This window comes from Winogradskyella sp., assembly GCF_025210595.1.
In the GTDB taxonomy this organism is placed as follows: domain Bacteria; phylum Bacteroidota; class Bacteroidia; order Flavobacteriales; family Flavobacteriaceae; genus Winogradskyella.
In genome coordinates this window covers 1-42,590 of sequence record NZ_JAOARH010000051.1, presented here as the reverse complement: position 1 = coordinate 42,590, position 42,590 = coordinate 1, and the positions used below count along the sequence as shown (strand labels likewise).

42 protein-coding genes are annotated in these 42,590 nt (G+C 31.6%); 20 read left to right on the top strand and 22 right to left on the bottom strand.

Annotated features, from left to right (window positions below):
- From N4A42_RS06065 to N4A42_RS06055, 3 genes are all read right to left on the bottom strand, one after another.
- Window positions 1–269: LemA family protein (locus tag N4A42_RS06065; protein WP_294071383.1), on the bottom strand; the 269-nt coding region annotated here is incomplete at its 3' end.
- A 13-nt stretch (window positions 270–282) separates the two neighbouring features.
- The gene (locus N4A42_RS06060) at window positions 283–612 is read right to left on the bottom strand and encodes a MerR family transcriptional regulator (RefSeq protein ID WP_294071380.1); all 330 of its coding nucleotides are present in this window, start codon (window positions 610–612) and stop codon (window positions 283–285) included.
- 1 nt (window position 613) lies between these two features.
- The gene (locus N4A42_RS06055) at window positions 614–1,585 is read right to left on the bottom strand and encodes a M23 family metallopeptidase (protein WP_294071378.1); all 972 of its coding nucleotides are present in this window, start codon (window positions 1,583–1,585) and stop codon (window positions 614–616) included.
- Between the two features lie 129 nt (window positions 1,586–1,714).
- Between N4A42_RS06055 and alaS the strand changes: the two genes are divergently transcribed.
- From alaS to N4A42_RS06025, 6 genes are all read left to right on the top strand, one after another.
- Entirely contained in the window at window positions 1,715–4,327 is a 2,613-nt protein-coding gene (gene alaS / locus N4A42_RS06050) for an alanine--tRNA ligase (RefSeq protein WP_294071375.1), read from the top strand.
- A gap of 36 nt (window positions 4,328–4,363) precedes the next feature.
- On the top strand, window positions 4,364–5,314 hold the full coding sequence (locus N4A42_RS06045; RefSeq protein ID WP_294071372.1) for a GSCFA domain-containing protein: 951 nt from the start codon (window positions 4,364–4,366) through the stop codon (window positions 5,312–5,314).
- A 114-nt stretch (window positions 5,315–5,428) separates the two neighbouring features.
- A complete protein-coding gene (locus N4A42_RS06040; RefSeq protein WP_294071369.1) occupies window positions 5,429–5,962 on the top strand; it encodes a DUF6252 family protein in 534 nt (177 codons plus the stop codon).
- Window positions 5,963–6,319: 357 nt separating this feature from the next.
- Entirely contained in the window at window positions 6,320–7,342 is a 1,023-nt protein-coding gene (locus tag N4A42_RS06035; protein WP_294071366.1) for an ATP-binding protein, read from the top strand.
- 44 nt (window positions 7,343–7,386) lie between these two features.
- Window positions 7,387–9,201: a tetratricopeptide repeat-containing sensor histidine kinase gene (locus N4A42_RS06030; RefSeq protein WP_294071363.1), complete on the top strand. Its 1,815-nt coding sequence runs from the start codon at window positions 7,387–7,389 to the stop codon at window positions 9,199–9,201.
- Window positions 9,202–9,269: 68 nt separating this feature from the next.
- Window positions 9,270–9,917 carry a response regulator transcription factor gene (locus N4A42_RS06025; RefSeq protein ID WP_294071361.1) on the top strand — a complete coding sequence of 216 codons (648 nt, stop codon included), beginning with the start codon at window positions 9,270–9,272 and terminating at the stop codon, window positions 9,915–9,917.
- Window positions 9,918–10,007: 90 nt separating this feature from the next.
- Here the strand turns inward: N4A42_RS06025 and coaD are convergent, their stop codons facing one another.
- Window positions 10,008–10,469 (bottom strand): pantetheine-phosphate adenylyltransferase, encoded by a 462-nt coding sequence (gene coaD / locus N4A42_RS06020; protein ID WP_294071358.1) that lies wholly within the window; start codon window positions 10,467–10,469, stop codon window positions 10,008–10,010.
- 103 nt (window positions 10,470–10,572) lie between these two features.
- On the bottom strand, window positions 10,573–11,550 hold the full coding sequence (locus N4A42_RS06015) for a D-alanine--D-alanine ligase (protein ID WP_294071355.1): 978 nt from the start codon (window positions 11,548–11,550) through the stop codon (window positions 10,573–10,575).
- A 175-nt stretch (window positions 11,551–11,725) separates the two neighbouring features.
- Between N4A42_RS06015 and N4A42_RS06010 the strand changes: the two genes are divergently transcribed.
- The 4 genes from N4A42_RS06010 (at window position 11,726) to N4A42_RS05995 (ending at window position 15,065) form a co-directional block, all read left to right on the top strand.
- Window positions 11,726–12,277, top strand: coding sequence for a PASTA domain-containing protein (locus N4A42_RS06010; protein ID WP_294071352.1), 552 nt, complete (start codon window positions 11,726–11,728; stop codon window positions 12,275–12,277).
- Between the two features lie 6 nt (window positions 12,278–12,283).
- The gene (locus tag N4A42_RS06005) at window positions 12,284–13,315 is read left to right on the top strand and encodes an RluA family pseudouridine synthase (protein ID WP_294071349.1); all 1,032 of its coding nucleotides are present in this window, start codon (window positions 12,284–12,286) and stop codon (window positions 13,313–13,315) included.
- A 290-nt stretch (window positions 13,316–13,605) separates the two neighbouring features.
- Window positions 13,606–14,364 carry a peroxide stress protein YaaA gene (gene yaaA, locus N4A42_RS06000; RefSeq protein ID WP_294071346.1) on the top strand — a complete coding sequence of 253 codons (759 nt, stop codon included), beginning with the start codon at window positions 13,606–13,608 and terminating at the stop codon, window positions 14,362–14,364.
- Window positions 14,364–15,065, top strand: a complete 702-nt coding sequence (locus N4A42_RS05995; RefSeq protein ID WP_294071343.1) for a uracil-DNA glycosylase family protein — start codon at window positions 14,364–14,366, stop codon at window positions 15,063–15,065. The genes yaaA and N4A42_RS05995 overlap by 1 nt, the downstream gene beginning before the upstream one ends.
- 48 nt (window positions 15,066–15,113) lie before the next feature.
- On the opposite strand, the gene N4A42_RS05990 is transcribed toward N4A42_RS05995, so the two are convergent.
- The 15 genes from N4A42_RS05990 to N4A42_RS05920 form a co-directional block, all read right to left on the bottom strand.
- Entirely contained in the window at window positions 15,114–15,533 is a 420-nt protein-coding gene (locus N4A42_RS05990) for an EF-hand domain-containing protein (RefSeq protein WP_294071340.1), read from the bottom strand.
- Window positions 15,534–15,618: 85 nt separating this feature from the next.
- Window positions 15,619–16,071 (bottom strand): tRNA (cytidine(34)-2'-O)-methyltransferase, encoded by a 453-nt coding sequence (locus N4A42_RS05985; protein ID WP_294071337.1) that lies wholly within the window; start codon window positions 16,069–16,071, stop codon window positions 15,619–15,621.
- A gap of 1 nt (window position 16,072) precedes the next feature.
- A complete protein-coding gene (locus N4A42_RS05980; protein ID WP_294071334.1) occupies window positions 16,073–16,927 on the bottom strand; it encodes a hypothetical protein in 855 nt (284 codons plus the stop codon).
- Window positions 16,928–16,992: 65 nt separating this feature from the next.
- Window positions 16,993–17,205: a hypothetical protein gene (locus N4A42_RS05975; RefSeq protein WP_294071331.1), complete on the bottom strand. Its 213-nt coding sequence runs from the start codon at window positions 17,203–17,205 to the stop codon at window positions 16,993–16,995.
- A gap of 2 nt (window positions 17,206–17,207) precedes the next feature.
- The gene (locus N4A42_RS05970) at window positions 17,208–17,828 is read right to left on the bottom strand and encodes a class I SAM-dependent methyltransferase (protein ID WP_294071328.1); all 621 of its coding nucleotides are present in this window, start codon (window positions 17,826–17,828) and stop codon (window positions 17,208–17,210) included.
- Window positions 17,828–18,592: a tryptophan synthase subunit alpha gene (gene trpA, locus N4A42_RS05965; RefSeq protein ID WP_294071325.1), complete on the bottom strand. Its 765-nt coding sequence runs from the start codon at window positions 18,590–18,592 to the stop codon at window positions 17,828–17,830. Before trpA ends, N4A42_RS05970 begins: the two co-directional genes overlap by 1 nt.
- A gap of 75 nt (window positions 18,593–18,667) precedes the next feature.
- A complete protein-coding gene (locus N4A42_RS05960) occupies window positions 18,668–18,949 on the bottom strand; it encodes a GIY-YIG nuclease family protein (protein WP_294071322.1) in 282 nt (93 codons plus the stop codon).
- A gap of 35 nt (window positions 18,950–18,984) precedes the next feature.
- Window positions 18,985–20,166: a tryptophan synthase subunit beta gene (trpB, locus tag N4A42_RS05955; RefSeq protein ID WP_294071320.1), complete on the bottom strand. Its 1,182-nt coding sequence runs from the start codon at window positions 20,164–20,166 to the stop codon at window positions 18,985–18,987.
- Window positions 20,167–20,262: 96 nt separating this feature from the next.
- A complete protein-coding gene (locus N4A42_RS05950) occupies window positions 20,263–20,886 on the bottom strand; it encodes a phosphoribosylanthranilate isomerase (RefSeq protein ID WP_294071317.1) in 624 nt (207 codons plus the stop codon).
- Window positions 20,883–21,668, bottom strand: a complete 786-nt coding sequence (gene trpC / locus N4A42_RS05945) for an indole-3-glycerol phosphate synthase TrpC (protein WP_294071314.1) — start codon at window positions 21,666–21,668, stop codon at window positions 20,883–20,885. Before trpC ends, N4A42_RS05950 begins: the two co-directional genes overlap by 4 nt.
- Before the next feature lie 70 nt (window positions 21,669–21,738).
- Complete coding sequence (gene trpD, locus N4A42_RS05940; protein WP_294071311.1) at window positions 21,739–22,734, bottom strand: anthranilate phosphoribosyltransferase; 996 nt, start codon at window positions 22,732–22,734, stop codon at window positions 21,739–21,741.
- 79 nt (window positions 22,735–22,813) lie between these two features.
- On the bottom strand, window positions 22,814–23,380 hold the full coding sequence (locus tag N4A42_RS05935) for an aminodeoxychorismate/anthranilate synthase component II (protein WP_294071308.1): 567 nt from the start codon (window positions 23,378–23,380) through the stop codon (window positions 22,814–22,816).
- A gap of 47 nt (window positions 23,381–23,427) precedes the next feature.
- Window positions 23,428–24,828 (bottom strand): anthranilate synthase component I family protein, encoded by a 1,401-nt coding sequence (locus tag N4A42_RS05930; protein ID WP_294071305.1) that lies wholly within the window; start codon window positions 24,826–24,828, stop codon window positions 23,428–23,430.
- Window positions 24,829–25,166: 338 nt separating this feature from the next.
- Window positions 25,167–25,739 carry a YceI family protein gene (locus N4A42_RS05925; RefSeq protein ID WP_294071302.1) on the bottom strand — a complete coding sequence of 191 codons (573 nt, stop codon included), beginning with the start codon at window positions 25,737–25,739 and terminating at the stop codon, window positions 25,167–25,169.
- A 23-nt stretch (window positions 25,740–25,762) separates the two neighbouring features.
- The gene (locus tag N4A42_RS05920) at window positions 25,763–26,215 is read right to left on the bottom strand and encodes a MarR family transcriptional regulator (protein WP_294071299.1); all 453 of its coding nucleotides are present in this window, start codon (window positions 26,213–26,215) and stop codon (window positions 25,763–25,765) included.
- Window positions 26,216–26,335: 120 nt separating this feature from the next.
- Here N4A42_RS05920 and N4A42_RS05915 point away from each other — a divergent pair, with 120 nt between their 5' ends.
- From N4A42_RS05915 to N4A42_RS05895, 5 genes are all read left to right on the top strand, one after another.
- On the top strand, window positions 26,336–26,869 hold the full coding sequence (locus N4A42_RS05915; RefSeq protein ID WP_294071296.1) for a TlpA disulfide reductase family protein: 534 nt from the start codon (window positions 26,336–26,338) through the stop codon (window positions 26,867–26,869).
- A gap of 67 nt (window positions 26,870–26,936) precedes the next feature.
- The gene (locus N4A42_RS05910) at window positions 26,937–27,548 is read left to right on the top strand and encodes a thioredoxin family protein (protein ID WP_294071293.1); all 612 of its coding nucleotides are present in this window, start codon (window positions 26,937–26,939) and stop codon (window positions 27,546–27,548) included.
- Window positions 27,549–27,671: 123 nt separating this feature from the next.
- Complete coding sequence (locus N4A42_RS05905; RefSeq protein WP_294071290.1) at window positions 27,672–27,986, top strand: rhodanese-like domain-containing protein; 315 nt, start codon at window positions 27,672–27,674, stop codon at window positions 27,984–27,986.
- 41 nt (window positions 27,987–28,027) lie between these two features.
- A complete protein-coding gene (locus N4A42_RS05900; RefSeq protein ID WP_294071287.1) occupies window positions 28,028–28,438 on the top strand; it encodes a rhodanese-like domain-containing protein in 411 nt (136 codons plus the stop codon).
- Between the two features lie 247 nt (window positions 28,439–28,685).
- Window positions 28,686–31,073, top strand: a complete 2,388-nt coding sequence (locus N4A42_RS05895; RefSeq protein ID WP_294071284.1) for a thioredoxin family protein — start codon at window positions 28,686–28,688, stop codon at window positions 31,071–31,073.
- Window positions 31,074–31,332: 259 nt separating this feature from the next.
- Here N4A42_RS05895 and N4A42_RS05890 read toward each other — a convergent pair whose 3' ends face one another.
- Window positions 31,333–32,676: a HAMP domain-containing sensor histidine kinase gene (locus tag N4A42_RS05890; protein ID WP_294071281.1), complete on the bottom strand. Its 1,344-nt coding sequence runs from the start codon at window positions 32,674–32,676 to the stop codon at window positions 31,333–31,335.
- Window positions 32,666–34,018, bottom strand: a complete 1,353-nt coding sequence (locus N4A42_RS05885; RefSeq protein WP_294071278.1) for a sigma-54 dependent transcriptional regulator — start codon at window positions 34,016–34,018, stop codon at window positions 32,666–32,668. Before N4A42_RS05885 ends, N4A42_RS05890 begins: the two co-directional genes overlap by 11 nt.
- 196 nt (window positions 34,019–34,214) lie before the next feature.
- Here N4A42_RS05885 and N4A42_RS05880 point away from each other — a divergent pair, with 196 nt between their 5' ends.
- The 5 genes from N4A42_RS05880 to N4A42_RS05860 all read left to right on the top strand — a co-directional run.
- On the top strand, window positions 34,215–35,465 hold the full coding sequence (locus N4A42_RS05880) for an efflux RND transporter periplasmic adaptor subunit (RefSeq protein WP_294071275.1): 1,251 nt from the start codon (window positions 34,215–34,217) through the stop codon (window positions 35,463–35,465).
- Window positions 35,466–35,494: 29 nt separating this feature from the next.
- Complete coding sequence (locus N4A42_RS05875; RefSeq protein WP_294071386.1) at window positions 35,495–36,172, top strand: ABC transporter ATP-binding protein; 678 nt, start codon at window positions 35,495–35,497, stop codon at window positions 36,170–36,172.
- Between the two features lie 160 nt (window positions 36,173–36,332).
- On the top strand, window positions 36,333–38,732 hold the full coding sequence (locus N4A42_RS05870) for an ABC transporter permease (protein WP_294071272.1): 2,400 nt from the start codon (window positions 36,333–36,335) through the stop codon (window positions 38,730–38,732).
- Window positions 38,733–38,793: 61 nt separating this feature from the next.
- Window positions 38,794–41,220, top strand: a complete 2,427-nt coding sequence (locus N4A42_RS05865; protein ID WP_294071269.1) for an ABC transporter permease — start codon at window positions 38,794–38,796, stop codon at window positions 41,218–41,220.
- A 62-nt stretch (window positions 41,221–41,282) separates the two neighbouring features.
- The coding region (locus N4A42_RS05860) for an ABC transporter permease (RefSeq protein WP_294071266.1) at window positions 41,283–42,590 on the top strand (1,308 nt) is incomplete at its 3' end.

Below are 42,590 nucleotides of genomic sequence, written 5' to 3'. Positions count from 1 at the left end.
CTAACATCAACATTAATTGAAGTTGCTTTAGAACGTGCTTCTATAACTTCATTTAATGTTTTTCTTTCAAAATCTGCAGCACCTTGTACTGTTTTAATTACTGTACTATATAAATCGCTACGTCTTTGATAAGTGCTTTCTACGTTAGACCATGCTGTTTTTGCATTTGCTTCTAGCTCAACAGATGTGTTGTTTATGCCAACAGCCCATTGGTAAATACCAAACCCTATTATGGCAATAACAATAACAGGAACTAACCATCTTTTCATAATTGATATGTTTTTAAAGTTGTGTTTTTATTTTAATAAGTTGTGCTTTTATGCTTTCAAGTTTTTCTATGATTTCAAACTTTTCTAAAGATTGTTTCTTTTCTTCTTTTAGGTGAGTTTTTGCTCCTTCTAATGTAAACCCTCTTTCTTTTACGAGATGATAAATAAACTTTAGGTTTTTGATATCCTCTGGAGTAAATTTTCTGTTGCCCTTAGCATTTTTCTTAGGTTTAATAATGTCAAATTCCTTTTCCCAAAAACGAATTAAAGATGCATTTACCTTAAAGGCTTTGGCAACTTCACCAATGCCATAGTAACGTTTTTCTGGTAAATCTATATACATATTAATCTAGGGATTGGTTTTCTAATGAGGCTTTTCTCAGTAGTTCATTAAACTCTGATGCAGATAAGTTACCATAATAGAAATTTATAGGATTGATGCGTTCACCATCTTTAAAAACTTCGTAATGTAAATGTGGAGCTTCAGATCGTCCTGTACTACCAACATAGCCAATGAGGTCGCCTCGTTTTACACGCTGATTAACTCGTACATTATATTTATATAAATGCGCATACAAGGAAACATAACCATAACCATGGTCTAGGCGTATGTGTTTACCATATCCTGAAGCTCTATTGTCTGCACGTTTTATAATACCATCTCCAGTAGCATAGATTGGTGTGCCACGTGGTGCAGTAAAATCCATGCCAAAGTGAAATTTTCTTGCCTTTGTAAAAGGATCTGTTCTATAACCATAACCAGATGCCATACGAGTTAAATTTTCATTTCTTACAGGTTGAATAGCTGGTATGGCTTCTAAAAACTTTTCTTTGTCTTCTGCTAACTTGGCAATTTCATCAAGCGATTTAGACTGAACGACTATTGCTTTTTCTAAAATATCTAGACGTTTATTGCTTTCTGAAATTAATTGTGAATTGTCAAAACCTTCAAACTTTTTGTAGCGATTAATACCTCCAAATCCAGCGCGTCTTTGTTCTTCTGGTATAGGATTGGCTTCAAAATATAATCTGTAAATGGCATTATCGCGTTCTTCTACATTTTCTAAAGCAGTGATAGCATCATCCATACGTTTGTTTAAGAGCTCATATTGCAATTGCATATTTTGCAATTCTCTTGCTAACTGACGTTCTTTAGGAGAGTGTATGTAATTACTAACGATAGCAAAAGATAAAAAACCAAACAAAGCAGCAGCCAAGAGAAAAACGGTTGCGTATTTTAACGTTGTTACTTTTTTACGCTTTATTTTACGGTAAGAAAGCGTCTCTGCATCATAATAATATTTTACCTTAGCCATGTTCTAATTTATACTATTTTTGCAGCAATCATACACTTTACGTGTTCTGCCAAAATTGCTGAACTTTCAAATATAAAGATTGTTTTGCAAATGTGGTAATATTAACGAAACAAGCTATAATTTCAGTATATGACATCTCAAGATATTCGTACTAAGTTTTTAAATTTTTTTGAAAGCAAAAAGCACCTTATTGTACCTTCAGCACCAATGGTGACCAAAAATGATCCTACTTTAATGTTTGTTAATTCAGGTATGGCACCTTTTAAAGAATATTTTTTAGGTAACAGTGATCCGAAAAATAATAGGATTGCAGACTCGCAAAAGTGTTTAAGAGTTTCTGGTAAGCATAATGATTTAGAAGAAGTAGGTTATGATACCTATCATCATACTTTATTTGAAATGCTAGGTAACTGGAGCTTTGGTGATTATTTTAAGAAAGAAGCTATAGCTTGGGCTTGGGAATTATTGACTGAAGTTTACGGCATAGATAAGGACATTTTATATGTTACGGTTTTTGAAGGAAGTGATGATGATGATAATTTAAAAATGGATCAAGAAGCATACGATTTATGGAAAGCATTTATTCCAGAAGATCGTATTCTTATGGGAAATAAAAAGGACAATTTTTGGGAAATGGGAGACCAAGGGCCTTGTGGACCTTGTAGCGAAATACATGTCGATATTCGTTCTGCTGAAGAAAAAGCCAAAGTAGATGGTAAATCTTTAGTAAATATGGATCACCCTCAGGTTGTAGAAATCTGGAATTTAGTTTTTATGCAATACAACCGTAAAGCAAATGGCACTTTAGAGGCGCTTCCGAATAAACATATCGATACAGGAATGGGCTTTGAACGTTTGTGTATGGTATTACAAGGTGTACAATCTAACTACGATACAGATGTGTTTACGCCAATTATTCGCGAGATTGAAACCATTACCAACAAGGATTATGGTAAAGACGAAAAAACAGATATAGCTATCAGAGTTATATCAGACCATGTAAGAGCTGTTGCATTTTCTATTGCAGATGGTCAGTTGCCTAGTAATACTGGAGCAGGTTATGTAATTAGAAGAATATTACGTCGTGCTGTGCGTTATGGCTTTACGTTTTTAGACAAAAAAGAGCCATTTATATATCGATTAGTTGATATTTTGAGTAAAAAAATGGGAAAAGCGTTTCCTGAAATTAAAGCTCAAAAACAACTCATTGAAAATGTTATTAAAGAAGAAGAATCTTCCTTTTTAAGGACTTTAGAACAGGGTTTAATTTTATTGAATCGTATTGTAGAAGAAACAAAAGGCGATACCGTTTCTGGTGAAAAAGCTTTTGAATTATATGATACTTACGGATTTCCAATAGATTTGACAGCTTTAATTCTTTCTGAAAAGAATTTAAAACTCGATGAAAAAGGATTTGAAGAGCAGCTTCAAATTCAGAAAAATCGTTCTCGTAAAGCTAGTGAAACTTCAACGGATGATTGGACATTGTTAGTAGAAGATAGCGAGCAAGAATTTATTGGTTACGATGCACTTGAGGCTAATGTGAAAATTACACGTTACAGAAAAGTTACCTCTAAGAAAGATGGTGACATGTATCAGTTGGTTTTTAATCTAACTCCGTTTTATGCAGAAGGTGGAGGACAAGTAGGTGACAAAGGATATTTGCAAGATAATCATGGTGATGTAGTTTATATTTTAGATACTAAAAAGGAGAATAATGTTATTATTCATTTTGTAAAAAACCTACCTAAGCATCTTAACGAAACTTTTAAAGCTGTAGTAGATGAAAAGCAACGTTTTAGAACAGAATGTAATCATACTGCAACACATTTATTGCATCAAGCATTACGCGAAGTTTTAGGTACACATGTAGAACAAAAAGGATCTGCAGTACATTCTAAACATCTGCGTTTCGATTTTTCTCATTTTTCTAAATTAACAGTTGAAGAGCTAAGAGATGTAGAAAATTTTGTAAATGCACGTATTGATGGAAAATTAGCTCTAGAAGAAAATAGAAATGTACCAATGGATAAAGCTATGGCAGATGGTGCTATGGCTTTGTTTGGCGAAAAATATGGTGATACAGTAAGAACTATCCGTTTTGGACAATCTATTGAGTTATGTGGTGGTACGCATGTTAAAAACACATCAGATATTTGGCATTTTAAAATTGTTTCTGAAGGAGCAGTAGCAGCAGGAATACGACGAATAGAAGCCATTACCTATGATGCGGTTAAGGACTTTTATTTTGAAAATAACAGAGCTTATTTTGAAATGAGAGACCTACTTAATAATGCTAAAGAACCTGTAAAAGCATTACAAAATTTACAAACTGAAAATACTAATCTAAAGAAACAAATAGAGCAATTACTTAAAGATAAAGCCAAGAATGTAAAAGGTGAACTTAAAAGCCAAATTACCGAAGTTAATGGTATAAACTTTATCGCTAAAAAAGTAGATTTAGATGCCTCAGGAATTAAAGATTTATGTTTTGAATTAGGTGGCGAAGTAGATAATCTTTTTGCTTTATTTGGTGCTGACACTAATGGAAAAGCAATTTTATCTTGTTATGTGTCTAAGAACTTGGTTGCGGAAAAAGATCTTAATGCTGGGCAGATTGTAAGAGAACTTGGTAAGTATATCCAAGGAGGTGGAGGAGGACAACCATTCTTTGCAACTGCTGGTGGTAAAAACCCTAGTGGTATTGATGAGGCTTTGAATGCTGCGAAAAATTATTTTTAATGTTATTCTGAACTTGTTTCAGAATCTCTTTAAAACATGAAACTTAAAACCAACATACCATTACAATCACAACAACATAATCAAATAGATTACAATTCTAAGATTATGTTGTTGGGTTCATGTTTTTCTGAAAATATTGGAAGTAAGTTTAAGTATTATAAGTTTCAGAATACAGTTAATCCATTTGGGATATTGTTTCACCCATTGGCTATTGAGAATCTTATTGCAAGAGCAATTAATAAAGATTTTTATTCTGAAGGTGAACTTATACAACATAATGAAGTTTGGAGTTGTTTTGATACGCATTCTAGATTGGATACTATTTCGAAAGGCGATTTGTTAAAAAGTTTGAACGACCAAATCGAATTAACGCATCAGCATCTCAATGCATCATCTCATATCATTATTACTTTAGGAACAGCTTGGGTTTACAGGCATATTGCTACAGATAAACTTGTAGCAAATTGCCACAAAGTGCCTCAAAAACAGTTTTTAAAAGAGTTACTTTCTGTTGAGCAAATTGCTGAGTCATTAGAAGCCATTGTTAGTTTGGTTAAGAGTATAAACCCTAAAGTTAATTTTATATTCACGGTTTCTCCAGTTCGTCATTTAAAAGATGGCTTTGTAGAAAATAATAGAAGCAAAGCACATTTGTTATCTGCAATACACCATATTGTAGAACCTAGAAAGCAGTTGTATTATTTTCCATCTTACGAAATTGTAATGGATGAACTAAGAGATTATCGTTTTTACAGTACAGATATGATTCATCCAAACGATTTGGCAATAGACTACATCTGGGAAAAATTTAATACAGTTTGGTTAACTGAAGAAGCAATAAAGGTTTCAGAAAAAGTAGGTAGTATTCAAGCTAAAAAAGCACATCGACCTTTTAATCCTAATTCTGAAGCACATCAAAAATTTCTTGCCAAACTAGAATTAGAGATTGAAGATTTACAAGCAAAATTTCCTGACATCTTATTTTAGTTTAATTATTTAAAAATCAATATGTTATAAAAATATACGCAATTCGTCGTATGTTTTATCATCATCTTATTGTTGAGATTTACCTCAATTATTAACCAATAAATTATTTCAACAATGAGAACTTTAAAAAATTTTATGTTATTATTAATGACAATGTCATTGGTAACATTTACATCATGTAAAAGTGATGATGACGGAGGTGATGGAGGAGATGCACCTTCAGGTACATTAATAGCACGTATAGATGGAGCAAATTTTCAGTCTTTAGATATTTCATCTTCTGCAACAGTTGCAAACAACGGAAACAATTTAATTATTATTGCTTCTAATAGCGATGGGAATGCTTTTTCTATAACCATAGTCGGTTATTCTGGACCAGGAACCTATCCTTTAGGTGGTGGAGCAAACATTTTTAATTCTGCCTCTTATACAGAAACAGATGTTGACATTAGCAACCCTCAAAACTCTACCACAGAAATATGGCAAGCACCTTATGATGATACACAAGTTGGAGAAGTTAATATTTCAGAAGAAACAGAAAATAAAATTATGGGAACTTTCAATTTTAATGGTAAAAATGTGAATGGAGACCAGTCATTGAAGGATATTACTAATGGATCTTTCAACTTAGATAAGCAAACTATATAGTTCTGTAATTAGAAAATGCTCATTTCGAAGTTTGGGTTTTCCTTCTAATGCTTACTAATAAAATAAATAAATTTTTAACAGATGAAACTGCTATTGACTCAAGTATAAACAATAATAATGCTAGTGCTTTGGGTAAGTATTACATCATTAATTGTGGAAGAGACACCATAATTCTGTAGCTCTTTTAATTATAAACCAAATGATGAAATGATTTATGTCTATAACCCTAACAAATAAATCTTGTTGTTGAGGTTTATTAGGATTAAGCGTAATTCCTACATAATTGCGCTTAATCTTTTTTTAACACCTCTTAATCGAATAAAAAGAGATTTAAGGACAATTAATTATATATTGTATATGCTATTAATCAATTTTTTTAAGAAAACATCAGTTATTGTTTCTGCCTTAAAAGGCCGAATGTATCTGATGTTTTTTTTATTGTTAATAGTTGCTAATAGTCAAAATGATAAGAGCAGAAGTGTAGATAGCTCCATTGATTTATCCAATAAGCAAACAAATAATGTATTAGTCTTATTTAAAGAATACCATTCGGTTGAAAAACAAAAGCAAATTTTAATTCAGCGCGCAAAATCAGCAGAGCAAAGTTTAGTGATACAAAAGCGCAATTATCAAATTTTTAGCTTTACCACAATTGTTATAGTATTAAGTTTAATAAGTTTTCTGTTTTATAACCAAAAAAGGTTTAGAACCCAGCAATCACGCAAAGAAAGCGAATTAAAAAATGCTTTAATTAGAATTGAAACTCAAAACAAGTTACAAGAACAACGTTTAAGAATAAGTAGAGATTTGCACAATACTATATGTGCTCAACTTACATTCATAATTTCTTCCATAGATAATTTAAAATATGGCTTTGAGATTAAGAACGAAAAGTTAATAAGAAAGCTAGAAACAATAAGTAGTTTCACTTCTGGTGCTATATATGAGTTAAGAGATAGTATTTGGGCAATGAATAAAAGTGAAATCACTTTTGAAGATTTACAAACTAGAATTTCTAATTACATTGATAAGGCGCATTTATACGATACTAAAGTTCAGTTTGTTTTTAATGTAGAAGACAGTGTAGATATCTCTAAAAAATTTACTTCCGTAGAGGGGATGAATATTCATCGTGTAACTCAAGAAGCTATTCAAAATAGTTTAAAATATGCTAGAGCTTCTAAAATTAAAGTGAATGTTTCAAAAAATATATTAAACTATGTCTTTAAAATTTCAGATAACGGAATTGGTTTTGATATAGCTTCTGTAAAAAGCGGAAATGGTTTTAATACTATGAGACAAAGAATTTCTAGTATTGGAGGTGAGTTAAAGATAAATTCAAAAGAAAATCAAGGCACTGAGATTATAGTTACTGTATGAGTTTTTTTAAAATTAGTATCTTGTTATTGCTATTAATTAAACCTATGATAAGAAAATTAGTTCTCTCAATTTTACTACTGTATTCTTTTCAGGCATTTTCTCAAAAAGGCTCTTATTTAGATTCGCTGTCGCAAGAAATATCTAAACTTTCAAAAAAAGAGCAAGTAGAGCAAATTGTTAGCATACCTTACGATAAAGTGGTAAGTAATATTAGGTTTTTAGATAGTTTAACCGAAAAAGCTATCGCATATTCTAAAGAGATTAAGGACACGTTGTTGTTGGCAAAATCTTTAGAAAAGAAGCGTTTGGTGCTTCATTTTACATCTCGAACGGAAGAAACAATAGCCTTGTCTTTAGAGATAATTAAGCTTTATGAAACCTTAAATCTTCCGGTTAAAGTTGGTGATAGTTATGCCAACTTAGCGTGGAAAATTAAGTATCTAGATTTAGATAAATCTATGAGGTATATGACAAAAGCTATTGCTTTATTAGAGTCAAATTTTGATGCACAGATTATTAATCCGGTTTATGATAATTATGGAGTGTTGCATGCTTTAAAACATCAATTAGATAGTGCACTTTATTACCATAACAAATCGCTAAAACTAAAAAAAACACTCAACGATAGTGTAGGTATACCGTTTGGGTATTGTCATTTGGCTGAGATATATGCCAAGCAGTCCGAGTACAATAAGGCAGAAGCTTATTTAGATAGTGCAATGGTAATTAGGGAAAAGCGAAAGGATATTTACGGCATTTCTGATACACATTTATATATTGGTGATCTTTATTTTAAAAAGAAAGATTACAATAAAGCCGTAAATAGTTATGAAAAAGGGTTTAATCTCTCTAAGGGTAATAGCTATTATCCTTTAAAAAAATATGCTTCGGAATATCTTTATAAAAGCTATGAGGCTAAGAACGATTATAAGAATGCTTTGCATTATCATTTAGTTTATACAAAACTCAAGGACAGTGTTCTTAATACAGAAACAAATAATCGCATACACGAGCTAGAGATTCGTTTTCAAACCGAAAAAAAAGAAAAAGAAATACTATCGCAGCGTGCAGACCTTGCCGAAAAAGAGTTAGATCTTAGTAAAAAGAATACATATATACTTGGTTTAGGAGCCCTTGCTGTGGTTTTAGGTCTTTTAGGATATTTATTTTACAATCAGCAAAGGCTAAAGAATAGACAACTTCAAAAAGAAAATGAATTAAAAGATGCTTTAATTAAAATTGAAACTCAGAATAAGTTGCAAGAGCAGCGCCTGAGAATTAGTAGAGATTTGCACGATAATATAGGTGCTCAACTTACATTCATTATCTCATCAATAGATAATCTTAAATACGGATTTAAAATTCCATATAAACTAGGTGATAAGCTTAAAAGTATAAGTGAGTTTACCACTACAACAATTCATGAGCTAAGAGATACAATTTGGGCAATGAATAAAGATGAAATTACCTTTGAAGACCTAGAGATTAGAATTTCAAATTTTATTGATAAAGCCAATCTTGCAGCACAAAATATTAAATTCAATTTTAAAGTAGAAAATAAAGTAGATAAACAAATTACCTTTTCTTCTATTAAAGGAATAAATATTTATAGAATCATTCAAGAGGCTATAAATAATAGTTTAAAATATGCCAATGCTTCAGTTATAGAGGTTTTAATAACTGAAGCAAAAGAACAAATGAAAATTAGCATTTCTGATGATGGAAACGGTTTTAATGAAGCTGATGTCGATTTAGGAAACGGTTTAAATAATATGAAGAAACGAGCCGAAGAAATTCATGGAGAGCTAACAATTAATTCTAATACAACCGATGGTACAATCATAATTTTAGAATTTTGAAATACGATGAATTACGTATAGGTATTCTATATTTAAAGAGTGATATTTATAATATAAAAGCAAAATAAATGGTCATAAGAATAGCCATAGTAGATGATAACACTTTTTTAATAAAAGCAGTAAAAGAAAAATTGTCTTTTTTTGATGATTTGCAGGTGAGATTTATTGCCATGAATGGTAAGGATGTTATAGAAAAGCTCAAAGAAAACCATAATATTGATTTAATCTTAATGGATATTGAAATGCCTGAAATGAATGGTATTGAAGCTACAGAACAAGTAAAGCAAAAGTATCCACATATAAAGATTATAATGCTTACTGTTTTTGATAATGACGAAAATATATTTAATGCTATAAAAGCTGGTGCTGATGGTTATTTACTAAAAGAAATTAATGCGGAAGATTTACATTCTGGTATTTTAGAAACCTTAAATGGAGGTGCTGCAATGAATCCTTCAATTGCCTTAAAGACCTTAAAATTGCTTCGTAATCCGTTTGTGGAAGACAAGCAAGACAAGGAAGAAATTAAACTTACCAGTAGAGAAGTAGATGTTTTAGAACAGCTTAGTAAAGGCTTAAGTTATAATGCTGTAGCAGAAAACCTTATTTTATCTACAGGTACTATTAGGAAGCATATAGAGCATATTTATCGAAAATTACAAGTTCACAATAAGTTAGAAGCCGTTGCAAAAGCGAGACGAAATAATATTATTTGACAACAATTTTTTATTGTTTCTACCTTGAACTGTCACGTTGAGCTTGTCGAAGTGTAGTTTCAAGATCTTATAAAAAATAAGCTTCAAATTTTAAGGATTTGTTACCCTCACACTATCTGGAACCAGAATGGTATAATCTCCATTATTTCTAATAACATCGCGCACAATAGAAGATGAGATGTACGATGTTTTAGCAGCAGTTAATAAGAATACAGTTTCAATCTTAGAAAGCTTACGATTGGTATGTGCAATAGCCTTTTCAAATTCAAAATCGGCAGGATTACGCAAACCTCGTAATATATATTTGGCGTTAATTTCTTTACAGTAGTCTACGGTTAAACCTTGGTAAGTAGTAACTTTAACTTTAGGTTGGTGTGCAAATGCTTTTTCAATAAAAGCCTTACGTTCTTCTAGCGAGAACATATACTTTTTATCAGCATTAATGCCTATAGCAACAACAACTTCATCAAAAAGTTTTACACCACGTTTTATAATATCGTAGTGTCCGTTTGTAATCGGATCAAAGGATCCTGGGAAAAGTGCGCGTCTCATGTTAACTTCCTGCGAAGGCAGGAATCTTATTAATTATAACTATTAGCAAATATAAGAATTAAGAAATTGAGTAACTGATTCAGAATTCATAAATCTTAAATCGTCAATTATTTAAAGCTTCCTCAATAGCATTAGTAAACAATTCTTGTAAATTAATACCCGCTTCAGCAGCTTGTTGAGGCAAAATACTTTCTTTGGTTAAACCAGGTACAGTATTCATTTCTAAAAGGTGAGGTTCATCGTTTTTAAAAATAAACTCGCTTCTAGAGAAGCCTTTCATACCAAGAATTTTATAAACCTTTTTGGCTTCTATTCTTACTTTATTGGCATAGTCATCAGAGATTCTGGCTGGAGTAATTTCTTGTGATTTTCCTTCGTATTTAGCTGCATAATCAAAAAAGTCGTTTTCAGATACAATTTCAGTAATAGGTAAAACAATAATTTTACCTTTATAAGAAATGACACCAACAGATACTTCTACTCCATCTAAAAATTGCTCAATAATAATTTCGTCATCTTCTTTAAAAGAGCTTTTAATAGCAGCTTTTAAGTCTTCTTTTTTGTAAACTTTATAAATGCCAAAACTACTACCAGCTTTATTGGCCTTGACAAAACAAGGTAAACCTACTTTATCTACAATGGCATCTTCATTTATAGCATCTCCAAGATTAAGATAATAACTGTCAGCAGTTTTTATACCAAAAGGTTTTAATGTGGCTAATAAATCACGTTTGTTAAAAGTTAAAGCAGCTTGGTACATACCACAACTGGTTTGAGGTAATCCTAATAATTCAAAATAAGCTTGCATGTAGCCATCTTCGCCTGGTGCTCCGTGTATAGCATTAAAAACACAGTCGAATACAATTTTATTATCATTTATAGTAATAGAAAAATCGTTTTTGTCAATAGGAAATTCTTCATTAGAATCATTGACGTAAACCCATTTGTCTTTAAAAATATGAATACGGTAGGCATTATATTTTTCTTTGTTTAAGGTATTGTATACAACGTTACCACTCTTAAGCGAAATTTTGTATTCGCTAGAATAGCCTCCCATAATTATGGCAATGTTTTTTTTCATCTCTATTGCCCACGCAAGTGGGTAGCTTTAATTAAAAATCTTCTTACGTAAAAGTATCATTTATTTTCAGAAGTTTTTCAATTCTGGTAGTAACAATCTAAATCTATTCTAGTAAACGTATATTAATTTTATTGCATAAGATTATTTATTAGATTTGTCAACAAGTAAACAGCCTATGAGTTTAGTTAAGTTTTTAACCAGTAAAGTATTTTTTAAACAATTAGCACTAGCAGTAGTTGCCATTGTAGTATTAACTTTTATTATGCTTAAATGGTTGAATATTACCACAAATCATGGTGAATTTGTTGTTGTGCCAGATTTAAAAGGAAAGTCAGTTGAAACCGTTAAGATAGAATTAGACGATAATGACTTAGTTATGGAAATACAAGATTCAGCAAATTTTAATCCTAAATATCCTAAATATTCAGTTATAGAACAAAACCCAATAGCTGGCGCACAAGTCAAAGAAAATAGAAAGATTTACTTAATTCTAAATCCATCTGGTTACCGTAAAGTTGAGGTGCCTAATATTCTTAAACGTACTTTTAGACAAGCCAAGCCACAACTACAAGCTTTAGAATTTAAAATAGGTGAAATTACCTATATAGATAACATTGGTAAAGATGTAGTTTTAGGAATGAAGCACAAAGGCAAAACCTTAGCGCCTGGAGCTATGTTGCCTTTAACATCTACAATTGATTTGATTTTGGGTAATGGTAAACGCTAAACTGTAATGAGTATTATTGTTGATGATTCAAATCACGAAGACGAACTATATGAGCATTATGCTTTTAAAGTAGAAAAAGGTCAGCAACCACTTCGTATAGATAAATATTTAATGAATTTTGTTGAGAATGCTACACGAAACAAAATTCAACAAGCTGCAAAAGACGGTTTTATTTTTGTAAATGGAAATGCAGTAAAATCTAATTACAAAGTAAAACCAAACGATCAAATAATTGTAAAATTTGAGCATCCACCACACGAAAACCTATTAGTAGCAGAAGATATTCCTATAGATATTATTTACGAGGATGAAGATGTATTAGTGGTTAATAAACCAGCAGGTATGGTAGTGCATCCTGGTCATGGTAATTACTCAGGTACTTTAATTAATGGCCTTATTTATCATTTTGAAAACTTACCTAATAATTCTAGCGATAGACCTGGTTTAGTGCATCGTATAGATAAAGATACTAGTGGTTTGTTAGTTGTGGCTAAGACAGAAAAAGCTATGGCACATTTATCTAATCAATTTGCAGAAAAAACTAGTGAAAGAGAATATGTGGCTTTAGTTTGGGGAAATATTAAAGAAGACGAAGGTACTGTTGAGGGTAATATTGGTCGCCATCCCAAAAACAGATTGCAAAATACGGTTTATGAAGGTGAAGAAGCCTATAAGGGAAAGCCAGCAGTAACACATTATAAAGTTTTAGAACGTTTAGGTTATGTTACTTTAGTAAGTTGTAAGCTCGAAACTGGTCGTACACATCAAATACGTGTACACATGAAACACATAGGTCACACGCTTTTTAATGACGAACGTTATGGAGGCGAAAAGATCTTAAAAGGAACAACATTTACAAAGTATAAGCAATTTGTAGAAAATTGTTTTAAAGTACTCCCAAGGCAAGCACTACATGCAAAAACACTAGGTTTTGAACACCCAACAACTGGCAAATGGTTGAGCTTTTCAACAGATATTCCAGAAGATATACAATTATGTATAGAGAAGTGGAGGATTTATGCTAAGCATCAGTATTAAATTCCAGCGAAAGCAGGAATCCCATATAGAAAGTAAAGCAAATTAATTAGAATAATTAATAACATTTTTTTGTCATTTGAACTTGTTTCAGAATCTACTTCTAAAATTTTAGATGCTGAAATAAATTCAGCATGACAGACTAATAATACTTTTTTAGATATAAATAATCCTTATACAACTATCTAGATTAGTTGTTAGCGATACTTGAAACTATTCTAATTACATCGTATTTTTACATAAAAAATATTGTTTAACTTAAATAAGATACCTGTTTTTGCAGGTAGTAGCCTATGAAACTCGTATTGTCACCAGCAAAATCTTTAAATTTTGAAAGCCAAATTCCAACAACCAAAACATCTGAAGGTTGTTTTTTAGCTGAAGCTGAACGTTTAAATAAGCTACTCAAAAAGAAATCTGCTAAGAGCTTGTCTAAGCTTATGAAAATATCAGATAATCTCGGTCAGCTCAATTACGAGCGCAACCAAGAGTGGCAATTACCGTTTACAAAAGATAATGCAAGACAAGCTTTGTATGCTTTTAGTGGTGATGTGTATAGAGGCATAGATGCTTACACTATTGATACAAATAGGCTCGATAAAGTACAAGACACTGTAAGAATCATTTCAGGATTATATGGTATTTTAAAACCATTAGATTTAATTCAGCCATACCGATTAGAAATGGGTACTAAAATGACAGTTGGTAGAAATAAAAACCTTTATGAGTTCTGGAAAAAGAAAGTGACCCAAGCTCTAAATGATGAGTTAGAAGATGATGAAGTGTTTTTAAACTTAGCAAGTAATGAGTATTTTAAAGTCATAGATACAAAAGCATTAAAAGCACCTGTAATTACTGCAAATTTTAAGGATTTAAAAAATGGTGAATATAAAACCATAATGACCTTTGCAAAACTAGCACGTGGTTATATGACGCGCTATATTATAGATACAGATGCTAAAACTATAGATGATGTAAAAGGGTTTAATTACGAAGGTTATGGTTTTAGTGAAAGTTTATCTTCTGAGAATGAGTTGGTTTTTATAAGATAATGTTTTTTCATAAGCATCCTTACAAGCCTTTTATACAAAAAGATACCAAAAAGTTAATTGTTGGTACGTTGCCACCACCAAGATTTTCAACAGGTGAGTTATTAGAAAAAGACGTTGATTTTTGTTATGGCAGTTACTATAATTCTTTATGGTTATTTATAGACAAAATTCATAACCTCAATTTAAGATACGATAATTCCCAACAAGCTATTGAAGAGCGCAAGCAGTTTTTAATTAATCATAAAATAGGTGTTTGCGACATCGTAGAAAGTGCAGAACGTGAAAAAATAGATGCTTCTGATTTGGGTATGCAAAACATTAAGTTGAGAAATATTATTGGTTATCTTAAAGTCTATCCAAGTATAGAAACTATTTTGTTTACAGGAGGAAACAGTAAAAACGGACCAGAATATTTCTTTAGAAGACATATAAGGGATTATGGATTAAAGTTGGAGTTGGTGAATAACGAAGTGCCGAGAATTCATCAGTTTACACTTTGCGAATCTGAACTTGTTTCAGAATCTGAAAAAGCTAAGATTGATGAACCAAAAAGAATCATAAAAACAGTGTCTCTAACCTCAGGTTCAGGTGCAGCCAATATTTCTATAAGTAGATTACCACTTTACAAGCAATTAAAAGCTAAAAATCCAAATTTTAATACATTCGATTTTAGAGTGATGCAATATTCTGAATATTTTTAAACAAACAAACCTCTGAAATTTCCAGAGATTTGTTGTTTAGTGTTTCGTTTAGTGTCTACGACGCTTATGCTTTGGTCTTTGCGCTTGTTTTTCTTCAACAAAAGCTTTGTATTCTTCTTTATTTATAGTTCCATTGCCATCTGCATCCATCTCAGCAAATCGTTTTTCTATGCGTTCTTCTTTAGATAGTTTTTTCCTAGTAGTAAACTCTTCTAAGGATAAAGATCCGTTTGTGTCTGTGTCTAATTCTTTAAAACGATCCTCAATAATTTCGGCTTTTATTTCTTTTCTCTGACGTTGATCTTTAAATTCTTCTAGGGTTAAAGCGCCATCTTCATTAGTGTCTAATTTTTGAAATATTTTTTCAGGATCATGCTTTTTTCTACCCTTTTTTTCTTGTGCGTTTACAAATGAAATAGAACATAACGTAACTACTAATAGACTAACTTTTGCTGTTTTTAAAATCATAATATTTTGTGTTTTAATTAATGAACACTACTATGACTGAGATATTCTAAAAGGGTTTAATAGTAAGTTTTCTTTTATGAAATATTTAACGTAGTTGCCTTAGACCTTCATAAATAATAATACTTACGGCATTAGCAAGATTAAGGCTTCTAATATGCTCACTGTACATAGGTATTTTAAAAAGTTGATCTTTGTGTTTTTCGATTAAAGGCTTGGGTAAGCCCACAGATTCTTTACCAAAAACAACAAACATATCGTCTGAAAAATTTATATCCCAATGTGATTGTTTACCATGGCTGGATAGGAATACCATTTTGGCTTCAGAATTTTTTACAAAAAAGTCATTTATAGAATCGTAGTAAATGACTTCTAGATGTTGCCAATAGTCTAAGCCAGCACGTTTTAAACGTTTATTGTCAATTTCAAATCCAAAGGGTTTTACTAAATGCAATTTTGAACCTGTTGCTAAAGCTAATCTGCCAATATTTCCAGTATTATTGGGTATTTCAGGCTCTATGAGTACAATGTTTAGAGGCATTTTATTTAATATTAAAATAGTTTACTATTCTTTTATTTCGTTGTTTTAATAAGTCCTCTTTTAGCCTTCTGTTTAATATGGTTCTTCTTATATTTCTAATGTCAGCCAGTGCCTGATGTTTTACTTCATCACTGTTTTTAACGGTAATAGTAGTATAACCTATCAATTCTTTAGAGTTAAGATCATACACATTAGCAGTAGACATTAAAACTCCTCCAATAAATTTATCTCTCATAACCAAACTAGGTTTCTTGGCATAAATATCATTAATGAAAACAATATATTGAATTTGCTTAAGCTTTAATAGTCTAGACTGACGGTCTAATTTTAAACGATTTTTTTTCTTGAGGTTGATAGAATCTTTGTATCTATCAAAAAAGTTGGGATTGTTGTAATAATGAAAGTAATCTGGAACAAGATCTGATACATGTAAAGGGCTATTTTCATAGGTTCCATCAGAAAAATTTGTTAATACGTATTTGGTCTTTAGTTTGCTAATAACTTCATCGTTTATACCGTAAAGCGAAAGCCAATTAGCGGAATTGTTTACAACTACAGTATTTGATAGCGTTAAATTTAGGTTAGTTTTTATAAAGGGTTTGATTTTAAGTAATGCTCTTCTTTTGGTAACTAATTCTTCGGTATTTGTGGAGTCTATCAATTCGAATTTTGAGGCTAATAAATCTTCTAGATTCAAAGAGTTAACGTTATTAAGAAGTTGTTCAATTTGAGGTGAATGACTAGCATAAATACTATCTAAAACTTTTGATTCTTTATCTACATAACTCGATTTGTTATCCTCACTGCACGAAAAAAGTGATGTGATGATTACTATTAATAGAATTTTATATTTCATTAGTTGTTTAGTGTTTTCAAGAGTAATGTTTAGTGCCGCAATTATTATTAACTAATTTTAGACTCTCACTTTTTTAATTTTAAAATAATTAGCCTAATTAATAATATAAACGGGAACCCATGGAGTAAAACATCAAAATAATCTGCAGCTGTCATTCCAACGGCTCCTCCAGTAAGCCACCTTACTTTACCTATAATATGTGGTTCAGGAAAAAAAGGGGCTAACCCTAAGGTTAAGCATAATAAAATTACGATACGCCAATTATTGATTGTCTTCATAATTAAGCTTTTTTAAACTTGCAAAAAGTAAAGCTTTGTGTGGTGCTAAACGGCGTTTGATGCTCTATGGTTTTGCAATCAATCTTACTAAATGTGTCTTTAAAAATATGATTTAAGGAGTCTTCAGAATATTGTTTAATGTCTATGCCACTACATTTTTTAGGGCCTTCTGTAGAAAAGGTTCCAATAATTAAGCTTCCAGAAGGTTTAATGCCTCTTTGAGCTGCTTTTAGATAATTTTCAATATCTTTATCATCGGTTAGAAAATGAAATGCAGCTCTATCATGCCAAAGATCATAGCTTGCTTTTGGGTTAAAGTTAGAAGCATCAGCCTCAATCCATTTTACATTTTCGCTTTGTTTTCCTAAACGCTTTTTTGCTCTTTCAATTGCCTTTATTGAGATGTCTAAAACAGTTATGTTTTCGTATCCTAATTTCAATAAATTATCTACTAAAAAGCTATCACCTCCTCCAATATCTATAATACTAGCAGTTTTAGGAATATTTAATTCTTCTATAAGGTTAAGTGATGTTGTGGGTGTTGGTTGATACCAACTGACTTCATTTAATTGTTTGGTACTATAAATATTTTCCCAATGCTCTTTTCTGTTAAATGTATCCATTAGTATATAATTTGTTTTACAAAGCTATCAATTTCATTGATACCATGTTTAGATAAATGTTTTATAAAAGCACTTCCTATTATTGCTCCTTTGGCATATTGTGTGGCTTGAGTAAAAGTATCATTGTTTGAAATACCAAAACCAACTATTTGCGGATTTCTAAGTTGCATATTGGCTATACGATTAAAGTAGTCTGTTTGTGTGTTGCCAAAGCCAGTTTGTGCTCCAGTTGTACTTGCTGAACTTACCATATAAATGAATCCGTTTGAAATGGAATCGATATAATGAATACGTTTTTCTGAAGTTTGAGGAGTTATTAAAAAGACATTGATTAAACTATATTTTTCAAACGTAGTTTTGTAGTATTCGTCATAAATATCTGCTGGTAAATCTGGAATAATAAGTCCGTCAATACCAATGTCTTGGCATTTTTTGCAAAAGGCTTCAACACCATATTGTAACACAGGATTGAAATAGCCCATAATTATTAATGGAATTGATACAGATTGACGAATGTTTTTTAGCTGTTTAAATAGTTTTTCGGTTGTCATTCCATGTTTAAGTGCAGATGTAGAGCTAGCTTGTATCGTTGGTCCATCTGCTAAAGGATCACTAAATGGCAGTCCTATTTCAATCATATCTACACCAGATTTTTCTAAATTTTGAATGATGCTAACCGTATCATCAATATTAGGATAACCTGCTGTAAAGTATATGGAAAGAAGCTTTTTGTTTTCCTGTAATTTTTGATTTATTCTATTCATGTCTATTTTCTACGAATGCGAAAATCTTTTAATTAAACATTAGTTTATTTTCGTCACCCTGAACTTGTTTCAGGGTCACATAATTTTTAGTGTTTCAAGTTTTGGGTTTTTTTTCTTAATTAAATTAATTTTCCAGTCCTTATGCCAATTTTTTAATTGATTTTCTCTATCTATTGCTTGATTTACGTCTGTAAGTTTTTCAAAATAAATTAGATCTTTAAGATTATATTTTTTAGTAAACTGAGCACCTGTACCATTAGCATGTTCAGTTATTCTTTTTTCCAAATTAGTTATAGCACCTATGTAAAAAGTTGTTCTGTAAGTATTAGTCATTATGTAAACAAAACTGTATTTCATTTCTATTGAGATGCTGAAACAAGTTCAGCATGACGCTAAAATTTAAAATAATCAATATAATTCTGTAAATCTTTATCACCACGACCAGATAAACTAATAACTACAATATCATCAGGTTGAAACGATTTGTGCTCAAAAACAGCAAGTGCATGAGCGCTTTCAATGGCTGGGATAATACCTTCTAATTTGCATAATTCTAATCCTGCTGCCATAGCTTCATCGTCTGTTGCAGAGTAAAACTCACCACGACCAGATTTATATAAATGGGAATGTAAAGGGCCAACACCAGGATAATCTAAACCAGCCGAAATAGAATAAGGCTCTGTAATTTGCCCATCATTAGTTTGCATTAATAAGGTTTTACAACCATGAATAATACCTTCTTTGCCAAGAGCTGAAGTTGCTGCGCTTTTGCCAGAATTGATGCCTTTTCCTGCTGCTTCAATTGCAATGATTCTAACATTTGTATTGTCTAAAAAGTGATAATAAGTGCCAGCAGCATTACTGCCACCACCAATACAAGCCACTACATAATCAGGATTTTCTTTGCCTTCTTTTTCTTTAAGTTGCCATTTGATTTCCTCTGAAATTACAGACTGAAATTTAGTTACCATATCTGGATATGGATGAGGCCCAATTACTGAGCCAATAATATAATGTGTATCCACAGGGTTATTTATCCAATCACGAATAGCTTCGTTGGTTGCATCTTTTAATGTTCGGCTTCCTGATAGTGCAGGTCTTACTTCTGCACCTAGCATTTTCATACGAGCAACATTAGGTGCTTGTCTTGCAATATCAATTTCTCCCATATACACAATGCATTCAATTCCCATTAAAGCACAAACAGTAGCTGTGGCAACACCATGCTGACCAGCACCAGTTTCGGCAATAATTCTGTTTTTACCTAAGCGTTTTGCCATAAGTATTTGTCCGATAGTATTGTTGATTTTATGTGCACCTGTATGGTTAAGGTCTTCTCTTTTTAGATAGATTTTGGTGTTGTGTTTTTTTGAAAGACGTTTTGCAAAATAGAGTGGTGAAGGACGACCAACATAATCTTTTAATAATTGATGAAAATCTTTTTGAAATGAAGGTTCAGCCATTATTTTTAAATAATTCTGTCGTAGTTCTTCAACATTTGGATAAAGCATTTCTGGTATATATGCTCCGCCAAATTCACCGTAATAGCCTTTGTTGTTAATGTTATAACTCATAATTTTTAACCTTCTCGTTAGTTTGAGTGATTTTCGATTTTTATCGAAATTGTACGGAAACTTATCTTTTACTTTCCAATACAATTCTTTTAAACTTCAAAAATCACTCGAAGTGATGTGTTTTTTAAATTTTTCTAATTCATCAATGTTTTTTAGTCCTGGTTTAATTTCAAATTTGCTATTTATGTCAATAGCATAGCAGTATTTAGATCCCTCCTTACTCAGGAATGATAAAATGCTTTCAATTTCGCTTAAACCAATTCCACCGCTCAAAAAGTAAGGTTTGGTTGATGGATAATCTTTTAAGATATCCCAATTAAAGGCATAGCCATTGCCACCTGGTAATTTTCCTTTGGTGTCAAAAAGAAAATAATCACAAACTTTTTCGTAGTCTTTTAATATTGAAAAATCAAATTCGTTTTTTATAGAAAAGACTTTGATGATTTCTTTTTTAGTGGATTTTAATAGTTTACAAGTTTCTGGTGATTCATTACCGTGTAATTGTATAATATCAAGATTGTATTTTTCAATTTTACGGGTAATGCTTTCAATTTTTTCATTTACAAAAACACCAACTTTCTTTATTGATTTTGATAACTTAGGAATTTCGCTTTCAAAATTTCTGGGTGAATTCTTATAAAAAATAAACCCAAAATAATCCGGTTGCAATGCTGCAACTTCATTTATGTTATGTTTTATGCCGCAGATTTTTAGTTTCATGTTTTTAAGGCGTTTATGAACTCTGTTGCACTTGCTCCTGGATTATCTGTTTTCATAAAGTTTTCTCCTATTAAAAATCCTTTATAACCCAAAAGCTGTAACTCTTTAATAGCATTAACAGAACTAATTCCACTCTCAGATACTTTTACAAAATCATCAGGTATTTGTTCACTTAATTGTTTTGATGTTTCTAGATTGACTTCAAAAGTTTTAAGGTTTCTGTTATTAACACCTATCATGTCTAAAGAAGGTATAATGGATTTTTGTAATTCTTCTTTGTTATGTACTTCTAACAACACATCTAGATGCAAACTTTTGGCTAGTTCTGAAAATTGTTTAATCTCATTTTTTGTTAAAATGGCTGCAATTAAAAGAATGGCATCTGCTCCATAAGATTTTGCTTCAATAATTTGATAAGAATCTATTATAAATTCTTTTCTTAAAAGGGGCAATTGACAACTGGCTCTAGCTAGTATTAAATCATCTAAAGATCCTCCAAAATATTTGCCGTTAGTTAAGATTGACATGCCACAAACACCAGCATTTTCATAACCTTTAGCCACATCTTGTACATTTAAACTTTGATTAATGATAGATTTTGATGGAGATTGTCTTTTATGTTCTGCAATGATGCCGCTTTCACTATTTTGAAGTGTTTTTGATAAAGAAATGGTTTCTCTTTTAAAAAGAACAGAAGATTCTAGTTGTTGAATAGGAATTAGAGATTTTTTTAAATCAACTTCTTTACGTTTATCACTTACTATTTTAGCTAAAATATTCATATTTATTTCCTGCGTAGGCAGGAATCTTTTTTAATTTATAATTAGATCCTGAATCAAGTTCAGGATGACACTACGTGTCACTTAACTCAATTAATTTATTGAAGCTTTCTTTTGCTTTACCGTTATAGAGCGATTCTTTGGCTAGTTCAAACCCTTCTTTATGAGAGATTTGTTTTGCAGTTGCTATAGCTAATCCTGCATTTGCACAAACCACATTGTTTTGAGCTTTGGTACCTTTTCCGTCTATTATTTTAGTAAATATTCGTGCTGACTTTCGTATAGTTTTACCTCCAAATAAGTCTGATTGCTCAATTTTGTTTATTTCAAAATCTTCAGGTTCAAATAATAATTCAGATGTGTTAGAAATAATTTTGGTTTTTCCTGTTAATGAAATTTCGTCGTAACCATCTAAAGTATGTACTATTGCGTAATTTTTGTTGGTTTCTTGATATAAGTAACCATATAATCTTAGTAATTCTAAATTGAATACACCGACCATTTGGTTTGTTGGAAAGGCAGGATTAACCAAAGGACCTAGCATATTAAAAAAGGTTTTCACACCTAGTTCTTTTCTAATTGGTGCTACTTTTTTCATAGCAGGATGAAATAGAGGAGCATGCAAAACACAAATGCCTGCTTCATCTATGCAGCGTTTTAAAAAATCAATGTTATTAGAAAACTTTATGCCTAAGTGTTCCATAACGTTTGATGATCCGCATGCTGATGAAACACCATAATTCCCATGCTTTGTAACATGAATACCTGCACCTGCTGTTACAAAAGATGCTATTGTAGAAATATTGAAAGTGTTTTTGCTATCTCCGCCTGTACCACATAAATCAATTGTATTATAACCTTCTAAATCTACAGGAATGCATAATTCTAAAAGTGCATCTCTAAACCCACGAAGTTCTTCTATGGTAATATTACGCATCATATAAACTGTTAGAAAAGAAGCGATTTGACTTTGATTGTATTTTCCGTTAGAAATATTAACTAAAACATTTTTGGCTTCTTCACTTGAGATGCTTTCTTGATTAATTAATCTATTTAATAATTCTTTCATTTTATGCTCGCTAAAGCGAGTAACTTTTTAATTTTACTTTGGTTAATAATGGGTTTCTGCCTTTGCAGTAATTGCAAAACTAGCTGTTCACCCAATTTTCTAAAATCTTTTTACCGTTGGGTGTTAATACAGATTCTGGATGATATTGTACACCTTTAACATCATAAACCTTATGCCTTAAAGACATTATTTGTCCGTTAGCATCTAATGATGTAGCTTCTAAACTGTCTGGTAAATTAGTACTCACCACCCAAGAATGGTAGCGACCAACTTTAAAGGTTTTATCTAAGCCTTTAAATAAGGTTTCATTATCTACACAAATAGTAACTTCAGTTGAAACACCATGATAAACCGATTTTAAATTTTCTAATGTACCTCCAAAAACCTCGCAAATAGCTTGTTGGCCTAAACAAACTCCTAATATACTTTTTGTAGGAGCGTATTTAGTAATTATAGCTTTAAGCAAGCCAGCTTCTTCTGGAATTCCTGGACCAGGTGACAGAACTATTTTATGAAAAGCATCAACTTCTTCAAGAGATAGTTTGTCGTTTCTTTTAACTGTGACATCGCAATCTAAATCCTCTAAATAATGAACTAGATTATAAGTGAAACTGTCGTAGTTGTCAATTACTAATACTTTTTTCATGCTCACTTCCCGCTAAAGAGGGATCCTTTTTTATTAAACTTCATTTTTTATAATTCTCTAGCTAATTCTATGGCTTTTGTTAAAGCACCTAATTTGTTATAGACTTCTTGCAATTCGCTTTCTGGATTTGATTGAGAGACTAATCCTGCTCCTGCTTGCCAAAAGAGTGTATGATTTTTACTCAAAAATGTTCTTATCATTATGGCATGGTTAAAATTGCCTTCAAAGTCCATAAAACCTATTGCACCTCCGTAATACGTTCTGCTTGTTTTTTCATATTTTTCAATGAGTTGCATAGCTTTATGTTTAGGCGCACCACTTAATGTGCCAGCTGGGAAAGTGTCTGCTACTACTTGCATAGTGTCTGTGTCTTTGTTTTTTATACCAGTTACTTTACTAACTAAATGGATTACATGAGAAAAGAATTGCACTTCTCTGTAATTCTCAATAGAAACATTAGAACCATTTCTGCTTAAATCATTTCTTGCTAAATCAACAAGCATTACGTGTTCACGATTTTCCTTATCATCTTCAATGAGTTGTTCTGCTAATTCTGCATCTTTTAAATCATTTCCTGTGCGTTTAAATGTGCCTGCTATGGGATGGATTTCTGCTTTTCTATCATTTACAATTAATTGTGCTTCAGGAGAACTACCGAAAATTTTAAAATTTCCGTAGTCAAAATAGAAAAGATATGGTGACGGATTAATACTTCGTAATGCTCTATAAACGTTGAATTCGTCTCCGCTAAATTGTTGTGAAAATTGTTTTGATAGTACTAATTGAAAAACATCACCTCTGGCACAATGCTTTTTTGCGAGCTCAACATGCTGTTTATATTCATCATCAGTTAAGTTAGATTGAATATCTCCTTTGCTGTTAAAGTTATAAGATGCGTATTGTCTGGTTTTAATTAATTGGAGTATCTCTTCAATATTATTTTCAGTATCAAAACAGTGCGCAAAAATATAGGCTTCGTTTTTAAAGTGATTTATAGCAATGATGTTTTGATAAACAGCATAGTAGACATCTGGAATGTCTATTGAATTATCTTTTTTAGATATTTCTATGTCTTCAAAATATTTAACAGCATCATACGCAGTATATCCAAAGATACCGTTGTTTATAAATTTAAATTCTTTGTTAGGTTCTACCTTAAAGCGTTGTGTGAATTTGTGGATTTCCTCTACGACACCAATCGTTTTTGCATAATTATTTTTGATACTGCCATCTGGATAAGTTTGAGATATTATCCCGTTTTTAACTGTGATTGATGCAATAGGGTTGCAACATATATAAGAGAAACTATTATCATTGGTGTGGTAATCACTACTCTCTAGTAAAATACTATTAGGAAATTTGTCTCTAATTTTCAGATAAATACTAACTGGTGTTATAGTGTCTGCAAGTATCTTTTTGTAATGTGTATATAGACTAAATGTTTTCATATTTACGTCACACTTTTAGGGTGTGGAATCTTTTAATTTTAATATTCTAAAATTAACACTTCAATTGTACTTAGAAAAGCTCAATACGGTTATTCAGAATAAAAAAAGGCTTGTCGTGAATGACAAGCCTTTTTTAATATTTTTACATACAAGGTTTATTTCACGAACATGAGTTTGAGAAATTCCACCACCAAGTATTATTTATTGTTTTTTTCATATTTAATTCAAATATAGAAATCCAAAGTTATAAATCAAATAAAAAATAAAAAAGACTGCCTATAAAAGACAGTCTCAGTTTTAATTAAGGGTTGCTATTAATCTTTCTTTTTCATTTAAGTTTAAAATTGTAAGTCTACCGTTAAATCAAATTCGTTATCAATGGCTTTGTCTTTTAGGTTGTCAAAAAAGCTAGAAGAGCCATATTTAATATCGTATTTTGTTCTATCTATTTTTAGGTTTGCAGTTGCTTTACTACCATTAATAGATATGTTAAATGTAACAGGATGTGTTTTTCCTTTTATGGTTAAATCGGCTGTAACCGAATAGGTGTTTTTTCCTTTAGATTCTGAATCAGTAATTTTTAGTGTTGATGTAGGATAGTTGTCTGTACCAAAAAAGTCGTCAGATTTAAGATGACCATCTAATTTTTTAGCATATTCACCTTTAATGTCTGTAGTGTTTATGCTAGTCATATCCATGGTAAAGTTACCGCCAATTAATTTATCGTCTTCTAGTTCTATAACGCCAGATTTCAAGTTAATTGTTCCTTCATGAGAACCTGTAACTTTATAACCTTTCCAAGTAACTTTACTTTTGCTTACATCTACTTTTTTTGATGTTTTTGATGTAAATGATACTAGAGCTAAAGCTAAAACTAGTATAAATGCAGATCTTAAAATATTCTTTTTCATAAGTATTAATTTTTGAGTTTTTGTTAAAATCTTAGTTTGTCTAAAAGCGTGTTTAATGTTTTTAGTTCTTCTAGACTTAAGTTTTTTGTTGTATTATCATTATTCTGATTGATTTTTGGATCTAATTCAGCTAATAATTCTAAACCTTTTTCTGTAATATAAATTTCAATTTTTCTTCTGTTAGTAGCGCATTGCTGACGTATAACTAATTCTTTAGAAACTAGTTTGTCTACAAGGCGTGTTGTGTTACTCATTTTGTTTAACATTCGCTCTTGTAAAGTGCTTAAATTGGCAGGATTTCCTTTTTGTCCTCTTAATATTCTTAAGACATTATATTGCTCAGCCGATAAATCATAATCTTTAAAAAAGTACATCGCTTTTTCTTTTAACCAATTATTGGTGTAAACTAGATTGATGATGGTTTTCTGACGCTCATCTAATTTTACAGTACTTTTTATATCTTCTTCTATCGACATTTGTCTATACAAATATTGTGTATACAAATATATAATTGATTTACTTTTGTACAAGCTTAGTTCGCTATAATTTTTTGTTAAATTTTTTAAGCCTAAGGTTTTGATTAATAAATTTATGAGATGAAGTATACTTTAATAATTGTGGTATTAGTTTTTTTATCTTGCAAAAATGAAACAAGTATTACTGGCGTGATTGGTGCTGAGGAAGTTACTAATAGTACACAATTAGATTACAAATTAGAGGTTTTTGATTATGATGGTTTAGAGCCATTAATTAACAAAGGTGATGATAAAGTCCATGTTGTTAATTTTTGGGCAACGTGGTGTGCTCCATGTGTAAAAGAATTACCTTATTTTGAAGAAATTAATAAAACTTATAAAAACAATAATGTAGAAGTATTATTGGTGAGTTTAGATTTTCCTAGAGATTACGATTCTAAACTAAAACCATTTATAAAGAAGCACAATTTACAATCTAAAATAGTTGCTTTTGATGATGTTAATCAAAATAGATGGATACCAGCTATAAATGAAAAATGGACGGGAGCTTTACCTGCAACCATCATTTATAATAAAAATAAACGCCAATTCTATGAGCGATCGTTTACAAAAGAGGAGTTAGAAACCGAACTAAAACAATTTTTAAGCCCATAATGACATTTGGAATATTTCATAAATAATTTTAATCATTTAAAACAAAACAATTCAAAAAATTCACATAATGAAAACTTTAAAATTACTCGCAGTAGTTGTATTAACATGTACACTATCTGCTTTTACAATTAAAACTGAAGGAAAAGGATATGAAATAGGCGATATAGCTACAGACTTTAGTTTAGAAAATATAGATGGCAATATGGTATCGCTTGCAGACTTTAAAGACGCTAAAGGGTTTATTGTTGTATTTACTTGCAATACTTGTCCTTATGCAGTAGCATACGAGGATAGAGTAGAGGCATTAAACAAAAAGTATGCAGATAAAGGGTATCCTGTAATTGCTATTATGCCTAATAATACAGATGTAAAACCTGGAGATAGTATGGAAGCTATGAAAGCTAGAGCAAAAGCTAAAGGTTTTACATTTCCTTATTTAATGGATGAAGGACAGAAAGTTTATCCACGATATGGAGCAACAAAAACACCACATGTATACATTTTAGAAAAAACTAAAAAAGGAAATGAAGTAAAGTATATTGGTGCCATAGATGATAACTATAAAGACGCTAGTGCTGTCAATGATAAATATGTAGAAAATGCTGTAGATGCGTTATTGCAAGGTAAGGAAGTTGAAGTAAATAGAACCAGAGCAATTGGTTGTTCTATAAAGGTCTAAAGCATAATTTATAACTATAACGACTAATTTTGTTAAAATTTAATCCGAAGTGTAACACTTCGGATTTTTTTTCGTCTATATCATAAGGAAATGTTAATTTTGTTTATAAACAAACTATAAAACGTGGATTTATTACAAAATGATTGGATAAAACAACTAGAGGAAGATAAGAACGCAGTTGTTTTAGATGTTAGAACTCAAGAAGAAATAGAATTAGGAGTAATACCTAACGCTATTCATATAGATATATATAAAGGTCAAGGTTTTATTTATGAAGTAGATAAGCTAGATAAAACCAAAAACTATTATGTATATTGTAAAGCTGGTGGACGAAGCGCACAAGCATGCGCTGTAATGAACCAGTTAGGATTTGAAAACACCTATAATTTAGTTGGCGGTTTTAGCCAATGGCAAGGTGAGGTTGTACTTATAGAATAAAAGAATAACTAAAAATATCCTGAATTTTTCAGGTCACAGGTATGAGAAAATTATTTATAATCAGTTGTTTTTTGTTAGTAGTGAGTTTTGGTACTAGTTGTATTGATAGTAAAATAGAAAATACAGGAGTAAAACTTGTAACTGCAGAAGAGATGCAATCTATCCTCGAGTTAGAGGATGTACAATTAGTAGATGTTCGTACTCCAAAAGAGTATAGTGAAGAGCGTATAGCTAATTCTCAAAATATAGACTATAACTCACCAACTTTTGATGAGGATATTACAAAATTAGATAAAACAAAACCTGTAATTCTGTATTGTAGACGAGGTAATAGAAGTGCCAAATGTGCAAAAAAACTAAAAGATGCAGGATTTGAAAAAATTTACGATTTAGAAGGAGGCATTTCAAAATGGCGACATTCTGATAAAATCGATATCGAAGTAAAGTCTTAAATTTATAAAACCGAACAATTTTGTTCGGTTTTTTTATGTTCTGTTTATTAGCGTTATAAATTTCAAGATATAGAAAAAATAGATCTATTTTAACCTCTCAAAGTAAACGATCTTACGTTTTACTTTGTAACAATTGTGATATTATATAAAATCACTATAAATAATTCCTAAGGTTTTTATAAATTAGACGACTTTTAAAAAATAATAAAATCGCAATTTTGATTTTTTGCGCATTAATATTTTGTATATGTCTATAAAAAAAGCCCTCCTATACTGCTTTTTAGCATTTTGTTTTTCATTTAATCTATCTGCCCAAGTTTTTGAACCTGTAAAATGGGAAACTAGTGTAGAAAAAATTTCAGATAATGAGTACGATTTAATTTCTAGTGCTACAATTGATAGTGGTTGGCATTTATATTCTCAAGAAGTGCCAGAAGGTGGTCCAATACCTACCTCGTTTTCTTATAAAGAAGATTCAGCTTATCAAAAAGATGGGAAAACACAAGAAGAAGAAGGTCATGTTGTTGATGATCCGGTTTTTGAAATGAAGATTAAATTCTTTGAAAATAAGACTGAATTTAGACAGCGTATCAAAGTATTAAATAAAGAACTGTCTATTGTAGAAGGTGAGGTTGGATTTATGGTTTGTGATGATGAAAAGTGTCTTCCACCAACTTATGTAGACCTAAAATTTAACCTTGAACAAGCAAAGTCTAATCAATTGTCTTTTGGTGAAAATGAAGATAATTCTACTTCAGGTATTTTAGAGCCAGTTAAATGGAAAACCTCAGTAGAGAAAGTTTCAGATACAGAATATATTTTAGTTTCAACTGCTAATATTGATGATAATTGGAAACTGTATTCACAAACAGTTCCGGAAGGTGGTCCAATTGCAACTTCGTTTGATTATACTGTTAAAGATGGAGTTAAGTTAATAGGTGAAACTATCGAAGCGGAGGGAAAAGAAGTAATGGACAAAGTTTTTGAATTAAAGATTAAATTCTTCAAAAAGTCCACTGTTTTTAAGCAAAAAATAGAAGTTACTGATAAGAATATAAAAAACATTAAAGCCGAAGTAGGCTTTATGGCATGTGATGATAAGCAATGTTTAGCGCCAAGTTTTTTAGATTTAGATTATGACTTAACAAAAGCTGTAAAAGGCTCAGATATTAAAACCAAAAAAGATAAAGGAGCCACTAAAGGCTTATGGTCTATTTTTTTAGTAGCGTTTTTATCAGGTTTTGTTGCGTTATTAACGCCTTGTGTGTTTCCTATGATACCAATGACTGTAAGCTTCTTTATTAAGCAAAGTAAATCTAAAACTAAAGGCATTAGAAATGCTGTTATTTATGGATTATCTATCATTGTTATTTATGTTCTGTTAGGAACAATTATAACTGCAATATTTGGTGCAGATGCATTGAATGCGCTAGCAACTAATGTTTGGTTTAACCTTATTTTCTTTTTATTGTTAGTTGTTTTTGCAATTTCATTTTTAGGAGCATTTGAGATTGTTTTACCAAATTCATGGGCTAATAAAGCAGATAGACAAGCCGATAGAGGAGGTCTTGTAGGTATATTTTTTATGGCACTTGCATTAGCTATAGTGTCTTTTTCTTGTACAGGGCCAATAGTTGGAACAATTCTAGTTGAAGCAGCTTCAAAAGGTGGTGTTGCACCAGTTATAGGTATGTTAGGATTTTCTACAGCAATAGCACTTCCATTTGCTTTATTTGCAGCTTTCCCAGGATGGTTAAATTCGTTGCCTAAATCTGGTGGTTGGTTAAATACAGTTAAGGTCGTATTAGGGTTTTTAGAGTTAGCTTTAGCTTTTAAATTTTTATCTCAAGCAGATTTAGTATTACAATTACATTGGTTAGAGCGCGAAGTGTTTTTAGCTATTTGGATAGCTATTTTTGGTGCATTGTCTTTATATCTTTTTGGAAAAATTCAATTACCACACGATTCGCCTTTAAAGCATATTTCAGTTGGTAGATTATTATTAGGTCTATTAACCTTATCGTTTACAGTATATATGATTCCTGGTCTTTGGGGAGCACCTTTAAATATTATTAGTGCTTTTCCACCACCAATAGATTATAGTGAATCTCCTTATGGTGTAGGAAACTCAAAAGGTGGTAGTGCTGGTTCTGTCCACGCTGAAGATTTACCAGATGGCGCACACCTTTTAGCACCTCATGATATTTTAGCATTTAATGATTATGAAAAAGGTTTAGCGTATGCAAAAGAAGTAGGAAAACCTGTTATGTTAGATTTTACTGGCTGGGCTTGTGTAAATTGTCGTAAAATGGAACAAAACGTATGGGTTAAACCTAAAATATTATCTAAGTTGAAAAACGATGTAGTTTTAATCTCTTTATATGTAGATGAGCAGATAAAGTTTCCTGAAGGACAAGCGCCAGATTCAAAATTGAAGCCTGGGAAAAAACTAAGAAATGTTGGTCAGAAATGGAGTGAGATGCAAACCATTAGGTACAAAACTAATACCCAACCTTATTACGTGCTTATGGATCATAATGAGGAAAATATAATTGATCCGGTTGGTTACACTCCAGATGTTGAAGAGTATAATAATTGGCTTAAAACAGGTATAGATAATTTTAAGAAAGACTAAATTCTAAAATAGACACTTTCAAAAGAAATTTTATAACACCAATTATAGGTTGTGAATTGAGCTTAACTAATAGGTGGGAGCTATATATTGTTGTGCTCTAAATGGTTCTTTGGGCATCATTTATAGGGTTATATTATTGGTTTAATCATGCTGTTTTTTTCTTAGTTTGTTGTGTGTGGTTTTAGCGTTTTCTTTAAATGTAGTAACCATAAAAGAGCTTGTGAATTATGGTATAAGAAAACTAAAAATTGAACAGAAGCTAAAAAACAAGACTAAATACAGTGCCTTCTCCTTCTATACTTTTTACGATAATTCTTCCTTTGTGAAGTAGCATAATTTGTTTACAAAGACTTAGTCCAATTCCACTACCAGTAGCTTTACTCGTAAAGAATGGAACAAATATATTCTCAAGAATGTCTTGTGGTATGCCTGTACCGTTATCATAGACTTTAATAACAATATCTCTGTTTGAGTTTTGAGTAGCAATGACTTTAATCTCTGGGTTTTCACTGTTTTTACATGCGTCAACGGCATTAAGTATTAAGTTGATTAAAACTTGTTCAATGAGATGTGTGTCTATATCTAACTCTAATTTTGGTCCAGAAATCTTAAATTCAATATTAATATGCTTTGCCTCAATTGAAGGCGCCATCAATAATTGAATATTATTAAATAGTTCTGATATTCTAACTCGTTGTAGGTTAAGATTGGTGACTTTGCTTAAGCTACGATAGGTTTTAGCGAATTTCAATAAACCTTCGCTTCGATTTTTTATGGTTTTAATTCCTGCATTTAAATCTTCTAATTCTAATGAATTTTCCTTTGGTTGTTCTATTGCTAATTGTAAATTGAATTGCAAAGTATCTGCTAAAGACGAAATTGGAGCAATGGAATTCATAATTTCATGAGTCATAACACTCAATAATTTTTTCCAAGATTCAGACTCATTTTTATTCAAGGTGTTATCAATATCTTGTATAACAACTAGTTTAAATGCATCTTCATCTACTTGAAAAACAGTGTCAGATATTAAGATTTTAATGCTCTCATTTTGCAGTGAAATGGATATAGAATTAGGTTCTCTATGATAGGTTTCAAAAACTGTATTAAACAACTCCGGTTTTCTGCTTTCAACAAAGCGGATGTTTTTAAATGATGGTAAATCTAATATATCACTAAAAGAATCATTGGACCATAGAACATCTCCCGTCTCTAGATTATAGGCAATAATGCCTATATCTACCATTTCTAGAATTTTTTGAAGATAAACATATTGGGCTTCATTTTTAGAATTAATTTCTTTTATGGTTCTATTAATTTCATTAAATCCTGCATATAAAAACCGAATATCCTTAGGGCCTCTGTCCTCTGGAAACCATCTCGAAAAATCACGATATTTCACGGCTTCAAAAAAGTCATCCATGGCTACAAAACGGCGTTTTACAAAAGTGTAAGTGTTTGCAATAAGATAAAGTAAGGCTAGACATGTTAGGACTACATAAATGATGTAATCTTTATAAATACAATACGTTAAACCTAAAATTGTACTAGTAATTAGTAAAATTCTAAAAAGTAGTCTAAAGATGTAACCTTTAAAGTTCATGCTTCTCTAGTCGTCTATAAAGTGCAGCTCTTGTGATACCTAATTCTTTTGCAGATTTAGAGACATTTCCTTTATGTTTTTCTAATACAGTGAGTATAGCATTTTTTTCAATGTCATCTAAGTTCATGCTTGTAGTCTCTATGCTTTTTGTTGCCGTAGATCTTTCAATAGATGAAAAGACTAAATCTTCAGGTTTCAACATATTGCCATCTGTCATAATTACGGCGCGTTCTAAAGCATATTGTAATTCTCTAACATTTCCTGGGAAGTCATGTTGTTTCAATTTTGAAATAAAACCAGTATCGAAAGAGAAGTTAGTTTTATTATATTTTTCAGCATAAAGTGCAACAAAATGATGAGCTAGTTCTGTGATATCTGTTCCGCGATTACGAAGAGGTGGTACAATGATATCAACCGTATTAATTCTGTAAATTAAATCTTTTCTAAATCGCTTTTCATCGGCCAAAACTTTAGGGTTTTCATTAGTAGCACAGATTAATCGTATGTCAATTGGAATAGAAGTATTAGAGCCAAGAGGAGTAACCTGTCTGTTTTGTAGAACTGTTAATAACCTAGCTTGTTGAGCTAAAGTAATATTACCAATCTCATCTAAAAATAATGTGCCACCATTAGCAGCTTCAAAACGTCCTTTTCTGTCTTCGCGAGCATCGGTAAAAGCACCTTTTTTGTATCCAAAAAGTTCGCTCTCAAACAGTGAAGATGTCAACGCTCCCACATCAACTTTTATAAAAGGTTTGTTTTTTCTATTTGAGTTATCATGAAGTGCTCTAGCTATTAAGTCTTTACCAGTTCCATTTTCGCCAAGTATAAGAACATTGGCATCTGTAGGTGCTACTTTTTTTAATTTTACAAAAACATCGTTCATCACATCACTGTTGCCAATAATTTCTACACTACTAGAGTTTATAGTTTCTTTTTTAGTGGATCTAGACGTTTTACTTTTTAAGATGGTAGATGTAGTTTCGAGAATCTTATCATTTTTCCAAGGTTTCATTAAGAAATCAGATGCTCCTTCTTTAAGACCTTTTATTGCTAAATCTATATCTGCATAGGCGGTCATAAGAATAACCGCTATTTCGGGATTTAGTTTTTTAATTTTATTCAACCAAAAAATACCTTCATTACCAGTATTAACAAGTCCATTAAAATTCATATCTAGAATTATAATGTCAAAGTTATTACGCTCAATAAGCGAAATAATATTATTAGGATTTTTTTCGGTGATTACTTCCTTAACTTGAGGCTTAAGAAGTAAGCGCAATGCAGTAAGTACGTCTGCATCATCATCAACAACTAATATGCTAGCATTTTTTAAAACCATCTATACAATATTACGATATATAGACTGCTTATGAAAATAATTTTTTTGGTCTTTTAAGAGTGTACATATTCGAACATAAAGTGTATCAAAAACGGACACTTTTGTTTTTATAAGTAAATTTTAAATCACTGATTGTTAGTGATTTGTTTTTTTGGCATCATCTTCACTATATAATAAGTGTCATAAAAAAATAAAAATGGACGTACCAATTCAAAAGAAAAAATTCTCAAGTAAAAAGCTAGGGCTTATAGCTGGTATTTTGGCAATTATTGCATTGATTACTTATGTAATTGTAAATACATCAGGTGGCTCTAAATTGAATGTAGAAAAAGAACGTATTTCTATCCATACCGTAGCAAAAGATATTTTTCAAGAAAATATTCCTGTGAATGGAATAGTACTTCCTATTACTACTATTTATTTAGATGCTTTAGAAGGCGGTCGTGTAGAAGAAAAATTTGTAGAAGATGGTGCTATGATGAAAAAGGGTGAACCAATTTTGCGTTTATCCAATACAGATTTAGAATTAAGTTTAGTTAATCAAGAAACTTCAGTTTATAATCTATTGACTCAAATGCAGATTTCGCAAAATGCCGCACGTCAAAATACAATTAATAGACAAAACCAATTTACTGATGTAGAGAATAGTTTAATAGAAGCTGAACGTGTATACAATCTGAATAAACGCTTATATGATAAAGGAGCGATTGGTAGAATGGATTACGAATCTTCTAAGAATAATTTTGATTATCAAAAAGAACGTATGAAGCTTGCTAAGCAAGTGCTTTCAGAAGATTCAATTTCTTCTAGACTTGAAATTAATCAAGCTAAGAGTTCATACGCCAGAACGCAAAGTGCTTTAGAGTTAATGCGCAAAAAGGTAGGTGATCTTGTAGTGCGTGCACCAATAGATGGTCAATTAACATCCTTAGATGCTGAGATTGGACAATCTATTACTAAAGGAACTCGATTAGGTCAGGTAGATGTTACAAGTGCTTATAAAGTAAGAGTAGATATTGATGAGCACTACATCTCTAGAATATACAATGGACAAACAGGAACTTTTAAACTTAATAATAAAACATACACATTAGTGATAAAGAAAGTGTTTACGCAAGTCAATAATGGACGTTTTCAAGTAGATATGAAATTTGAAGGTGAAGTTCCAGAAGGCATTAGAAGAGGGCAAAATTTACAAATACGTGTAGCTTTAAGTGCAGAGAAAGAAGCCTTATTAGTAGCCAAAGGAGGATTTTTTCAAAAAACAGGTGGTAACTGGATGTATAAAATAAGTGAAGACGGAAACACTGCTTATAAAGTAAATGTAAGGTTAGGAAGTCAAAACACAGAATATTATGAAGTTCTTGAAGGCTTAAATCCAGGAGATAAAGTCGTTACATCTAGCTACGACTCTTTTGGTGATGTTGAAGAACTAATATTGAAATAACAGAGACAATCAATTAAAAAATGAATACAATGATACAAATTACCGATTTAGAGAAGTTTTACAAAACTGAAGAGGTTCAGACCATAGCGCTCAACAAATTATCTTTTGATGTAAAGGAAGGTGAATTTGTTGCCATCATGGGGCCATCAGGCTGTGGTAAATCTACACTGCTAAATATTTTGGGGCTCTTAGATGATCCTGATGGTGGTAGCTTTATGTTTAACGGAACGGAGGTTGCTGGTTATAACGAACGCAAGCGTTCAGAATTACGCAAACACAACATAGGTTTTGTGTTTCAAAGTTTTAATCTTATCGATGAGCTTACTGTTTTCGAAAATGTTGAGCTACCATTAATCTATACAGGTGTAAAACCAGCTGAGCGAAAAAATAAAGTTGAAGCTGTGTTAGAAAAAATGCAAATAATGCATCGTAGAAACCATTTTCCACAGCAATTATCTGGAGGTCAACAACAGCGTGTAGCCGTAGCAAGAGCAGTTGTTAATAATCCTAAATTAATCTTAGCTGATGAACCAACAGGAAACTTAGACAGTACAAATGGAAATGAGGTTATGGATTTGCTTATAGATCTTAATGAAGCAGGTACAACAATCATTATGGTAACGCATAGTGAGCATGATGCTAAGTATAGTCATCGCATTATTAGAATGTTAGATGGTCAAAAAGTTACAGAAAACATTTTAGCATAAAAATGATCATCAATCAAAATCAATCAGTTAGGTGAATGCACTTCAGTATTATTTTCCAGCTAATCGGTTAAAATATACTGAAGTGTTGCAGCCACAACAATTCACTTTCGCTAAAACTTTGGTGAATAAATCAAAAAACGGACAGTAATTTAAAGAAACCATGCTCAAAAATTATTTCAAAATAGCATTTAGAAACCTACTTAAAAATAAGGTGTATTCATTTATTAATATTTCTGGATTAGCTATTGGGATGGCTGCGACCATGCTTATTGGGCTTTGGATTTACGACGAGCTTAGCTACAATAGTTATTTTGAAGATAAGGATACAACGGCCATTATCTATCAGCATCAAACTTGGAATGGTGATATTGGTACTGGTCCAGCAATCCCAAGGCCTTTAGAGTTTGCATTGCGTGAGCAGTATGCCGATAATTTTAAACACATTGTAATGTCGTCATGGGAGCAACCTAGATATTTAAAATTTGGTGAAACTAATATTTATACGACTGGTTACGCCATGCAAAAAGGTGCGCCAGATTTATGGAATTTAGAAATTATTGAAGGTGTTAAGAATGGTTTGGATGATATGAATTCGATAATGATATCTGAGTCTACATCTAAGGCACTATTTAATTCTGAAAATGCCATTGGTAAAACAATAAAAGTTAACAATGCACATGATTTAATTGTTTCAGGCATATACAAGGATATTCCAGAAGGCAATTTTTTTAGTGCTATGGAATTTATTATGTCTTGGGAATTCTATATAACAACACAAGATTGGGTAAGAAATGCTAGAGACCAATGGGATAATAATTCTTTTCAGCTTTTTGTGCAGATTAATGAGAATACCACAATGGATGCGGTAACGTCTAAGATTGTTGATGTTAAAAAAATAAACGCGCCCGGTTTGGTAGAATACAATCCTGAAATGTTCTTGCTTCCTATGAAAGATTGGTATTTGCGAAATAGTTATGAAAATGGTGTACAGTCTGGAGGACGTATTGAAAATGTATGGCTTTTTGGAGTTATAGGCACTTTTATTTTATTACTAGCTTGTATCAACTTCATAAATTTAAGTACAGCACGTTCCGAAAAGCGTGCCACGGAAGTAGGGATTAGAAAATCAATTGGCTCTCAACGTGGGCAACTTATATTTCAATTTTTAACAGAGTCATTCCTAATCGTAGTATTGGCGTTTATTCTAGCAGTTTGTATTGTACTTGTAAGTTTAAATGGGTTCAATAATCTAGCTAGTAAGTCTATCATTTTTCCTTGGACAAATGTTGGGTTTTGGTTGTTTTCATTACTATTCATATTAATTACTGCATTTCTGTCGGGAAGTTATCCTGCTTTGTACTTGTCATCCTTTAATCCAGTTGCAGTCTTAAAGGGTACGTTTAAAGCAGGTCGTTATTCGTCTTTGCCAAGAAAAATTCTTGTGGTAACACAATTTACGGTTTCCATAGCCTTAATTATTGGCACTTTGGTAGTTATGAATCAGATTCAATTTAGTAAGGATAGACCAACTGGATATGATAAAAAGGGCTTAATTCAAATTCCTGTGATGAGCTCTGAGTTTGATGGTAAGCAAGAAACGATGCGAAACCAGTTTTTGGCTTCTGGTGGTGCGGTTAGTATGACAACCATGAGTAGTCCAACAACAAGTGTATGGTCTAATCGCAGTGGTTATACTTGGGAAGGAAAGCCAGAAGGGCTTCAGGAAGATTTAGCGTATACATCTGTGAGTTATGATTTTGTAAAAACACTAGGACTAAGACTTATTGAAGGTCGTGGTTTTTCGCGAGAATTTGCTACAGATTCTAATGCAGTTATTCTTAATAAAACAGCTCTTAAGCACATGGGTATTCAAAATCCAATAGGAAAATATATAAAATCTAGTGATGTAGAAGAGGACTTCGTGCCAATGAAAATCATTGGTGTTATTGATGACATGATTGTACAATCACCTTATGAACCTGTTAAGCAAGCTATGTATGAATTTGATAGATTTGGTAATATCTCATTCTACAACTTAAGACTTAATCCTCAAAAAAGCACTAGTGAAAGCTTATCGCTTATTGAAAGTGTTTTTAAAAAGAATTTTCCAGATACACCTTTTGATTATCAATTTGTTGATGAAGAATATGGTAGGAAATTTAGAGCAGAAGAACGTATTGCTAGCTTGGCAAGAGTGTTTACGATCTTGGCCATTTTTATAAGTTGTTTAGGATTGTTTGGTCTGGCATCTTATGTGGCAGAACAGCGTACAAAAGAAATAGGTGTTAGAAAAGTATTAGGTGCTTCTATTAGTCAGTTATGGTTGTTGTTATCCAAAGACTTTATTGCGTTGGTAACCATTGCACTTCTGGTAGCGTCACCTATTGCTTATTATGTTATGAGCCAATGGTTACAGAAATTTACTTATAGAACTTCTGTAGGTTGGGATGTGTTTGCCATTGCTTGTTTTGGTGCATTAATCATCACCTTAATAACGGTTAGTTTTCAGGCTATAAAGGCAGCAACAGCAAATCCTGTGAAATCATTACGTACGGAATAGGGATGAAGCTGAAGACGAAGATGATACCGAAATCGAACTTAAAAATTAACAATCGTAAATCATGATTAGAAATTATTTTAAAATAGCAATAAGGAATCTATTACGAAACAAAGGCTTAACCTTTATTAATCTAGTTGGATTGTCAACCGGTTTTGCTATTACCTTACTCATTGTGCTTTATGTTCAGTTTGAAAAAAGTTATGAAGCTGAAAATCCAAAAGCCAATAATGTTGTAAGACTTACTTTAAATTATTTAACAGGAAATACGGTCACTACAGAAGATTGTGAAGTGTATCCATCTGTTGGGCCAAGAATTAAAGATGAACTTTCTGAAGTTGAAAAATACACGAGAGCTTATGCTATAGGTGAGCCTTATTCACCGATTCAAGTTGGTGAAAAGGAATTTCTTATGAAAGAACTTTATGCTGTTGATGCCGATTTTTTTGACATGTTTAATTATAAATTAATACATGGTAATGCAACCAACTTATTTCAAAAACCAAATGAAGCAGTTGTTACCGAGTCTCTAGCACTTAAGTATTTTAATCGTACAGATGTGGTTGGTGAAGTATTAAAGTCTTCAAAAGCAGGAGGTACTATTCTATATAATATTGTCGGCGTTACACATGATAGTCCACCAAATACACATCTTAAATTTGATATGCTTATTTCGTATTCAACGATGTATGCAGATCCACAGATGGTGAGCAGACATGGTGAACGTAAAGATAATTGGAGCAACAATAACTCTTACATGTACGTACAGCTTGCTGAAGGAGCTAAGTATAAAAATTTTGAAAGTTCATTACACGCTTTTAACAAACGCTTAATCGCTGAAGAAAAAATTGAAAGCGAAGCCATTGTTGGTCAAAAAATAACAGATATTCATTTGTATTCGCATAAAACTTTTGAGCCAGAAACCAATGGTGATGCCAATGCTGTATTCTTTCTTTTTGTAGTTTCTATTTTAATTATAGTTAGTGCTTTTGTCAATTATATAAATCTAACTACAGCAAAAGCTTTAGATAGAGCTAAAGAAGTTGGTGTAAAGAAAGTGTTGGGCTCAACAAAATCGCAGTTGCGCTTACAATTTTTGGTAGAATCTTTAGTCTTAAATAGTATTGCTGCTGGTATTGCAATTGGTATTGTTGCTATGGTAAAATCTAATTTTATCGGCTTGTCTGGACTTCCTGAACAGTTTGCAATATTTAAAAGTGTTTCTTTTTGGTTGTTACTGCTTTTATTTGTGATTTTAGGCGGATTACTTTCAGGATTTTATCCAGCTTTTGTGTTATCATCATTTAAGACTTCGACCGTTCTTAAAGGAGATTTTTCACATTCCTTAAAAGGCAATCTCTTACGAAAAGGCTTAGTGGTATTTCAATTTGCTATTACCATTATTTTATTGATTCAAACGTTTACAGTAAATCAACAGCTCGATTTTATACGAGATCTAGATAAAGGTATTAATGTTGAAAACAGTATTGTAATTGAATCACCAGCTAAAAATGCTACAGCAAATTATTCAGCATTTAAACAAAAATTAGTAGCTAATTCTAATGTGAAAACAGTGTCTTTATCGCACACTGTACCTGGTTTACCTTCTAGTGCACTTACAACAACAGCCGATATTCATATCACAGGAACAACACCAGATAAATACCACAATTTTTATCTCACTTTTGTGGATAATGATTATGTGCCATTGTTGAATTTAGAGTTACTTTCTGGCGCTAATTTTGATGAAAATTCAACACCTCAAAAATCTGAAGTACTTGTTAATAAAGAAGCCTTAAGCCGTTGGAATATTACAAACACAGATGAAGCTATTGGTAAAAAGCTAGCATTTTGGGGCAATGAATGGACGATTAAAGGTGTAGTTAATGATTACCACCAGTTATCGCCAAAATCACCAATGCTACCAATGATTCATATTTTTAGTAACACCTTTAGAAGTTTAGCTTCTGTACAATTTACTAGTGGTTCGCCTCAAGACAATTTAGCTTTTGTAGAGCAAATTTTTGCTGAGGTGTATCCTGGTGCAGCATTTTCATCATTTTTTATGGATCAAGAATATGACAATCAATATAAGATAGAAGACCGTTTTAAAAGTGTATTCATGATTCTTACTATAATTTCTATCCTTATTGCTTGTTTAGGCTTGTTAGGATTAGCATCATTTGCAGTAGCCAAAAGACAAAAAGAAATTGGTATACGAAAAGTTGTTGGTGCAAGTACTACAGCCATACTCATATTACTTTCCAGAGACTTTGTAAAAACAGTATTAATCTCAGTGCTCATTAGTGTGCCAATTACATATTTATTGGTTAACAAATGGCTCAACAACTTTGCTAATAAGATTGATGTTAATGTTTGGTTGTTTGTGTTTCCTATTTTGGTGGTATTTGCAATGGTATTACTATCTATTAGTTATAAAACTATAAAATCTGCTATTGCTAATCCTGTAAAATCATTACGAGCTGAATAGGATTGAGAACGAAGATGAAATTATAATTGAACTTGAAAATCATCAATCATAAATCGTTAATCATGATTAAAAATTATTTCAAAATAGCATGGAGAAACCTTATGAAAAACAAGGCGTTTTCTCTAATAAATATCATTGGAATCACTATTGGTTTAAGTGCATCGTTTGTAATGGGTTTAATGATTTATTACGATTATACTTTTGATAATTTTCATAAAGATGGAGAACGCATTTATAGAGTGGTTACGGATTTTGATGAGCCAGATGGTATGTACCATAATTCAGGTGTAACCTTAGCGCTCGAAAATGCAATAAAAGATAATACCAATTTTGAAGTTATAAGTGGGTTTTATATAGAACGGCCTTCAAAAGTTGAGAATCTTGAAGATGCTACGGTTTTTAAATGGCCTAGTCAAGTCATCTATACTGATCCTGAGTATTTTGAAATGTTTAATTATAATTTCATTGCTGGTGATGCTATTTTAGCACTTTCAAAACCTAATACAGTTGTATTAACAACTACAAGAGCAAAACTATATTTTCCAAAATTAGAGCCTACAGAAATTATTGGAAAATCACTCATGTATAACGATTCCATACCTATCAAAGTAACTGGAGTTGTAGAGCATCTAAAAGGACGAACAGATTTTGTGTTTCAGGAATTTATTTCTAGACCAACCTTGCTTCAAACATCAATGCGTGAGCAAATTTTAGAACAAAATTGGAATGCTACAAATTCTAACTCGCAATTGTATGTGAAAACAACTGCTAATGCCAATTTTGAGCAAATTCAAACAGCCTTAGATGCATTGGCAGAGGCACATTTAGATGAAGAATCTAAAGCTTATGGTGAAACACGACAATTTACGCTACAACCGTTAAGCGATATTCATTTTAATGAAAAATATGGTATTTACGATTGGGATCGTGGACAAGCTAGTAAAGCATTACTAAGAAATTTAGCGCTTATCGCTGGGTTTTTATTGCTTTTAGGTTGCATTAATTTTATTAATTTAAATACGGCTCAAGCTACACAACGTGCCAAAGAAATTGGAATTAGAAAAACCTTAGGAAGTTCTAGAAAGCAATTAATTGCTCAATTTTTAGGCGAAACCTTTTTGTTAGTTATTGTAGCAGCTATAATATCTTTAGGCTTAGCGCAATGGTTAATACAATCTGCGTTTGTAGATTTTGTGCCACAAGATTTAAGTATTCAGTTGTTAAGTGAACCTATTGTTATTGTTGGTGTGGTAGTGTTACTTCTGGCAGTAACTTTTCTCTCTGGGTATTATCCTGCCATAATTTTGTCTAAGCTAAATACAGTTTTAGTATTAAAAAATCATTTGGCTGTTGGCGAAAACAAAGTCGGT

Coding starts and splice junctions, on each gene's coding strand:
- N4A42_RS05885 (WP_294071278.1), bottom strand. CDS start 34,018: ATGGTTTTAAAAAATGCTAGCATATTAGTTGTTGATGATGATGCAGAC.
- N4A42_RS05900 (WP_294071287.1), top strand. CDS start 28,028: ATGAGAAAATTATTTATAATCAGTTGTTTTTTGTTAGTAGTGAGTTTT.
- N4A42_RS05925 (WP_294071302.1), bottom strand. CDS start 25,739: ATGAAAAAGAATATTTTAAGATCTGCATTTATACTAGTTTTAGCTTTA.
- trpC (WP_294071314.1), bottom strand. CDS start 21,668: ATGAATATTTTAGCTAAAATAGTAAGTGATAAACGTAAAGAAGTTGAT.
- trpB (WP_294071320.1), bottom strand. CDS start 20,166: ATGAGTTATAACATTAACAACAAAGGCTATTACGGTGAATTTGGCGGA.
- N4A42_RS06015 (WP_294071355.1), bottom strand. CDS start 11,550: ATGAAAAAAAACATTGCCATAATTATGGGAGGCTATTCTAGCGAATAC.
- N4A42_RS06025 (WP_294071361.1), top strand. CDS start 9,270: ATGGTCATAAGAATAGCCATAGTAGATGATAACACTTTTTTAATAAAA.
- N4A42_RS06040 (WP_294071369.1), top strand. CDS start 5,429: ATGAGAACTTTAAAAAATTTTATGTTATTATTAATGACAATGTCATTG.
- N4A42_RS05875 (WP_294071386.1), top strand. CDS start 35,495: ATGATACAAATTACCGATTTAGAGAAGTTTTACAAAACTGAAGAGGTT.
- N4A42_RS05970 (WP_294071328.1), bottom strand. CDS start 17,828: ATGGATACATTTAACAGAAAAGAGCATTGGGAAAATATTTATAGTACC.
- N4A42_RS06010 (WP_294071352.1), top strand. CDS start 11,726: ATGAGTTTAGTTAAGTTTTTAACCAGTAAAGTATTTTTTAAACAATTA.
- N4A42_RS06055 (WP_294071378.1), bottom strand. CDS start 1,585: ATGGCTAAGGTAAAATATTATTATGATGCAGAGACGCTTTCTTACCGT.
- trpD (WP_294071311.1), bottom strand. CDS start 22,734: ATGAAAGAATTATTAAATAGATTAATTAATCAAGAAAGCATCTCAAGT.
- trpA (WP_294071325.1), bottom strand. CDS start 18,592: ATGAATAGAATAAATCAAAAATTACAGGAAAACAAAAAGCTTCTTTCC.
- N4A42_RS05995 (WP_294071343.1), top strand. CDS start 14,364: ATGTTTTTTCATAAGCATCCTTACAAGCCTTTTATACAAAAAGATACC.
- N4A42_RS05865 (WP_294071269.1), top strand. CDS start 38,794: ATGATTAGAAATTATTTTAAAATAGCAATAAGGAATCTATTACGAAAC.
- N4A42_RS05915 (WP_294071296.1), top strand. CDS start 26,336: ATGAAGTATACTTTAATAATTGTGGTATTAGTTTTTTTATCTTGCAAA.
- N4A42_RS05870 (WP_294071272.1), top strand. CDS start 36,333: ATGCTCAAAAATTATTTCAAAATAGCATTTAGAAACCTACTTAAAAAT.
- coaD (WP_294071358.1), bottom strand. CDS start 10,469: ATGAGACGCGCACTTTTCCCAGGATCCTTTGATCCGATTACAAACGGA.
- N4A42_RS06045 (WP_294071372.1), top strand. CDS start 4,364: ATGAAACTTAAAACCAACATACCATTACAATCACAACAACATAATCAA.
- N4A42_RS05960 (WP_294071322.1), bottom strand. CDS start 18,949: ATGAAATACAGTTTTGTTTACATAATGACTAATACTTACAGAACAACT.
- N4A42_RS05980 (WP_294071334.1), bottom strand. CDS start 16,927: ATGAAATATAAAATTCTATTAATAGTAATCATCACATCACTTTTTTCG.
- N4A42_RS05950 (WP_294071317.1), bottom strand. CDS start 20,886: ATGAAACTAAAAATCTGCGGCATAAAACATAACATAAATGAAGTTGCA.
- N4A42_RS05990 (WP_294071340.1), bottom strand. CDS start 15,533: ATGATTTTAAAAACAGCAAAAGTTAGTCTATTAGTAGTTACGTTATGT.
- N4A42_RS06030 (WP_294071363.1), top strand. CDS start 7,387: ATGATAAGAAAATTAGTTCTCTCAATTTTACTACTGTATTCTTTTCAG.
- alaS (WP_294071375.1), top strand. CDS start 1,715: ATGACATCTCAAGATATTCGTACTAAGTTTTTAAATTTTTTTGAAAGC.
- N4A42_RS05895 (WP_294071284.1), top strand. CDS start 28,686: ATGTCTATAAAAAAAGCCCTCCTATACTGCTTTTTAGCATTTTGTTTT.
- yaaA (WP_294071346.1), top strand. CDS start 13,606: ATGAAACTCGTATTGTCACCAGCAAAATCTTTAAATTTTGAAAGCCAA.
- N4A42_RS06060 (WP_294071380.1), bottom strand. CDS start 612: ATGTATATAGATTTACCAGAAAAACGTTACTATGGCATTGGTGAAGTT.
- N4A42_RS05880 (WP_294071275.1), top strand. CDS start 34,215: ATGGACGTACCAATTCAAAAGAAAAAATTCTCAAGTAAAAAGCTAGGG.
- N4A42_RS05890 (WP_294071281.1), bottom strand. CDS start 32,676: ATGAACTTTAAAGGTTACATCTTTAGACTACTTTTTAGAATTTTACTA.
- N4A42_RS06005 (WP_294071349.1), top strand. CDS start 12,284: ATGAGTATTATTGTTGATGATTCAAATCACGAAGACGAACTATATGAG.
- N4A42_RS05920 (WP_294071299.1), bottom strand. CDS start 26,215: ATGTCGATAGAAGAAGATATAAAAAGTACTGTAAAATTAGATGAGCGT.
- N4A42_RS05910 (WP_294071293.1), top strand. CDS start 26,937: ATGAAAACTTTAAAATTACTCGCAGTAGTTGTATTAACATGTACACTA.
- N4A42_RS05930 (WP_294071305.1), bottom strand. CDS start 24,828: ATGAAAACATTTAGTCTATATACACATTACAAAAAGATACTTGCAGAC.
- N4A42_RS06035 (WP_294071366.1), top strand. CDS start 6,320: ATGCTATTAATCAATTTTTTTAAGAAAACATCAGTTATTGTTTCTGCC.
- N4A42_RS05935 (WP_294071308.1), bottom strand. CDS start 23,380: ATGAAAAAAGTATTAGTAATTGACAACTACGACAGTTTCACTTATAAT.
- N4A42_RS05985 (WP_294071337.1), bottom strand. CDS start 16,071: ATGCCTCTAAACATTGTACTCATAGAGCCTGAAATACCCAATAATACT.
- N4A42_RS05975 (WP_294071331.1), bottom strand. CDS start 17,205: ATGAAGACAATCAATAATTGGCGTATCGTAATTTTATTATGCTTAACC.